This window comes from Allobosea sp. NPDC055353, assembly GCF_053644975.1.
Map to the genome: position 1 here is coordinate 446031 of NZ_JBSHMC010000003.1, position 54887 is coordinate 500917.

Annotated in this window: 54 protein-coding genes (2 of these 54 cut by a window edge); 27 read left to right on the forward strand and 27 right to left on the reverse strand. The window is 67.0% G+C overall.

What is annotated here, in order from left to right:
- The 4 genes in view from mnmG to ACWIEX_RS22720 are tightly spaced (at most 31 nt apart) and all read left to right on the forward strand, a layout consistent with a single transcriptional unit that may run on beyond the window.
- Positions 1-1825, forward strand: the 3' portion of a protein-coding gene (mnmG, locus tag ACWIEX_RS22705) for a tRNA uridine-5-carboxymethylaminomethyl(34) synthesis enzyme MnmG (protein ID WP_454035193.1). 62 nt of this gene lie to the left of the window's left edge; 1825 of the gene's 1887 nt are visible here — the last part of the coding sequence; the start codon falls outside the window, past its left edge; its stop codon occupies positions 1823-1825.
- Positions 1822-2469 (forward strand): 16S rRNA (guanine(527)-N(7))-methyltransferase RsmG, encoded by a 648-nt coding sequence (gene rsmG / locus ACWIEX_RS22710; RefSeq protein WP_454035194.1) that lies wholly within the window; start codon positions 1822-1824, stop codon positions 2467-2469. The genes mnmG and rsmG overlap by 4 nt, the downstream gene beginning before the upstream one ends.
- Positions 2466-3296 (forward strand): ParA family protein, encoded by an 831-nt coding sequence (locus ACWIEX_RS22715; RefSeq protein ID WP_061966672.1) that lies wholly within the window; start codon positions 2466-2468, stop codon positions 3294-3296. The genes rsmG and ACWIEX_RS22715 overlap by 4 nt, the downstream gene beginning before the upstream one ends.
- 31 nt (positions 3297-3327) lie before the next feature.
- Entirely contained in the window at positions 3328-4209 is an 882-nt protein-coding gene (locus tag ACWIEX_RS22720; protein WP_454035195.1) for a ParB/RepB/Spo0J family partition protein, read from the forward strand.
- 161 nt (positions 4210-4370) lie between these two features.
- On the opposite strand, the gene holA is transcribed toward ACWIEX_RS22720, so the two are convergent.
- The 3 genes from holA to leuS are packed head-to-tail and all read right to left on the reverse strand — an operon-like array spanning position 4371 to position 8550.
- A complete protein-coding gene (gene holA, locus ACWIEX_RS22725; RefSeq protein ID WP_454035196.1) occupies positions 4371-5399 on the reverse strand; it encodes a DNA polymerase III subunit delta in 1029 nt (342 codons plus the stop codon).
- A 6-nt stretch (positions 5400-5405) separates the two neighbouring features.
- Positions 5406-5939, reverse strand: coding sequence for an LPS assembly lipoprotein LptE (locus ACWIEX_RS22730; protein WP_454035197.1), 534 nt, complete (start codon positions 5937-5939; stop codon positions 5406-5408).
- Positions 5926-8550: a leucine--tRNA ligase gene (leuS, locus tag ACWIEX_RS22735; RefSeq protein WP_454035198.1), complete on the reverse strand. Its 2625-nt coding sequence runs from the start codon at positions 8548-8550 to the stop codon at positions 5926-5928. Before leuS ends, ACWIEX_RS22730 begins: the two co-directional genes overlap by 14 nt.
- Before the next feature lie 153 nt (positions 8551-8703).
- Between leuS and ACWIEX_RS22740 the strand changes: the two genes are divergently transcribed.
- Positions 8704-9369 (forward strand): YggS family pyridoxal phosphate-dependent enzyme, encoded by a 666-nt coding sequence (locus ACWIEX_RS22740; RefSeq protein WP_454035199.1) that lies wholly within the window; start codon positions 8704-8706, stop codon positions 9367-9369.
- 154 nt (positions 9370-9523) lie between these two features.
- Here the strand turns inward: ACWIEX_RS22740 and ACWIEX_RS22745 are convergent, their stop codons facing one another.
- Positions 9524-9907 (reverse strand): bleomycin resistance protein, encoded by a 384-nt coding sequence (locus tag ACWIEX_RS22745; RefSeq protein WP_454035200.1) that lies wholly within the window; start codon positions 9905-9907, stop codon positions 9524-9526.
- Between the two features lie 104 nt (positions 9908-10011).
- Positions 10012-10578, reverse strand: a complete 567-nt coding sequence (locus ACWIEX_RS22750; protein WP_454035201.1) for a L,D-transpeptidase family protein — start codon at positions 10576-10578, stop codon at positions 10012-10014.
- An 83-nt stretch (positions 10579-10661) separates the two neighbouring features.
- Here ACWIEX_RS22750 and ACWIEX_RS22755 point away from each other — a divergent pair, with 83 nt between their 5' ends.
- Entirely contained in the window at positions 10662-11348 is a 687-nt protein-coding gene (locus ACWIEX_RS22755) for a response regulator transcription factor (RefSeq protein WP_454035202.1), read from the forward strand.
- A 3-nt stretch (positions 11349-11351) separates the two neighbouring features.
- Positions 11352-11816, forward strand: a complete 465-nt coding sequence (locus ACWIEX_RS22760) for a cyclic nucleotide-binding domain-containing protein (RefSeq protein ID WP_454035203.1) — start codon at positions 11352-11354, stop codon at positions 11814-11816.
- 9 nt (positions 11817-11825) lie between these two features.
- Here the strand turns inward: ACWIEX_RS22760 and ACWIEX_RS22765 are convergent, their stop codons facing one another.
- The 4 genes from ACWIEX_RS22765 to ACWIEX_RS22780 form a co-directional block, all read right to left on the reverse strand.
- Positions 11826-12743, reverse strand: coding sequence for an EamA family transporter (locus ACWIEX_RS22765; RefSeq protein WP_454035204.1), 918 nt, complete (start codon positions 12741-12743; stop codon positions 11826-11828).
- A 119-nt stretch (positions 12744-12862) separates the two neighbouring features.
- On the reverse strand, positions 12863-13678 hold the full coding sequence (gene xth, locus ACWIEX_RS22770; RefSeq protein WP_454035205.1) for an exodeoxyribonuclease III: 816 nt from the start codon (positions 13676-13678) through the stop codon (positions 12863-12865).
- Between the two features lie 82 nt (positions 13679-13760).
- Positions 13761-14609, reverse strand: coding sequence for a LolA family protein (locus ACWIEX_RS22775; protein WP_454035206.1), 849 nt, complete (start codon positions 14607-14609; stop codon positions 13761-13763).
- Between the two features lie 189 nt (positions 14610-14798).
- Positions 14799-17369, reverse strand: a complete 2571-nt coding sequence (locus tag ACWIEX_RS22780; protein ID WP_454035207.1) for a DNA translocase FtsK — start codon at positions 17367-17369, stop codon at positions 14799-14801.
- 185 nt (positions 17370-17554) lie between these two features.
- Between ACWIEX_RS22780 and ACWIEX_RS22785 the strand changes: the two genes are divergently transcribed.
- A complete protein-coding gene (locus tag ACWIEX_RS22785) occupies positions 17555-17887 on the forward strand; it encodes an antibiotic biosynthesis monooxygenase family protein (protein WP_454035208.1) in 333 nt (110 codons plus the stop codon).
- A gap of 62 nt (positions 17888-17949) precedes the next feature.
- Here the strand turns inward: ACWIEX_RS22785 and ACWIEX_RS22790 are convergent, their stop codons facing one another.
- The 3 genes from ACWIEX_RS22790 to tesB form a co-directional block, all read right to left on the reverse strand.
- A complete protein-coding gene (locus ACWIEX_RS22790; protein ID WP_454035209.1) occupies positions 17950-19287 on the reverse strand; it encodes an ammonium transporter in 1338 nt (445 codons plus the stop codon).
- A gap of 28 nt (positions 19288-19315) precedes the next feature.
- Positions 19316-19654, reverse strand: coding sequence for a P-II family nitrogen regulator (locus ACWIEX_RS22795; RefSeq protein WP_061966489.1), 339 nt, complete (start codon positions 19652-19654; stop codon positions 19316-19318).
- Between the two features lie 238 nt (positions 19655-19892).
- A complete protein-coding gene (tesB, locus tag ACWIEX_RS22800; protein ID WP_454035210.1) occupies positions 19893-20759 on the reverse strand; it encodes an acyl-CoA thioesterase II in 867 nt (288 codons plus the stop codon).
- 123 nt (positions 20760-20882) lie between these two features.
- On the opposite strand from tesB, the gene ACWIEX_RS22805 reads away from it, so the two are divergent.
- Positions 20883-22133, forward strand: coding sequence for a ubiquinone biosynthesis hydroxylase (locus tag ACWIEX_RS22805; RefSeq protein WP_454035211.1), 1251 nt, complete (start codon positions 20883-20885; stop codon positions 22131-22133).
- A gap of 129 nt (positions 22134-22262) precedes the next feature.
- Here ACWIEX_RS22805 and ACWIEX_RS22810 read toward each other — a convergent pair whose 3' ends face one another.
- Both ACWIEX_RS22810 and ACWIEX_RS22815 read right to left on the reverse strand, forming a co-directional pair.
- Complete coding sequence (locus tag ACWIEX_RS22810; RefSeq protein ID WP_454035212.1) at positions 22263-22460, reverse strand: Trm112 family protein; 198 nt, start codon at positions 22458-22460, stop codon at positions 22263-22265.
- A 175-nt stretch (positions 22461-22635) separates the two neighbouring features.
- A complete protein-coding gene (locus ACWIEX_RS22815) occupies positions 22636-27468 on the reverse strand; it encodes an NAD-glutamate dehydrogenase (RefSeq protein WP_454035213.1) in 4833 nt (1610 codons plus the stop codon).
- Between the two features lie 181 nt (positions 27469-27649).
- Here ACWIEX_RS22815 and ACWIEX_RS22820 point away from each other — a divergent pair, with 181 nt between their 5' ends.
- Together ACWIEX_RS22820 and ACWIEX_RS22825 are read left to right on the forward strand one after the other, a co-directional pair.
- Positions 27650-28198 (forward strand): peroxidase-related enzyme, encoded by a 549-nt coding sequence (locus ACWIEX_RS22820; RefSeq protein ID WP_454035214.1) that lies wholly within the window; start codon positions 27650-27652, stop codon positions 28196-28198.
- A gap of 474 nt (positions 28199-28672) precedes the next feature.
- Positions 28673-29041 (forward strand): DUF2794 domain-containing protein, encoded by a 369-nt coding sequence (locus ACWIEX_RS22825; RefSeq protein WP_061966492.1) that lies wholly within the window; start codon positions 28673-28675, stop codon positions 29039-29041.
- A gap of 149 nt (positions 29042-29190) precedes the next feature.
- On the opposite strand, the gene ACWIEX_RS22830 is transcribed toward ACWIEX_RS22825, so the two are convergent.
- The 4 genes from ACWIEX_RS22830 to ACWIEX_RS22845 form a co-directional block, all read right to left on the reverse strand.
- Complete coding sequence (locus ACWIEX_RS22830; RefSeq protein ID WP_454035215.1) at positions 29191-29727, reverse strand: GNAT family N-acetyltransferase; 537 nt, start codon at positions 29725-29727, stop codon at positions 29191-29193.
- 87 nt (positions 29728-29814) lie between these two features.
- Entirely contained in the window at positions 29815-30597 is a 783-nt protein-coding gene (locus ACWIEX_RS22835) for a Bax inhibitor-1/YccA family protein (protein ID WP_454035216.1), read from the reverse strand.
- 220 nt (positions 30598-30817) lie between these two features.
- Positions 30818-33403, reverse strand: a complete 2586-nt coding sequence (locus ACWIEX_RS22840; RefSeq protein ID WP_454035217.1) for an ABC transporter permease — start codon at positions 33401-33403, stop codon at positions 30818-30820.
- 2 nt (positions 33404-33405) lie between these two features.
- Positions 33406-34107 carry an ABC transporter ATP-binding protein gene (locus tag ACWIEX_RS22845; protein ID WP_454035218.1) on the reverse strand — a complete coding sequence of 234 codons (702 nt, stop codon included), beginning with the start codon at positions 34105-34107 and terminating at the stop codon, positions 33406-33408.
- A 180-nt stretch (positions 34108-34287) separates the two neighbouring features.
- Here ACWIEX_RS22845 and ACWIEX_RS22850 point away from each other — a divergent pair, with 180 nt between their 5' ends.
- The 4 genes from ACWIEX_RS22850 (at position 34288) to ACWIEX_RS22865 (ending at position 37119) form a co-directional block, all read left to right on the forward strand.
- Positions 34288-34896, forward strand: a complete 609-nt coding sequence (locus ACWIEX_RS22850) for an arylesterase (protein WP_454035219.1) — start codon at positions 34288-34290, stop codon at positions 34894-34896.
- A 79-nt stretch (positions 34897-34975) separates the two neighbouring features.
- Positions 34976-36031: an aldo/keto reductase gene (locus ACWIEX_RS22855; protein WP_454035220.1), complete on the forward strand. Its 1056-nt coding sequence runs from the start codon at positions 34976-34978 to the stop codon at positions 36029-36031.
- A gap of 222 nt (positions 36032-36253) precedes the next feature.
- The gene (gene thpR, locus ACWIEX_RS22860) at positions 36254-36826 is read left to right on the forward strand and encodes an RNA 2',3'-cyclic phosphodiesterase (RefSeq protein ID WP_454035221.1); all 573 of its coding nucleotides are present in this window, start codon (positions 36254-36256) and stop codon (positions 36824-36826) included.
- A complete protein-coding gene (locus ACWIEX_RS22865; RefSeq protein ID WP_454035222.1) occupies positions 36823-37119 on the forward strand; it encodes a 4a-hydroxytetrahydrobiopterin dehydratase in 297 nt (98 codons plus the stop codon). Before thpR ends, ACWIEX_RS22865 begins: the two co-directional genes overlap by 4 nt.
- 9 nt (positions 37120-37128) lie before the next feature.
- On the opposite strand, the gene ACWIEX_RS22870 is transcribed toward ACWIEX_RS22865, so the two are convergent.
- The 3 genes from ACWIEX_RS22870 to ACWIEX_RS22880 form a co-directional block, all read right to left on the reverse strand.
- A complete protein-coding gene (locus tag ACWIEX_RS22870; RefSeq protein ID WP_454035223.1) occupies positions 37129-38292 on the reverse strand; it encodes a GNAT family N-acetyltransferase in 1164 nt (387 codons plus the stop codon).
- Positions 38289-38924, reverse strand: coding sequence for a DUF6875 domain-containing protein (locus ACWIEX_RS22875; protein WP_454035224.1), 636 nt, complete (start codon positions 38922-38924; stop codon positions 38289-38291). The genes ACWIEX_RS22870 and ACWIEX_RS22875 overlap by 4 nt, the downstream gene beginning before the upstream one ends.
- Before the next feature lie 99 nt (positions 38925-39023).
- A complete protein-coding gene (locus ACWIEX_RS22880; RefSeq protein ID WP_454035276.1) occupies positions 39024-39686 on the reverse strand; it encodes an RluA family pseudouridine synthase in 663 nt (220 codons plus the stop codon).
- Between the two features lie 157 nt (positions 39687-39843).
- Between ACWIEX_RS22880 and ftsY the strand changes: the two genes are divergently transcribed.
- The 4 genes from ftsY to ACWIEX_RS22900 all read left to right on the forward strand — a co-directional run bounded on the left by ftsY (position 39844) and on the right by ACWIEX_RS22900 (position 43064).
- Positions 39844-41115: a signal recognition particle-docking protein FtsY gene (gene ftsY, locus ACWIEX_RS22885; RefSeq protein ID WP_454035225.1), complete on the forward strand. Its 1272-nt coding sequence runs from the start codon at positions 39844-39846 to the stop codon at positions 41113-41115.
- Positions 41112-41750, forward strand: coding sequence for a septation protein A (locus ACWIEX_RS22890; protein WP_454035226.1), 639 nt, complete (start codon positions 41112-41114; stop codon positions 41748-41750). Before ftsY ends, ACWIEX_RS22890 begins: the two co-directional genes overlap by 4 nt.
- 190 nt (positions 41751-41940) lie before the next feature.
- A complete protein-coding gene (locus ACWIEX_RS22895) occupies positions 41941-42354 on the forward strand; it encodes an MbcA/ParS/Xre antitoxin family protein (RefSeq protein ID WP_454035227.1) in 414 nt (137 codons plus the stop codon).
- Positions 42348-43064, forward strand: a complete 717-nt coding sequence (locus ACWIEX_RS22900) for an RES family NAD+ phosphorylase (protein ID WP_454035277.1) — start codon at positions 42348-42350, stop codon at positions 43062-43064. Before ACWIEX_RS22895 ends, ACWIEX_RS22900 begins: the two co-directional genes overlap by 7 nt.
- A gap of 3 nt (positions 43065-43067) precedes the next feature.
- Here the strand turns inward: ACWIEX_RS22900 and ACWIEX_RS22905 are convergent, their stop codons facing one another.
- A complete protein-coding gene (locus ACWIEX_RS22905) occupies positions 43068-43853 on the reverse strand; it encodes an SDR family NAD(P)-dependent oxidoreductase (protein ID WP_061966507.1) in 786 nt (261 codons plus the stop codon).
- 271 nt (positions 43854-44124) lie between these two features.
- Here ACWIEX_RS22905 and ACWIEX_RS22910 point away from each other — a divergent pair, with 271 nt between their 5' ends.
- Entirely contained in the window at positions 44125-44406 is a 282-nt protein-coding gene (locus tag ACWIEX_RS22910; RefSeq protein WP_454035278.1) for a YkvA family protein, read from the forward strand.
- 161 nt (positions 44407-44567) lie between these two features.
- Here the strand turns inward: ACWIEX_RS22910 and ACWIEX_RS22915 are convergent, their stop codons facing one another.
- The gene (locus tag ACWIEX_RS22915; protein WP_454035228.1) at positions 44568-45542 is read right to left on the reverse strand and encodes an NADPH:quinone oxidoreductase family protein; all 975 of its coding nucleotides are present in this window, start codon (positions 45540-45542) and stop codon (positions 44568-44570) included.
- Positions 45543-45725: 183 nt separating this feature from the next.
- Between ACWIEX_RS22915 and ACWIEX_RS22920 the strand changes: the two genes are divergently transcribed.
- The 4 genes from ACWIEX_RS22920 (at position 45726) to ACWIEX_RS22935 (ending at position 48570) form a co-directional block, all read left to right on the forward strand.
- Positions 45726-46322: an invasion associated locus B family protein gene (locus ACWIEX_RS22920; protein WP_454035229.1), complete on the forward strand. Its 597-nt coding sequence runs from the start codon at positions 45726-45728 to the stop codon at positions 46320-46322.
- Between the two features lie 13 nt (positions 46323-46335).
- The gene (locus ACWIEX_RS22925; protein ID WP_454035230.1) at positions 46336-46758 is read left to right on the forward strand and encodes a GFA family protein; all 423 of its coding nucleotides are present in this window, start codon (positions 46336-46338) and stop codon (positions 46756-46758) included.
- Positions 46759-46860: 102 nt separating this feature from the next.
- A complete protein-coding gene (rlmN, locus tag ACWIEX_RS22930) occupies positions 46861-48087 on the forward strand; it encodes a dual-specificity RNA methyltransferase RlmN (protein ID WP_454035231.1) in 1227 nt (408 codons plus the stop codon).
- Between the two features lie 3 nt (positions 48088-48090).
- A complete protein-coding gene (locus tag ACWIEX_RS22935) occupies positions 48091-48570 on the forward strand; it encodes a hypothetical protein (protein ID WP_454035232.1) in 480 nt (159 codons plus the stop codon).
- A 6-nt stretch (positions 48571-48576) separates the two neighbouring features.
- Here the strand turns inward: ACWIEX_RS22935 and ggt are convergent, their stop codons facing one another.
- Positions 48577-50313 (reverse strand): gamma-glutamyltransferase, encoded by a 1737-nt coding sequence (ggt, locus tag ACWIEX_RS22940; RefSeq protein WP_454035233.1) that lies wholly within the window; start codon positions 50311-50313, stop codon positions 48577-48579.
- Positions 50314-50488: 175 nt separating this feature from the next.
- Between ggt and ACWIEX_RS22945 the strand changes: the two genes are divergently transcribed.
- From ACWIEX_RS22945 to ACWIEX_RS22955, 3 genes are all read left to right on the forward strand, one after another.
- A complete protein-coding gene (locus ACWIEX_RS22945; protein ID WP_454035279.1) occupies positions 50489-51040 on the forward strand; it encodes a LemA family protein in 552 nt (183 codons plus the stop codon).
- 142 nt (positions 51041-51182) lie between these two features.
- Complete coding sequence (locus ACWIEX_RS22950) at positions 51183-51986, forward strand: TPM domain-containing protein (RefSeq protein WP_454035234.1); 804 nt, start codon at positions 51183-51185, stop codon at positions 51984-51986.
- Entirely contained in the window at positions 51986-52591 is a 606-nt protein-coding gene (locus tag ACWIEX_RS22955) for a TPM domain-containing protein (protein ID WP_454035235.1), read from the forward strand. Before ACWIEX_RS22950 ends, ACWIEX_RS22955 begins: the two co-directional genes overlap by 1 nt.
- Before the next feature lie 206 nt (positions 52592-52797).
- On the opposite strand, the gene ACWIEX_RS22960 is transcribed toward ACWIEX_RS22955, so the two are convergent.
- The 3 genes from ACWIEX_RS22960 to ACWIEX_RS22970 form a co-directional block, all read right to left on the reverse strand.
- Positions 52798-53565 (reverse strand): DUF1223 domain-containing protein, encoded by a 768-nt coding sequence (locus ACWIEX_RS22960; protein ID WP_454035236.1) that lies wholly within the window; start codon positions 53563-53565, stop codon positions 52798-52800.
- A gap of 68 nt (positions 53566-53633) precedes the next feature.
- The gene (locus tag ACWIEX_RS22965) at positions 53634-54614 is read right to left on the reverse strand and encodes a lipid A biosynthesis lauroyl acyltransferase (protein ID WP_454035237.1); all 981 of its coding nucleotides are present in this window, start codon (positions 54612-54614) and stop codon (positions 53634-53636) included.
- Between the two features lie 109 nt (positions 54615-54723).
- On the reverse strand, positions 54724-54887 hold the final stretch of the coding sequence (locus ACWIEX_RS22970) for a zinc-binding dehydrogenase (protein WP_454035238.1). It continues 859 nt past the right edge of the window; only the last 164 of its 1023 coding nucleotides appear in the window; its start codon lies off the right edge, out of view; the stop codon is at positions 54724-54726.

Genomic DNA, 54887 nt, shown 5'->3' on the forward strand with positions numbered 1-54887 from the left:
AGCCGCGGCGTCTGCGGCGCGCTATGGTGCGCGCACGGCCCTGGTGACGCACAAGCCGGAAACCATCGGCGTCATGTCCTGCAATCCCGCCATCGGCGGGCTCGGCAAGGGGCATCTCGTCCGCGAGATCGACGCGCTCGATGGCATCATGGCCCGCGCGGCTGATCGCGGCGGTATCCAGTTCCGCATGCTCAATCGCCGGAAGGGCCCGGCAGTACGGGGGCCGCGAGCCCAGGCCGACCGGAAGCTCTATCGCCAGGCCGTCCAGGATCTGCTGGCAGCGCAACCCAATCTCTACATCGTCGCCGGCGAGGTTTTCGACGTCGAGGTCGAAGCTGGCCGCGTTTCCGGGGTCGTTCTGGCGGATGGCCGTCGATTCGCAACCGGAACGGTCGTGCTGACGACCGGCACCTTTCTGCGCGGCCTGATCCATATCGGCGAAAAGCGGATTCCGGCCGGGCGCGCCGATGAGGCGCCTTCGCTCGGCCTTTCCGCGACGCTGGAGCGCCATGGCTTTCCGCTCGGGCGCCTGAAGACCGGGACGCCGCCCCGCCTCGACGGGCGCAGCATCGATTGGGCTGCGCTCGAGATGCAGCCTGGTGATGAGCCGCCCGAGCCGTTTTCGGCGCTGACGACCGCGATCACCAATCCGCAGATTTCATGCGGGATCACCCGCACGACGCTGGCGAGCCACGATCTCATCCGGGCCAATCTGCATCGCGCACCGATGTTCTCCGGCCAGATCGAGGGGCGGGGGCCGCGCTATTGCCCGTCGATCGAGGACAAGGTCGGGCGCTTCGGGGACCGCGACGGCCATCAGATCTTCCTCGAACCCGAGGGGCTCGACGACGATACGGTCTATCCGAACGGCATTTCGACTTCGCTGCCCGAAGACGTCCAGCGCGACCTGCTGAAGACGATTCCCGGCCTCGAACGGGCCGTGATGCTGCGGCCGGGCTATGCGATCGAGTATGATTTCGTCGACCCGCGCGCCTTGAAGAACACGCTGGAGACGCGAGCGATCGCGGGGCTGTTCCTGGCCGGCCAGATCAATGGCACGACAGGCTATGAGGAAGCTGGTGCGCAGGGCTTGCTGGCCGGCCTCAATGCGGCGCGCAGGGCCAGTGGAGCGGAGCCGGCGGTGTTCGATCGGACCCAGTCCTATATCGGCGTGCTCGTCGACGATCTCGTGACGCATGGCGTTACGGAGCCGTATCGAATGTTCACCTCGCGGGCAGAGTTCCGCCTGTCTTTGCGGGTCGACAATGCCGATGAGCGATTGACGCCGATAGGCTTGCAGCTTGGCATCGTCGGGGCGCCCCGGCAGTCGGCTTTTGAAGTGCGCAACCGGGACATCGCGGCACTGCGGGAGACACTGAAAGGCCTCTCGCTGACACCGCAGCAGGCGCAAGCTGTCGGCCTGCAACTCAATCACGATGGGGCGCGGCGCAGCGCCTATCAGATCCTGTCCTATCCGGATGTCACGTTCGAGAAGCTATCCTCGGTCTGGCCGGAGCTGACGGAATACGCCGCTCCGGTCGCGGCTAGGGTGACGGCGGACGCCGTCTATTCCGTCTATCTCGACCGGCAGGCGGCGGAGATCCAGGCCTACCGCCGCGACCAGTCCCTGAAGGTCCCGGCCGATCTCGACCTCGATGCGATCTCGGGTCTGTCGAACGAACTGAAGCTCAAGCTGGCGGCCCAGCGCCCTGCCGACCTGGCCCAGGCAGGCCGGATCGAGGGGATGACGCCGGCCGCCCTGACCCTGCTGGCGGTCCATGCCCGGAAGGGCCGTGCCGCTGCGTTTTCCACAGGCCCGACGTGACTGTTGATAAAGACGACAGGCAGCGCGCTTTGCGCTTGACGCCTGTTTCACGTGAAACAGAGGAGCGCCTGGCGCTTCTGGTGGCCGAGCTGGGACGCTGGCAAGCTGCGAAGAACCTCGTCTCCTCGGCGACGCTCGCCGAGGTCTGGACGCGGCATATCGCGGATTCGCTGCAGATCTTCGGATTGGCCGAGGGGCGCGAGCGCTGGCTCGATCTCGGATCTGGCGGCGGTTTTCCGGGGCTGGTGATCGGGATCTGCCTGGCTGAGCAGGGCAAGGGCCAGATCGACCTGGTCGAGAGCAACGCCCGGAAATGTGCGTTTCTGCGCCATGCCGCCCGCATCACCGGCGCTCCGGTCAAGGTCCATGCGTCCCGTATCGAAGATGTGATCGGCGATTTCACTGGCAAGGTCGACGTGGTGACGGCCCGCGCGCTGGCCCCCCTGCCCCATTTGCTCGGCTGGTGCGATGAGCTGTTGAGAACCGGCACGCTCGGTCTCTTTCCCAAGGGACAACATCTAGATGCGGAATTGACCGACTCAGCCAGATATTGGAAGATTCAGGCGACAACGGTTTCCTCCGTGACTGACGATGCCGCGCGAATCCTGGTGGTGCGCTCGGCGGAGAGACGAGCCGATCCATGACTGAGCTCACATCCGTGACGACACCGCGCCGCCCGCGCGTGATCGCGCTTGCGAATCAGAAGGGCGGTGTCGGCAAGACGACGACGGCGATCAATCTTGGCACGGCCCTGGCCGCCATCGGCGAGAAGGTGCTGATCGTCGATCTCGATCCGCAGGGAAACGCTTCGACCGGGCTTGGCGTCGACCGCCGCAACCGCAAATCCTCGACCTATGATGTGCTCTGCGGCGATGTCGGGCTGGGGCAGGCTTTGCAGCCGACGGCGGTTCCGGGCTTGTCGCTGGCACCCTCGACGCTCGATCTGCTCGGCGTCGAACTCGAGATCGCCTCCTCCAAGGACCGCGCGCATCGACTCAAGAATGCGATCGACGAGCTGGTCTATGACCAGCGCTGCCAGGACCTGACCTATATCCTGATCGATTGCCCGCCCTCGCTCAGCTTGATCACCATCAATGCAATGACGGCTTCGGACGCGGTGCTGGTGCCGCTGCAATGCGAGTTCTTCGCGCTGGAAGGCCTGAGCCAGCTGCTCAAGACGGTTGAACAGGTCAAGGCCGGCCTCAATCCGCGCCTGATCATCCAGGGTGTCGTGCTGACGATGTTCGACCCCCGCAACAACCTGTCGGGTCAGGTGATGGCGGATGTGAAGAGCTTCCTGGGCGACAAGGTCTATGAGACTGTGATTCCCCGCAATGTGCGGATCTCCGAGGCGCCGTCCTATGGCAAGCCGGCGCTGCTCTACGATCTGCGCTGCTCGGGATCGCAGGCCTATCTGCGACTGGCTTCGGAAGTGATCAAGCGCGAGCGCGCCTTGAGGGCCGCGGCCTGAGTTTGCAAGTTAGAGGTTGATGAGGATGGCAATGGCCGAAGAACAGGGGCGTTCCCGCCTTGGCCGCGGTCTGGCGGCGCTGATCGGCGATGTCGGCGACGAGATCGGGGCGATCGAGCGGGCGCGTGGGCAGCGCCGCGTTCCCGTCGAATTTCTGCGGCCGAGCGCCCGCAATCCGCGCCGGAATTTCGTGGAAGTGGATCTCGATGATCTGACGGCCTCGATCCGCGAGCGCGGTATTCTGCAGCCCATCATCGTTCGTTCCATTCCCGGAATGATGGACGCCTACGAGATCATCGCCGGCGAGCGCCGCTGGCGTGCGGCGCAGCGGGCGGAATTGCACGATGTTCCGGTCATCCTGGTCGAAGCCGATGATCGCGAGGCGCTTGAGATCGCCATCGTCGAGAACGTGCAGCGCACGGATCTCAACGCGATCGAGGAAGCGGCCGGCTATGAGCGGCTGATCGCCGAATTCAATTATACGCAGAACGATCTGGCCCGCGTCATCGGCAAGAGCCGCAGCCATGTCGCCAATACCCTGCGCCTGTCGAAACTGCCGGAGCCGGTGCGCAAGCTGGTCAGCGAGGGCGCGGTGTCGGCAGGCCATGCCCGTGCGCTTCTGTCCGTTTCCGATCCGGAATTCATGGCGCAGAAGATCATCGATGACGGCCTGAGCGTTCGCGATATCGAGCGCATCGTGCAGGAAGAGGCGCGCGGCGAGACCAAGAGCGCCGTGGCGAGCAAGCCGAAGGCCGTGAAGGACCCGGATACGCGGGCCCTGGAAAAAGCGTTGGAGGAGGCGCTCGGCCTGTCCGTCTCGATCGGGCATCGGGCGAACGGCGCGGGCGAGGTCAAGATCGGCTACAAGACGCTCGAACAGCTCGACGCGCTCTGCCATCGCCTGAAGTCCTGACCGAGGGCAACTCGGGCTGATTCCCCCGCGCTATACCGTCATTGCGAGGAGCGAAGCGACGACGCAATCCAGGAGGGGACTGGGTGGAAGATCTCATCTAGTCCCCCTGGATTGCTTCGCTACGCTCGCAATGACGGGTGCGGGATGGTCGAGGCCGCCTTTCAATCACTTCGCCCGGCTCGCCCGAGCCGGGCCAGCGTCCAGAGGGCGCGGGTTGCGATGGCCCGACCCATCTCGGCATTCTGTCGTGTCGCCAGCACGGCATTGCCCAGATGGCCGATGGCCTCGCTCAGTTTTGCGCTGGACCAGGCGTTCAGCGCGGCTTCTGTGGTCGCGACACGCGGATAGGGCAGGCGCATCGTCGCGACGACATCTCTGACGCCGCGCCCGCCATCGATGCTCTGGCGCGCCTTCAGAAGCGTGATGGCCTGCCGCAGCACGGCGCCGAGCATCACGCCGGGGTCCAGCCCCTCGCTGCTGAGCTTGGCCTGGGCGAGGTCGAGCACCGGCAGCTTTCCCGCGAAAACCGCATCGACAAGCATGGCCTGCTCGCGCTGGGCGGTGTCGCCGACGATGGCATCGACATGCTCGACCCGAACGGCCGGGTCCGTGCCGACATAGAGCAGCAGCTTCTCGATCTCGCGGCGCGAGGTCTGGCGGTCGCCGCCGAGCAGCCCAGTCAGGTGATCGCGCGTCGTCCGGTCGATCGACTTGCCGGCCCCCCGGACCATGTCGTCGATGATCGAGCCGAGGTCGCGCGCTGCATCGCCGTAACAGGGCACGGCGAGTGCCGTCTTTGCCTTCTCGCAGGCGGTGCGGATGGGATTGTTGCGCTGCAGATCGCCGGCCTCGACGATGACGAGCGCATCCTGTGACGGTGTCGCCAGCAGCGGCTCAAGAGCGGCGAGAAGGGGCTTGGATGTCGGCGACACGCGGATGGCGCGACGGCCGCCGAAAAGGCCGATCGTGTTGGCTTCGTCAGCGAGCTTGAGCGGGTCGGAGGCGATCGCGTCGCCATCCATCCTGACGAGCTGGAAAGCGTCCTGCGGGTCGTCGACGCTGGCCCGGGCGAGGCCTGCCGCACGTTCCGAGACAAGGCCGGCATCGGGGCCGTAGATCAGGATCAGCCGCCAGGCGGGATCGAGTCGTGCGAGGCTGCGCTCGGCCTCGTGCGCCTTGATCGCAACCATGGCGCGTCAGGAGGTGAGGTCGGCGGCGATCTGGCCCCGGACGATGGTGGCGAGGTTCTTCGCCGCGCGAACCTGTGCATCGCGCGCTGCCCGCACGGTGGCGAAGCGCTGCGAGGAACGCTCATAGGGAACGCGGACAGAGTTCGTGCCCGAGGCGAGGACCTCGGCGGTGCCGTTCCGGGTGAGCTTCCAGGTCGCGGTCGCCACGAGGACGGCCGAATCGGCGCGGCCATTGGCGTAGTCGACGGTAACGACCTCGACGGATTCGGTGACCGCCGCTTCGAGCTTCGCAGTCTTCTGCGTATCCGGCTCGCCGCCGCCGTCGAGCTCGAAGACCAGCTCGTTGCGGAAATAATGGCCGATCAGGCCCTTGATCTCGGGGATCTCGATGCCGCGCAGCGCCGTCTTGACGCTGACGCCCATCGTACTGGTGGTGTAGTCGGAATAGAGCGGCTGGAAGCAGCCGCCGGCAAGGGCCGCGATCGACAGCACGGCCGCCAGCAGGACGTGGCGGGGGCGGGCGGCTTCAGACGACGACATTCACGATTCTCCCGGGAACCACGATGATCTTGCGGATCGGCCGCCCCTCAAGGGCCCGCTGAACGGCGTCGCTGGCCCGCACGACCGCTTCGACCGCCACTGTATCCGCATCGGCGGCCACGGTCACTTCCGCCCGCTTCTTGCCGTTGAGCTGGACCGGCAGCGTGATGCTATCGTCCTTCAGCAGCGCGGGATCGACCTCTGGCCAGGATGCCTCGCCGGCGAGGCCCTGCAGGCCCAGCGCCTGCCAGCATTCCTCGGCCAGGTGCGGCATCATCGGCGCGACAAGCTGGGTGATGATCGTGGCAGCCTCAAGGAGCGCGAAGGCGATATCGGCATCGAGCTCGGGCTTCTCGGCCGCACCGTCCAGCGCCTTACCGATGGCGTTGGTCAGCGTGTAGATATGTGCGACGCAGCGGTTGAAGCCGAGGCGCTCGATATCGGCGCCGACCGCGTCGAGCGCGCGATGGCTCGCCTTGCGCAGCGCCAGCGCGCCGTCGCCGATCGCGGCGGGCCGGTCGGCATGGCCGCCGGTGCGCTCGGCGATCTCCGCAACCATGCGCCAGAGACGCTGGACGAAGCGGGCGGCGCCCTGGACGCCCTCGTCCGTCCAGATCACATCGCGATCCGGCGGCGAATCCGAGAGCATGAACCAGCGGGCGGTATCGGCGCCGTAGGAGGCGATGATGTCGTCGGGGTCCACGACGTTCTTCTTGGACTTCGACATCTTCTCGATCGAGCCGATTTCGATCGGAGCGCCCGTGTCGACGTCGAAGCCGCGCCGGTCGCTGCCGGCGACCTCGATGCGGACATTGCCCGGCTCGACCCAATCACCGTTGGCGGCACGATACGTCTCGTGCACGACCATGCCTTGCGTGAACAGGCCGGCGAAAGGCTCGTCGAGCCCGGCATGGCCGGTCTTCTTCATCGCGCGGGTGAAGAAGCGCGAATAGAGCAGGTGCAGGATCGCGTGCTCGACGCCGCCGATATACTGGTCGACCGGCAGGAAGCGATCCACCGCCTTGCGGTCGGTCGGGCTCTCGGTGCGCCACGGATCGGTGAAGCGGGCGAAATACCAGGAGGAATCGACGAAGGTGTCCATCGTGTCCGTCTCGCGACGGGCGTCCTTGCCGCATTGCGGGCAGGCGACATGCTTCCAGGTCGGGTGATGGTCGAGCGGGTTGCCCGGCTTCTCGAAGGAGACATCGTCCGGCAGCTGCACGGGGAGATCCGCATCCGGGACCGGCACCGTTCCGCAGGCGGAACAATGGATGACCGGGATCGGGCAGCCCCAGTAGCGCTGGCGCGAGATGCCCCAGTCGCGCAGGCGGAAATTGACCTTGCGCTGGCCGACCGGGCGGTTGCCGCGGGTTTCGCCTTCGAGACGGCGGGCAACCTCCTCCTTGGCTTCCGCGATGGTCAGTCCGTCGAGGAAGCGGGAATTGATCATGCGGCCGTCGCCATCATAGGCGGTGTCTGTGATGACGAAGCCGGCGGGATCGGTGCCTTCGGGCGCGACGACCGGGATATTGCCGAGGCCGTATTTGTTGACGAAGTCGAGGTCGCGCTGGTCATGCGCCGGGCAGCCGAAGATGGCGCCGGTGCCGTATTCCATCAGGACGAAGTTCGCGACATAGACCGGCAGCGTCCAGTTCGGGTCGAGCGGATGGATAGCGCGCAGGCCGGTGTCGAAGCCAAGCTTCTCGGCCTTGTCGATCGCTTCCTGCGCCGTGCCAGTGCGCTTGCATTCGTCGACGAAGGCCTGCAGCGACGGGCTCTTCGCCGCAATCGACCTGGCGATCGGGTGATCGGGCGCGATGGCGACGAACTTCGCACCGAACAGCGTGTCGGGGCGGGTCGTGTAGACCTCGACCTCGTCCTGCCCGGCGCCATTCGATTCGAGAGCGAAACGAACCAGCAGGCCTTCCGAGCGGCCGATCCAGTTCTTCTGCATCAGCCGGACCTTTTCGGGCCAGCGGGTCAGGCCTTCCAGAGCGTCATGCAGCTCCTGGCCGTATTCGGTGATCTTGAAGAACCACTGGGTCAGTTCACGGATTTCGACCACGGCACCGGAGCGCCAGCCGCGGCCGTCGATGACCTGCTCGTTCGCCAGCACGGTCTCGTCGACCGGGTCCCAGTTCACCTTGGCGGTCTTGCGATCGACCAGCCCGGCCTTGAGGAAGTCCAGGAACATCTTCTGCTGGTGGCGATAGTAGCTGGGGTCGCAGGTCGCGAGCTCACGGCTCCAGTCGAGCGACAGGCCCATCGACTTGAGCTGCTTGCGCATGGTCGCGATGTTCTCGTAGGTCCACTCGCGCGGATGGACCTTCTTCTGCTTGGCGGCGTTCTCGGCCGGCAGGCCGAAGGCGTCCCAGCCCATCGGGTGCAGCACCGAAAAGCCCTTGGCGCGCTTGTAGCGCGCGACGACGTCGCCCATCGCGTAGTTGCGGACATGGCCCATATGGATGCGGCCCGACGGATAGGGAAACATCTCGAGGACGTAGTAGCTCGGCCGCGTGTCGTCGTTCCTCGTCTCGAAAAGCTTGCGCTCTTCCCAGACGGTGCGCCATTTCGGCTCGGACTCTTTCGGATTGTAGCGTTCGACGGCCATGTCAGCAGGCAATTCTTGCGGGTTTGCCGGCTCCCGGAGGCAGGCCGGCGCAGGGGCTGAATGCAAAAACCGGATGTCGGAATCTTGCAACCTGCTCTAGGACACCATTGCGCGCACGCGGTCAACGGCGCCCACGGCATGAGAGGCTGGCAGATGAGCGATACGGTTACGCGTTTGGCTGAGATTCGGGCGGCGATCGGCCGCACCGAGCGCGATTTCGGGCGTGAAGCTGGCTCAGTCGCGCTGGTCGCGGTCTCCAAGACCAAGCCGGCCGAGCAGATCATCGAGGTGATCGAGGCCGGCCAGCGCGTCTTCGGCGAAAATTACGTGCAGGAAGCCAAGGCGAAGTGGCCGGCTCTGAAGGAACGCTTCCCGGACGCCGAGCTGCACATGATCGGCCCGCTGCAATCCAACAAGGCGCGCGAGGCGGTCGAGCTCTTCGACGTCATCCAGTCGCTCGACCGCGAGAGCCTGGCGAAGGAGCTGGCACGCGAGATCGCGCGGGTGGGCAAGACCCCGCGACTCTTCGTCCAGGTCAATACCGGCGAGGAAGCGCAGAAGGGCGGGGTTATGCCCGCCGAGACGGATGCCTTCATCGCCCGCTGCCGCGAGGTTCACGGTCTCGCGATCGAGGGGCTGATGTGCATTCCGCCGGCGGACGAGCCGCCCTCGCCGCATTTCGGCCTGCTCGCCAAGATCGCTGCCCGCAACGGGCTCAAGGGCTTGTCGATGGGCATGAGCGCCGATTACGAGGCCGCGATTCAACTCGGCGCGACCTATGTGCGCGTCGGCAGCGCGATTTTCGGCGCGAGGGGGTAAGGTCAACCAAGGTGTCATCCCGTGCGCGCCGCAGCGTGAAACGCTGCTGCGCAGACACGGGACCGTCCTCCGAAAAAGGTGCCTTCTCGTCACGCGGTCCCGTATCTGCGCAGCGGCACTACGCGCCGCAGCGCGCACGGGATGACAGCGCGTTTCAAGCCGGCTTCAGCGGCTCGCCGACATCGATGCGGTTGCCGTCCGGGTCCTCGAAGACGAAGGCGCGCAGGCCGTAATCCTTGTCGCGCAGGCCCTTGACGATGCGCAGGCCGCGCGCGCGGATCACGGCGTGCACGGCGTCGATATCCTCGACCATCATATGCGCGACGTTGAAGGGCGCAGGCCTGTGGCCTGGCTGGAGCGTCAGGTGCAGTTCGGCCGCATCGCGCTTCAGGATCATGAAGCCAACGGGATTGCCGTTCTCGAAGGTTTTTTGGAAGCCGAGGGCGCCGACATAGAAGTCGCAGGCGCGGGCCATGTCGGCGACAGGCAGCATGGCGGCGATCCGCCCGAAGCGGAACGAGGAAACCGAATCAGTCATCGCAAATCTCTGGCTGGGATGGCGCCGCGTCGCGGGACGGTGCCCGGGAGCGCAGCTGCCTGATCCGAAGATATGATCGAGACGGTGCCCGCGTCTCTCCTAGCTCACTTCACCACGATCCGGCAACGGCGCGCCAGCCGAGGCAGCAGCTTGGCGAAGACATGGCCCTCGACGGCGACGCAGCCGGCCGTTGGGGTGAAGCCGGCACGGGCGAGATGCCAGAAGATCGCGCTGCCGTGTCCGCGCTGCACCGGCCGGTCGTTCCAGCCGAGCTCGACGATCACATCATAGAGATGATCGTCGCGCTGCAGGCGCTCCTCGGCCTCGCCAGGCGGGCGGTCGATCAGGCGGTTGTAACGGCGATCTTTCTGGTCGTCGCACCAGGCGTCGCGCGGCCCGATCCGCTTTAACGGCAGGAGCGTGCGAGGGCGAGGCAAGCGGTCGGCCCGGTAGAAAACGCCGCGCAGCGGCAGATTTGTGCGCGGCGTGCGGCCATCGCCCTCGCGCTTCACGGTACCGATTCCAGAGCGGCCGAGCGCGCAGGGAAAGACCGCGCGACCGGCAATGAGGAAGCCCTTGCGCCGGTCATGGACCGAGGCGAAGACGCGCAGCGAGGTGAGATTGCGCGGTCCGCCATGCGGAGCGGCGCGGTGATCGAAGCGGTTTCTCACGGGAATTCCAGGCGGCCTCACTTGCGATGACGACTCAGCAGGCTCATGTTGCCGCAATCCCTGCGTGCGAGCGAACCCCATTCATGTCCGCCGTCCATCATATTCTGCTGGTCGATGACGACCAGACCCTGCGCGACACATTGTCCGAGCAGCTCTCCCTCTACGAGGAGTTCCGGCTGTCGACCGCCGAGAACGCGACGGCGGCGATCAAGGCCGTGCAGGGCGAGCGCGTCGACCTTGCCGTGATGGATGTCGGCCTGCCCGACATGGACGGGCGCGAAGCCGTCAAGGTGATGCGCAAGAACGGCTTCAAGAGTCCCGTCGTGATGCTGACTGCGCAAGGGTCCGATGCCGATACCGTGCTCGGGCTCGAGGCCGGCGCCAACGACTATGTGGTCAAGCCGTTCAAGTTCGCGGTGCTGCTGGCGCGCATCCGCGCGCATCTGCGTCAGCACGAGGCGAGCGAGGACGCCATTTTTCAAGTTGGCCCCTATACGTTTCACCCGGGATCGAAGCTGCTCGTCAGCGAGAAGGGCTCCAAGACCAAGCTGACCGAGAAGGAAACGGCGATCCTGCGCTTCCTCTACCGCGCCGGCCGCAAGCCGATCGCGCGGGAGGTGCTTCTGCAGGAGGTCTGGGGCTATAACAGCCAGGTGACCACCCATACGCTCGAAACCCATATCTACCGGCTGCGCCAGAAGATCGAGCCGGATCCCGGCAATGCCCGGCTGCTGGTCACCGATGCCGGCGGTTACCGGCTGAATCCCTGACGCATGGCGCTCGACGAGGACATGGCCCTGCTGGCCCGGCAGCCGCTGCTGAGCCTGATGGAACGCGATGCACTGAGATTGCTCGCCTTCGCCGCCGAAAGCCGGATATTGCGCGCCGGGGACGTCCTGTTCCGGGCCGGCGAGCCCTCGGACGGGGCGGTGCTGGTGGTTTCCGGGGTGGTTGCGCTGACTGTGCAGGATGATGGGCAGCCCGCGAGCGAGGTCGTCGGCGCCGGTGCGATGATCGGCGAGCTTGCTCTGTTCACCTCCGTGCCGCGCCAGGTCACGGCGATCGCGCGCGAGCCGACGCAGGTGATGCGGCTGCCGCGCAGCGTGATGCGGCGCGTGCTCGGGGAGTCGCCTGATTCGGCCGAGGCGATCGCGGCTGCGATCGGGGCTCGGTTGCAGGGCTTCGTTGGTGAGCTCTCGGCCGTCCAAGACGCGCTGAACGCGATCGACCGGAAGTAAGGCGGCCGCTCAGGACGAGGGTGGATGCCGGGCGGCGCGGATCGCGGCGAAGCGCGGCCAGAGGATGTTGATGCACAGCCCGGACATGACGAGCGCGGCTGCAATGAACTTCCAGCCGGGCAGGGGCTCGCCGAGCCAGATCGCCGCGGCGCCCATGCCGAAGACTGGCACAAGCAAAGCCGTCGGCGCGACGGTGGCGGCGGCATAGCGCGAGAGCAGCCAGCCCCAGACGGCATAGCCGAACATCACATTGCCGACCGCCTGCCAGATCGCGGCGGCCCAGGCGACGGCGGGAGCATGGGTGAGGCCATCGCGGATCGCCGGCCAGCCCTCGATCATCAGGGACAGGGTGACCAGCGGCGGGATCGCGAACAGGCTGGTCCAGACGACATAGGCGAGCATGTCGACCTTGGGCGTGCTGCGCGCGACGATGTTGCCGGCTGCCCAGCAAACGGCCGCGCCGAGCACCAGGATGATGCCGAGCGGCGTGGTCGAGCCGTCGGTGTGCCAGAGGATGACGCCGATTCCGACACCGGCGAGGAGGAGGCCGGCGATCTGGAAGGGCTGCACGCGCTCATGCGTGATCGCCGCCGCCAGCAGGATCGTGAAGAAGGGCTGCGACTGTACCACCAGCGAGGCCAGCCCCGGCGCGATAGAACCCTTGATCGCGAAGAACAGCAGGCCGAACTGGCCGGCGCCGATCAGCACGCCATAGGCGGCGAGCTTGCCCCAGGGCGCATCCGGGCGCTTGAGGAAGAACACCGCCGGCAGGAGCGCGAAGGTGAAGCGCAGGGCCGCGAAGAGCAGCGGCGGGAAATGCGCGACGCCGATATGGATGACGACGAAATTCGTGCCCCAGACGACCATCACGGCCAGCGTGAGCAGCGCGTCGCGGAACGAGAGCGATGTGGGGAGAGCTGGCTGCACGGGACTGGCTTCGCCTGACGTTTCGCGAAGGCCAGTAACATGCGGAACGGCCCGGTCGTTAGGGCGGGCCGGCATGGCTGAGGGGCCCGCGCGACATGGAAAGCCGCGGCGGGAGCCCCTCAGAGTTCCAGCGACACCGTGACCGGGACATGGTCGGAGGGGCGCTCCCAGCCGCGAGCCTCGCGCAGGAAGGTGAGGTCGCGCAGCGTCGGCTTCAGGGCGTCCGAGAGCCAGATATGGTCGAGCCGGCGGCCCTTGTTCGAGGCTGCCCAGTCCTGCGCGCGGTAGCTCCACCAGGAATAGAGCTTTTCGGGCTCGGGCCGCAGCGTGCGCGCCGCGTCGGTCCAGCCCAGTTCGCTACGCAGCTTCTCCAGCGTCGTCGTCTCGATGGGGGTGTGGCTGACGACGTCGAGGAGCTGCTTGTGGCTCCAGACGTCATGCTCGTAGGGCGCGATGTTGAGATCGCCGAGCAGGATCGCCGGCCGGTCGGTCGGCTTCCTGGTCATGCCCCAGGTGCCGATCTCGTCGAGAAAGGCGAGCTTGTGGGCGAATTTGTCGTTCTTCTCGGGATCGGGGATGTCGCCGCCCGCCGGGATGTAGAAGTTATGGATGGCGATGCCGGCTGCGGCACCGGCCGCCTTGTCGAGCGTCACCGTCATATGCCTGGCGTCGTTGCGGCCGCACATCGACATGGCGTCCTTCTCGCTGAAGGGCAGCTTCGAGACGATGGCGACGCCGTTATAGCCCTTCTGGCCGATGAAGGCCTGGTGGACATAGCCGAACTGGTGGAAGGCCTTGGCCGGGAACTGCTCGTCCGGCGTCTTGGTCTCCTGCAGGCAGAGCACGTCAGGGGCGTAGGTGGCGAGGTACTCGCCGACCATGCCGATGCGCAGGCGGACGGAATTGATGTTCCAGCTGGTGACGGTGAGTTGCACGCGAGGATTCCGGCAGTGAGGAGGCCGGAAACTGGGTCGCCCGGGCCCAAAAGGCAAGCCGTTTTCGGCTTGCCGGGCGCCGTCAGAGCTTGCGCTGGTAGTCGATCACGAAATTCTGCGGATCGGGCCGGCGGCGGGTGTCGAGATTGTAGAGCGAGATCGACGTCTCGTAGCCCTGCGGGTCGACCACGACCCATTGCCTGAGCTCGTTGGCGACGAGGTCGAACTTCAGCGTGATCTTGGAGGTGCCGCCCAGCGTCGAGCGGTCCTCCAGCCGGACCGTGAGCAGGTCGCCGTCGACGCTGGCACCCTTGAGCGTGCCTTCGCGCGCCAGGTCCATCTTCTCGCGCACGAGGAACTTCAGTGGCGTCTGGCCGATCGAGTAGATGTCCTGCGTCGCGAGGCGCTTGTCGCGGATGGCGACCGAAGTGCCGTCCGCGATCACCTCCGTGGTCGTCGGCGGCTCGTATTCGAAGCGCATCTTGCCGGGCCGCTGGATATAGATGCGCCCCTCCAAGCGCCGCCCGTTGGAAGCGTGCTGGATGAAGTTGCCCTGCAAGGTGGTGAAGCTGTTGAGATAGGCGTTGAGCCGCTCGACGGCCTCTTCCTGCGTCGCGGGAGGAGCCTGCTTGCTCTTGGCGGGCGTGGCTGCCGGCTTGGCCGCCTCGGCTGCAGGGGCCGCGGCCGCGGGCGCGTTCGATGCCGCAGCCTGAACCGCAGGGGCTTCCGTCGCGGCGCTACGCCCCTGGCCGAGCCCCGGAGGACGGGGCGGCGGCAGCACGAGGCGCGGTGCCGCCGGCTTCGCCGCAGCGGGCTTCGGCGGCTGAAGCTGAAGCGGCTGGGCCGCCAGCGGGGCGGCCGCCAGCGCGCAGCCGACGATCGTCGTCAGCAGGACCGAAGCCCGAACGGTCGGGGTCAATCTGTCGAGCAAGGCTGCTCCATTCCTTGTGCCACGGCCATTCCTGCCGAAAGCCTGAGCGATCGCTGGTGCGGGAGTCGAGGCCGTTGCGGACCTCATCTGCCTATTCCAACGTCTGGTCTACTGCGGAGGTTGCAGCATCGTCATGGCAATTTGAGGACTGGCACCGGTGCCCGCAAGGGCTGGCGGCCCTCGCGAGCCTCATTCGTCGTGCTGGTTCTGGCCCTCGACGAGAATCTCGCGTTTCCCTGCGTGGTTTGCGGGTCCGACGATGCCCTCGTTCTCCATGCGCTCCATGATGGATGCGGCGCGGTTGTAGCCGATCTGGAGGCGGCGCTGGATATAGGAGGTCGAGGCCTTCTTGTCCCTGAGCACGACCGCGACCGCCTGCTCGTAAGGGTCGTCGCTCTCGACCGAACCCATGCCGGTCTTGTCGAAGACGGCACCATCCTCGTCCTCGCCGCCCTCGTCCTCCTCGGAGGTGACGGCGTCGAGATATTGCGGCCGGCCTTGGGTCTTGAGATGCGCGACGACCTTCTCGACCTCGCTGTCCGAGACGAAGGGACCGTGGACGCGGGTGATGCGCCCGCCGCCGGCCATATAGAGCATGTCGCCCTGGCCGAGCAGCTGCTCGGCACCCATCTCGCCGAGGATCGTGCGGCTATCGATCTTGCTCGTGACCTGGAAGGAGATCCGGGTCGGGAAATTCGCCTTGATCGTGCCGGTGATGACGTCGACCGAGGGGCGCTGGGTCGCGAGCACGACATGGATGCCCGCCGCGCGGGCCATCTGGGCGAGGCGCTGGATCGTGCCCTCGATCTCCTTGCCGGCGACCATCATCAGGTCGGCCATCTCGTCGACGATGACGACGATATAGGGCAGAGGCTCGAGGTCCATGACCTCCTCCTCGTAGATCGCCTCGCCGGAATGCTTGTCGAAGCCGGTCTGGACGGTCCGCGTGATGACCTCGCCGGCCGCCTTGGCCTCGCCGACCCTCGCATTGAAGCCGTCGATGTTGCGCACCGAGAGCTTCGACATCTTCTTGTAGCGCTCCTCCATCTCGCGCACCGCCCATTTGAGGGCGACGACCGCCTTCTTGGGATCGGTGACGACGGGGGTGAGCAGATGCGGGATGCCGTCATAGACGGAGAGTTCGAGCATCTTGGGATCGACCATGATCAGGCGGCACTCCTCCGGCTTCAGCCGGTAGAGGATCGACAGGATCATGGTGTTGATGGCGACCGACTTGCCCGAGCCGGTGGTGCCGGCGACGAGCAGGTGAGGCATGCGGGCGAGATCGGCGATGACAGGCTCGCCGCCGATGGTCTTGCCGAGGCAGAGCGCGAGCTTGTGCTTGGTCGCCTCGAAATCCTGGCTGGCGAGCAACTCGCGCAGGAAGACGGTCTCGCGGCGGGTGTTGGGCAACTCGATGCCGATCGCGTTCTTGCCCTGCACCACCGCGACGCGCGCCGACACCGCGCTCATCGAACGCGCGATGTCGTCGGCCAAAGAGATCACCCGGGAGGATTTCGTGCCCGGCGCAGGTTCAAGCTCGTACAAGGTCACGACCGGACCGGGGCGCACCTGCGAAATCTCGCCGCGCACGCCGAAATCCTCCAGCACGCCTTCGAGCAGCGTGGCGTTCTGCTCAAGCGCATCGGTCGAGACCGCGTTCGCCGCGACCTTCTTCGGCTCGGCCAGATAAGTCAGCGGCGGCAATTCGAACGAGTCGCGGTCGAGCAGGGAGGGCTGCGCCTCGCGCTGCATGCGCTTGCCGGGCTTCGGCGCGGCGCGCGGCATGGCGACGCGCGGGGCGTTGAGATCGCGCAGATCCTGCGGCTCGTCGTCGAGATCGAAAGGCGCGTCGTAATCGTCGGTCGTCCGGCCCGCCGTGGCAGCACGAGCGCCCGGCAGCGGCTCGGGCTCGAAATCGGGCAGGCCGCGGCGCCCGGCCGGCGCCTCGCCGAATTGCGGCTCGCGGCGGACGCGGCCGTTGTCACGGGTCGGAACAAGGCCGGTATCGACGGCCGGCTCGGGGGGCTGCGGCAGGCGGCGCAGGATCGCGGCCCGCAGCGCCATCGCGCCATGAGCGAGCCAGCCGATCAGGATGACGGCGATGCCGGGTTCGTCGTCGCGGCGCTCGTCGCTGTCGGACCAGTTGTCCTCGGCCTCGTCGCTGTCGAGAACCGGGTCCTCGTCGGTGACGAAGCCGAAGCCGGCGGCGGCGGTGACGGCCAGGATGGCGATGCCGGCATAGAGGAAGCCGACGAGACTGCCGACCGCTCCCCCGGCGATGCCCGCGATATTGCGCGTGCCGAAGAGCAGACCGTCGCCGATCACGCCGCCCATGCCGGTGGGCAGCGGCCAGCGCGGGGTCGCGGGCAGGGCGCTGGCGACGGCGGCCGTCGCAGCGACGCCGACGACCCAGAGGCCGAGCTTCAATGCGCCACGGTCGAAGATGTGGAAGCGGACGAGTCTGAGTGCCCAGATCACGGGCGGGAAGAGCAGGGCGATGACGCCGAGGCCGATGAGCTGCATCAGGAGATCGGCGACCATGGCGCCGGGGCGGCCGAGCCAGTTGCGAATGGCGCCGCTGGTGGCGTTGTTGAGACTGGGGTCGTCGACCGACCAGCTCGCCAGCGCCGTGGAGATGGCAATCATCAGGGCGAGCACGCCCATGCCAGTCAGCTCCGAGGCGCGGCGCGACAGGAACTCGCGCACCGGGTCGGGCAGGCGGTCCATGAGCGATTGGGAGCGGCGGATCGTGCGCATGCGGTTTCGGGTCTGTCCGGACTGTCGGCCGCACCATTCGGCCATCCGCGGAAGGTTAGGAAGCCGAGGTTAAGACCCGCTTAACCTTGAACGACGCTCGCACGCTCCTGTCGCCGATTGTCGGGAGCGGAGGGAACGGATCGCGGTGCGCCACCTTTGAGTCCGAGTTGGACAGGAGGTGTTCCATGACCGCATCGAAGACCGTTCAAGCCCGGATCGCCCGGATCTGGCGCGGCCGCACGACGCGCGCGAAGGCCGATGATTATGCCGTCTATCTGCGGAGCGAGGGCGTGACGCCTTTGCTGGAAAAGGCCCTGGGTGCGCAGATGTTCCGGGAGGATCGCGAGACCGAGAGCGAATTCGTCACGATTTCCTATTGGGAAAGCGTCGAGGCGATGTCCCGCTTCGCCGGCCCTGACCCACGCCGCATTCATCACCTGCCGCGCGATGCCGAATTCCTGATCGAATTGCCCGACGGGGTACAGGTCCTCGAGATCGTCGTGAACGAGCCGGGTTGACGCCAAGAAAAACCCCGGCGGTTGCCCGCCGGGGTCGAGGTACCGCCGAAGCGGTGGGAGGATCACATGTTGTAGGCGCGCTCGCCATGCTCGGCGATGTCGAGGCCCTCGCGCTCCTGGTCGGAGGTGACGCGCAGGCCGACCACTGCGTCGATGATCTTGAACAGGACGAGGGAGCCGACGCCGCACCAGACGACGGCGACCACGACGGCGACGAACTGCTTCCAGACCTGGGCGCCCATCGCGTAATCGGCGACGCCGACGCCACCCAGTGCCGGGGCGACGAAGATGCCGGTACCGATCGAGCCGATGATGCCGCCGACGCCGTGGACGCCGAAGACATCGAGCGAATCATCGTAGCCGAGCGCGTTCTTCACCGTGGTGCAGAAGAAGAAGCAGACCACGCCGGCGACCGCGCCAAGCACAATCGCGCCCATCGGACCGACCAGGCCGGCGGCCGGGGTGACCGCGACGAGGCCGGCGACGATACCCGAGAGCATGCCGAGCAGCGAGGGCTTGCCCTTGACGATCCATTCGATGAAGAGCCAGCCCAGCGCCGCTGCGGCGGTCGCCGTGAAGGTGTTGATCATGGCGAGCGCCGCGCCGGCGGTGGCCTCGAGATTCGAGCCGGCATTGAAGCCGAACCAGCCGACCCAGAGCACGGCGGTGCCGATGAAGGTCATCGTCAGCGAGTGCGGCGACATCAGTTCCTTGCCGTAGCCGATGCGCTTGCCGATCACGAGCGCACCGACGAGCGCGGCGATGCCGGCATTGATGTGGACGACCGTGCCGCCGGCGAAGTCGAGCGCGCCGAGGGTGAAGAGATACCCTTCCGAGAACCAGACCATGTGCGCCATCGGGAAATAGACGAAGGTCGCCCACAGCACGACGAAAAGCAGTAGCGCCGAGAACTTCATGCGCTCGACGAAGCCGCCGACGATCAGCGCGGGCGTGATCATGGCGAAGGTCATCTGGAAGCAGATGAAGACATATTCGGGGATCACGACGCCCTTGGTGAAGGTGTCCGAGGTCGTCTCATTGGTGACGCCGGCGAGGAAGGCCTTGGAGAAGGAGCCGATGAAGCTGGTCAGCGAGCCGCCGCCGGTGAAGGCGAGGCTGTAGCCGTAGACGACCCAGACGATGCACATCACGGCGGCGGTGGCCGTGACCTGGCTCATCACCGAGAGCATGTTCTTCGAGCGGGCGAGGCCGCCATAGAAGAGCGCGAGGCCGGGCAGCGTCATGAACAGCACGAGCAGCGTCGAGACCAGCATCCAGGCGGTGTCGCCCTTGTTGGGAACGGCGGCGGCAGCCGGCGCCTGTGCCAGCGCGGCGCCGGCCGAGAGTGCGGCGAGAGCGAGGCCGGCCGATCCGGCCCGCAGCGAGGTCCTGAGAATCATCGTCGAAAACTCCTTGAGGGGGCGGGGCTCAGAGCGCGTCGGCATCGGTCTCTCCGGTGCGGATGCGCACGGCCTTCTCGATCGAGGAGACGAAGATCTTGCCGTCACCGATCTGACCGGTGCGGGCGGCGGTGGTGATCGTCTCGATCACCCGGTCGACGAGATCGTCGGAGACGGCGACCTCGATCTTGATCTTCGGCAGGAAACTCACCGCGTATTCGGCGCCGCGGTAGATTTCGGTGTGACCCTTCTGGCGGCCGTAGCCCTTCACCTCGGTCACGGTCAGGCCGTGAACGCCGACGGCGGTGAGCCCGTCGCGCACCTCCTCCAGCTTGAACGGCTTGATGATCGCCATCACGATTTTCATGTGCTGGGCTTCCCGTTTGCGCCGCCCGGTCGTCAGCCCCGGCGATCTCGTTGCACCTCTCGCGCCTGCGGGACCGCAGTTGCGTCGCAACATGCAATTCAAGGGACGTGCCAACGCGCTCCAGGAGCGGCAAAGCCGCATCCGGAGGCGAAATCATGCAGGAGAAGCGGGAAGAACCGTCGCGTCTGCCTAATAATAAGGCAATCGTCTGGTTTCTACGCAGCTGCCTGAAATCAGGTCAGCCGAGATCAGGCCGGGGCCGGACGAGACCTTCCTGCGCCACCGAAGCGACCAGGCGGCCTTGCCGGTCGAAGATGAGACCGCGCGAGAAGCCGCGGGCGCCGGAGGTCGAGGGACTGTCCTGCGAATAGAGCAGCCAGTCGTCGGCCCGGAACGGGCGATGGAACCACAAGGCGTGGTCGAGACTTGCTGCCTGGATCTTCTGGTCGAAGACCGTCGCGCCATGGGCGATCAGGCTGGAATCGAGCAGGAGCAGGTCAGAGGCGTAGGCGAGCACGCTCTGGTGGAAGGCCGGCTCGTCGGGCAGTGGCTCGATCGCCCGGATCCAGACGTTGAACTTCGGTTCCAGGCTGGCGCCGCCGCGATAGCGTTCGAGCTCGACCGGGCGGATCTCGATCGGCCGCTTGCGCTGGTAGAAGGTCTGGAGTGGATTGGGCTGTGGCGAATTGAACAGTTTCGCCATTTCCTCGCGATCCGGCAGCTCTTCCGGCATCGGAACCTTCGGCATTGGCATCTGGTGCTCGTAGCCGGGCTCGTCGACATGGAAGGATGCCGACATCGCGAAGATCGCCTCGCCCTTCTGGATGGCCAGCACCCGGCGCGTGGTGAAGGAGCGGCCGTCGCGCAGGCGGTCGACCTCGTAGACGATCGGCACTTCGGGGTCGCCCGCCAGCAGGAAATAGGCATGCAGCGAATGTGGCTGCCGATCCTCGACGGTCTTGCAGGCGGCATAGAGCGATTGTGCGATCACCTGCCCGCCGAAGACGCGCGGCCAGGTCGATTTCGGGCTGCGACCGCGGAACAGGTTGCGCTCGAGCGGTTCGAGGTCGAGAATCGCCGTCAGGGAGGCGCTGATCTGGGACATGGTCGGCGGCATCACGGTCAGGTTGACGGAGCGGCCGGCGCCCCGCACAGGGACAGCCGGCTTCGCCTGGCATCAGCACCGAGGCATCCCGTGGCGTCAAGTCGACGCGGAGAGAAGGACGGCATGGCTATCGAACAGGGCAACAGCGCCATGCGCATCGTCATCGCGGGCGGCGGCATCGCCGGGCTGGCGCTGGCTCTGGCGCTGAAGCAGGGGTTGGGCGAGGGTTTCGCGGTCATCCTGGCCGATCCGGCGCTGGCGGCCGCACCGCGCGCCGATAACCGCGCCTATGCGGTCGCGGCCGGCGGGCGGGCGATGCTGGAGACGCTCGGCATCTGGGAGACGATCGCCCATACCGCCCAGCCGATGCTGGAGATGATCGTCTCGGACAGCCGGACCGAGGACGCCGTCCGGCCGGTCTTCCTGACCTTCGACGGCGAGGTCGAGCCCGGCCAGCCCTTTGCCCATATGGTCGAGAATGCAGCGCTGGTCGCGGCGCTGAAGGCCTCCTGCGGGGGTGCCGGCGTCGAACTGCTCAGCACCGGGGTGCGGCGCTTCTCCGCTGATGATACGGCGGTGGAGCTGGTTTTCGGTGACGGAACCCGCTGCGAGGCCGCGCTCCTGGTCGCGGCCGACGGGGCCCGCTCGAAGCTGCGCGAACAGGCGGGCATCGGCTGGGTCGGCTGGGATTACGGCCAGTCCGGCATCGTCGCGACGATCGGGCACGAGCGGCCTCATCAGGGACGGGCCGTCGAGCATTTCCTGCCGTCCGGGCCTTTCGCGATCCTGCCGCTGACTGAGGGTGGCGCGCTCGGGCATCGCTCCTCGATCGTCTGGACGGAGCGGAAGGAGAACGTCGAAGCGCTGCTCTCGCTCGATGCGACGGACATGCTGGCCGAGATCGAGCGGCGTTTCGGGCTCGATCTCGGTGAGCTCGCTCTGGAAAGCGCTGTGAGCGCGCATCCGCTCGGCTTCGGCGTCGCCCGCCGCTTCGTCGGCGAGCGACTGGCGCTGCTGGGCGATGCCGCGCATCTGATCCACCCGATTGCCGGGCAAGGGCTCAATCTTGGCCTCAAGGACGTCGCCGCTTTGGCCGAGGCGATCGTCGACGCGGCGCGGCTAGGTCTCGACCCCGGCTCGGCCGACGTGCTGGAGGATTACGAGAAGGCCCGCCGCTTCGACACCGTGGCGATGGGCGCGGTGACCGACGGGCTGAATCGCCTGTTCTCGAACGACGCGACGCCGCTCAGGCTGGCGCGCGATCTGGGGCTTGGCATCGTCGATCGTTTGCCGGGGCTGAAGCGCTTCTTCATCCGCGAGGCTGCCGGCGTCGCCGGCGCGACGCCGCGGCTGTTGCGGGGCGAGGCGCTGTAGTTCATGCCGTCATGCTCGCCCCTGTGGCAAGCATCCATGTCTTGAACGCTTCTCCCGTTTGCCGAGGAAAAGACGTGGATGGTCGGGACAAGCCCGACCATGACGATGGCGGCGAGAACGACGTCTACCTCAATCCTCCAGCGGCCGGGCCTCTTCCGGCAGCATGATCGGGATGCCGTCGCGGATCGGATAGGCGAGCTTCGCCGCCCGGCTGATCAGCTCCTGCTTCGCGGCATCGTATTCCAGCGTCGCCTTGGTCAGTGGGCAAACCAGGATTTCGAGAAGCTTGGGGTCGATGCGGGTGGTCGTGTCGGCTTTGCCGGTCATCGGTCTTTCCATTCTCAAGAGCGGGCGGTTCGCTTATCGAAACGCCGCCGTCATTCCGGACAAGCCGCGATAGCGGTGCCGATCCGGAAGCCATCGTAAGGCTTAAGCGCTCTACGATGGCTTTCGGGGCAAGCCCGGAATGACGGTGTGTTTCACCGCCAGAACACCGCGCTTTCTAGTGCTTGCGGGGCAGATCGGCCAGCATGCCGGCCGCCACCATCAGTTTCGGCAGGGTGAGGCCGGAGCTGGTGATCGCGTTGACCGTGGTGCGGGTGCGCTCCGCATCCTCGCCACGCTCCGCCAGCCAGTTCTCCAGCGTGCCCTGCCCCTTTGCGGAAGCCGAGACCTCCTGCGTCAGGTTGGACTGGGCGTCGTCGAGGGTCTCGATCGCGCGTTCGCGGGCGAGGCGCTCGTAATCGTCCGTCGCCGGCACGGCCGCGGCCGCCGCCTTCAAGCTCGACAGGCCGAACAGCGCGTCGATGCCGAAATGGATGCGGGCGACCTCGCCGATCTTGCGCTTGCTGCGCTCGGCGATATCGACGATGTCGGTCGCCTCGGCCAGCGCCGGCAGGCTCGCGATGCGCGTGGCGAGCGTCTCCGGCACGCCTTCCGAAGTGAGCACGGCGATGCGCGCCAGCCGCGCCTGGGACGCGGCTTCGGGCAGCAGGGAGCCGAGATGCTCGGACAGTTCCTTCACGCCCTTGGCATAGCGCGCGATGGTCTGCTCGATCGTGCCGGGCTTGGCGACGCCGCGCCGCAGGAACCAGCCCATCCGGTTGGTGACGAGCTCCTGAGCGGCGCCATAGAGGCCGAGCTGGGTCTTGCCGGGGATCTTCGCGTCGAGCGCATCGATCTCGCCGTTGAGGGCGATGAGATCGAAGGAATCGCGCGCGATCGCGTAGGCGGCGGCGATGGCCGGTGCGTCCGAGCGGGTGAGCGCCGCCAGCACCGGCACGAGGGCCGGGCCGCCACGGTTGACGATGGCGTTGGCGAGCTGCGTCGCCACGATCTCGCGGCGCAGCTTGTGGCTGGCGATCGCATCCGGATAGGCCTCGCGCAGGGCCTTGGGGAAATAGCGGACGAGTTCGGTCGCGAGATAGGGATCGTCGGGCACCGAGGATTCGAGCAGCGCGTCGTGCACTGAAAGCTTGGCGTAGGCGAGCAGCACGGCGAGTTCCGGCCGGGTCAGGCCTTCGCTGCGCTTCTCGCGCTCGGCGAGCTGGGCATCGCTCGGCAGGTACTCGACCGAGCGGTCGAGCCGGCCATCCTTTTCCAGCGTCTGCATCAGGAAGCGCAGGCCGGGCGTTGCGGCCGCCCCTTGTGCCTCCGTCAGCGAAAGCGCCAGCGTCTGCAGGTAGTTGTTGCGCAGGACGAGGTCGCCGACCTCGTCTGTCATCGCCGCCAGCAACTCGTTGCGCTTGTCTTCCTTCAGGCGGCCGTCCTTCACCAGGCCGGCCAGCGCGATCTTGATGTTGACCTCGACGTCGGAGGTGTTGACGCCGGCGGAGTTGTCGATCGCATCGGTGTTGATCCTGATCCCCTTGCGGGCGGCCTCGATGCGGCCGCGCTGGGTGACGCCGAGATTGGCACCCTCGCCGACGACCCGTGTCCGGAGGTCGTTGCCGGTGATGCGGATCGGATCATTGGCGCGGTCGCCGACCTGGGCGTCGGTCTCGTCGGAGGCGCGGATATAGGTGCCGATGCCGCCGAACCAGAGCAGATCGACGCGGCTTTTAAGGATCGCCGTCATCAGCTCCGGCGGCGAGACCTCCTTCTTGTCGAGGTCGAGCAGCGCGCGAACCTCGGCCGAGAGCGGGATGCTCTTGGCCTGGCGCGAGAAGACGCCGCCGCCCTTCGAGATCAGGCTCTTGTCGTAATCGGCCCAGGACGAGCGCGGCAGGTTGAACAGCCGCTGGCGCTCGGCGAGCGAGGTGGCCGGGTCCGGGCTGGGATCGAGGAAGATGTCGCGGTGGTCGAACGCGGCGACCAGCTTGATCGCCGGCGAGAGCAGCATGCCGTTGCCGAAGACGTCGCCCGACATGTCGCCGACGCCGGCGACGGTGAAGGGCGTGGTCTGGATGTCGACATCGACCTCGCGGAAATGGCGCTTGACCGCTTCCCAGCCGCCGCGCGCCGTGATGCCCATGCCCTTGTGGTCATAGCCCTGCGAACCGCCGGAGGCGAAGGCGTCGCCGAGCCAGTGATGCTTCTCCAGCGAGATCGCGTTGGCGGTGTCGGAGAAGGTCGCGGTGCCCTTGTCGGCGGCGACGACGAGATAGGGGTCGTCGCCGTCATGCCGCACCGTGTCCGGCGGCGGCACGATGGTCTCGCCATCGAGATTGTCGGTGAGCTCGAGCAGGTTGCGGATGAAGATGCGGTAGCTCTCGGTGCCCTCGGCGAGCCAGGCGGCGCGGTCGGAGGCCGGCGGCAATTGCTTCGGGAAGAAGCCGCCCTTGGCGCCGACCGGCACGATCACGGCGTTCTTGACCTGCTGTGCCTTGACCAGGCCGAGCACCTCGGTGCGGAAGTCCTGCGGCCGGTCCGACCAGCGCAGGCCGCCGCGGGCGACCTTGCCGAAGCGCATATGCACGCCCTCGACCCGCGGCGAATAGACGAAGATTTCATAGAGCGGGCGCGGCAGCGGCAGGCCGTCGACCTTGGCGCAGTCGAACTTGAAGGTGATGGTCTGGCGCGGCTGGCCGTCCGGGCCGATCTGGAAGAAGTTGGTGCGCAGGGCGGCATCGACCAGATTGACGAGGCGGCGCAGGATGCGGTCGTCGTCGAGGCTGGTGACGGCGTCGAGCGCTTCCTCGATCTCGGCATGCTTCTGGGCCATGCGCTGCTCGCGCTCGGTCGCCGCGATGCGCGGATCGAACTTGGCGGCGAAATAGGCGACGAGCCCCGAAGCGATGTCGGGATGGCGGGTCAGGGCGTCTGCGATATAGCCCTGGGCGTAGGGCGCGCCGGCCTGGCGCAGATAGCGCCCGAAGGCGCGCAGCAGGGCTGCCTCGCGCCAGGCGAGGCCGGCGGCGAGGACGAGCTGGTCGAAGCGGTCGGATTCCGCGAGGCCGCGGAACTGCGCCATCAGCGCCGCCTCGATGGTCGGATCGAGATGCTCGATATCGATCTCGCCGTCGTCGGCGCGCTCCAGCGTCATGTCGTGCAGCCAGATGCGGACATTGTCGCCATTGCCCTGCGGCATGACGTTGTAGGTCCGCTCGTTGACGACGCGGAAGCCCATGTTCTCGAGCACCGGCACGCGGGCCGAGAGCGAGATCGGCGCGCCGCGCGAGAACACCTTGAGATTGGCGCGCTTGGCGTCGTCGCCCTCGCGCCGGTAGAGATTGACGGCGCGTGCCCGCTCCGGCGTGAGCTGCTGGAGCATCTCGATGTCGACGAGCGCGTCCGCTGCCGAGAAGCGCTCGCGATAGGCGGCGCCGAAGGCCTCGGCATAGCGCTCGGCCAGCGCCCGGGCGGCGGGGCCGGCCTTCTCCTGGTCGAGCACGTCCTTCAGCCCGTCGCCCCAGGTCCGGACGATGGCGCTGATACCGGCTTCCAGCGTCGAGCGCTCGATGCGCGGGGTTTTGCCCTCGTCGCGGCCGATGATGTAGTGGGTCCGCGACAGCGGCCCGTCGGGATAGGCCGGATAGGCGGCCGAGAGGCGCCCGCCATAGACCCGCGCCAGGAAATCGCCGACGCGCAGGCGGACGGTGGTGTCGTAGCGGTCCTTCGGGATGAAGACGAGGATCGAGACGAAGCGATCAAACTCGTCGACGCGGGCGAGCGCGCGGATGCGCGGCCGCTCGGTGAGCTGGAGGATGTCGAGGGCGAACTGTTCAAGCGTCGCCACGTCGATCTGGAAGAGCTCGTCGCGGGGATAGGCATCGAGCACGTTCATCAGCGCCCGGCCGGAATAGCTCGCCGGGTCGAAGCCGATATTCTTGGCGACGCGCGCGACTTTCAGCCTGAGATAGGGGATGGCGCGGGCCGAGCCGGTATAGGCGTTCGAGGTCAGGAGGCCGACGATGCGCAATTCGCCGTCGAGCCTTCCATCCGGCGTGAACAGCTTGACGCCGACATAGTCGAGATGGACGCGGCGATGAACTAGGCTCTTGACGTTCGCCTTGGTGATGATGAGCGCCTGCGGCTTGGCCAGGAAAGAGCGCAGCTCGGGTGTGACCGTGACCAGTTCGCGGCCCTTGCGCAGGACCTTGACCGTCGGGTCGCGGAGGATGCCGAGGCCCGAGCCCTCGATCGGGTCGGCCGCGACGTCACCGCCGGGGAAGCGGTAGGCGCGGATGCCGAGCAGGGTGAAATTGTCGCCGGCGATCCATTCGAGGAACTGCAGCGCCTCGGCGATCTCGTCCTCCGGCAGCGGCGGCGGATTGGCGCGGTAGGCCTGGATCACCTCGGTGATGCGGCCACGCATCGCGGCCCAGTCGTCGACGGCGAGCGCGACATCGCCATAGACGCGTTCGAGCCCGACGCGCAGCTTCTCGCGCGCCTCCGGCGTATCGATGCGGGGGACGTGGATATGGAGCAGGCTCTCGCGGCGCGTGCCCTCGGGGGCGCGGCCGGCGGCCTCGCCGGCGAGCGAGGCGAACTTGCCCTTGGCGTCGCGCGCGACCGCCAGAATCGGATGGGCGACGAGGCGCGGCTCGTGGCCCTGCTCCTGCAATTCGGCCAGCGTCGAATCGAGCAGGAACGGCTTGTTGTCGTTGACCACTTCGAGAACGGTGAGCTGGTTCCTGCGCTCGCCCTCGCCGTATTCCTCGTCGCGGAAGCGCAGGTTGATCGTCTCGGACTTGCGCGGCTGGGCAAGGTGTTCGAAGGCTGCGGCCGCGGTGCGGGCCAGCATTTCGGCCGGCAGGGCCTCGAGATCCTCGGCGACGGAACGGCCAAAGAGCAGGCGGGGGAACTCGGCGGGCATCGAACTCTTCAGTCCGGTGGCTGCGGCCTCGATCGCTGCGATTGCACTCGCAGTCGCGTTCGTTACCCGTTTGCCCATATCCCAACCCCAGTTGTTTTGCCGCAGCGATGACATAGGCTGCGGAGCCTTTCAACTTGCCGTGCCTGAAAAAGCGGCAAACTGACGCTCCCCCGACTCGACAGGACACACCATGGCAACAAAGCATGACAAACCCAAGGTGGGAGAGGAGCCCGCGCGCCAGGATTCGCCCCCGAGCGTGATGGCTCTGGATCTGAAGCCCGGGACGCTCTCGGCCGAGAACCAGGCCTATTTCGCGAAATGCCAGGAGAAGCTCGGCTTCGTGCCGAACGTGCTGACCTCCTACGCGCATGACGATGCCAAGCTCACGGCCTTCGCCGCCTTCTACAACGACCTGATGCTGGCGCCGTCCGGCCTGTCGAAGCTGGAGCGGGAAATGATCGCCGTCGCCGTCTCCAGCGTGAACCGCTGCTATTACTGCCTGACCGCCCATGGCGCGGCCGTGCGCCAGCTCTCGGGCGATCCGGTGCTGGGCGAATTGCTGGTGATGAACTATCGGGCAGCGGATCTCTCGGTGCGGCACCGCGCCATGCTCGATTTTTCGGTCAAGCTGACGGAAACCCCGCATCTCGTCGGGGAAGAGGATCGCGAAGGCCTGCGCAAGGCGGGTTTCAGCGCGCGCGACATCTGGGATATCGGCGCCGTCGCCTCCTTCTACAACATGTCGAACCGGATGGCCTCGGCGGTCGATATGCGGCCCAACGCCGAATATCATGGGCAGGTGCGGTAGAATGTATCCATGTTTGTCATTCCGGGGCGCGCCGCAGGCGTGAACCCGGAACCCACGACTGGTGAGAGTTTTATGCCGCGTTGTAAGCCGCTCGCCCGGTCGTGGGTTCCGGGCTCTTCGCTCCGCGAAGCCCCGGAATGACAGCGGTGTTGCCGGAAGCCCCAAAAGAAAAACGGCCGGCGCAATGCCAGCCGCTAGTTGGCCCCGACTCGGTGGCCCGGCTCCGCCCGAACTCCGGGGGGCTGGGGGGCTGACAAACCGGTGATCAGCGAAACCGGGCCGTCGAGGCAACGAGGAGAGTTGAACGGCGCAACTTGGCGCTCGCTTGACGCGTTCGCGGCGAAAATGGGGCAATCGCCGTAAGGGCCCGACTCACGCGCGAATGTGATTGCTGCGCCGGCATCCCTTGCCAGCGCAGGACTGCGGGCGCATCATCCCGGAATGATTTGGTGAGGCCCCGGACAGGGAGGCGCCATGAGCGAAAGCGAAACGCCGCAATCGCAAGCCGCCGGTGCGGTCGTCAATTTCCCGGTGCCGGCGCGACCGGCGCCCGTGACCTTCGACCGGCGCGAACTCAGCGAATTGCTCAACCTCTATGGCCGCATGGTCGCGGCCGGCGAATGGCGCGACTACGCCATCGATTTCCTGAAGGACAAGGCGCAGTTCTCGGTGTTCCGGCGCTCGTCGGAGATGCCGCTCTACCGGATCGTCAAGGACCCGGCGCTGGCGCGACGGCAAGGCGCCTATTCGGTCGTTGCGGCGACTGGGCTGATCCTGAAACGCGGCTCGGAACTCTCGCGCGTGCTCAAGGTGCTCGACAACAAGCTCAGTGTGGTGAGCTAAGGCGCCCAGGGTAAGTTCTTGTTCGAGCCCTCATCCTGAGGAGCGCCGCAGGCGCGTCTCGAAGGATGTTTCAGCAGGCTCCCGAACCATCTGGAGCATCCTTCGAGACGCCGCTCACGCGGCTCCTCAGGATGAGGACCGCTGACTGATCAAAGGCTCGGCGGGTTGCGGTCGCCTTCGCCAAGCTCCTTCTGCATCAGCATCTGGTCGAGCCAGCGGCCGTGCTTGAAGCCGACCTTTTCGGCAATGCCGATCAGGCGGAAGCCGGCGCGTTCGTGCAGGCGGCGCGAGCCGATGGAGGCGCCGGTGCCGTCTCCGATCACCGCGATCATCTGGCGGAAACCGCGCTCGGTGCAGGCCGTCATCAGGGCGTCGAGCAGCAGACCGCCGATGCCCAGTCCCTGCGCGGCGGGCGCGATATAGATCGAGTTCTCGACGGTGCTGCGATAGGCCGGGCGCGGCCGATAGGCGCCGGCATAGGCATAGCCCAGGACGGCACCCTCCCGCTCGGCGACGAGATAGGGGTAGCCGCCGGCCAGAAGCGCCTCGTAGCGCCGTTCCATCTCCGCCTCGCCCGGCGGCTCCAGCTCCCAGGAGGCGGTGCCGTGCAGGACCGCATGGGCGTAGATCGCCGCGATGGCAGGGATGTCGGCGGGAAGGCCCGGGCGGATCGAAGGCGTCGTCATGCCCAAAGCATGAGCAATCTGCGTGCCAAAAGAAAAGCCCCGGCCGTGGGGCCGGGGCTCGTTTCTCCGATCGGGAGATGGTCGTTCTCACTCGCGGTTGCCGATCAGCGAGAGCAGGAACTGGAACATGTTGATGAAGTTCAGGTAGAGCGACAGCGCGCCGTTCACCGAGAGCTTCGCAGCCTCCTCCGGGCCGAGCTCGGAGTAGAGATACATCTCCTTCAGGCGCTGGGTATCCCAGGCGGTCAGGCCGGCGAAGATGCCGACGCCGACGAGCGAGATGACGAAGCCCAGGGCGCCCGAGGCCAGGAAGATGTTCACGATCGAGGCCAGGATCAGGCCGATCAGGCCCATGACCAGGAACGAGCCCATGCCGGAGAGCGACTTCGAGGTGGTGTAGCCGTAGAGGCTCAGGCCACCGAAGGCCGCCGCGGTGATGAAGAAGACCTGCACCACCGACGCGCCGGTGTAGCGGATCAGGATCGTCGAGAGCGAGACGCCCATCACCGCCGCGAAGGCGAAGAACATCGTCCGAGCGGACGAGGCCGACATCTTGTCGGCGCGGAACGAGAAGAAGAAGATGAAGGCCAGCGGCGCCAGCGCGACCACCCACATCAACGGCGTGCCATAGAGCAGCTGGCCGAAGGAGGTGAGATAGGTGTTGCCGATCTTGGCGACGGCACTGGCCTGATCGGTCACGGCCATCTTGTTGATGCCCAGCGCGAACAGCGCCGAGATCGCAAGGCCGATCACCATGTTGTTGTAGACGCCGAGCATGAACGAGCGCAGGCCCTGATCCATCTCGACGGCGCTGGTCTGCTGTGCGCGGCCGGCACCCCAGACTGGAGCATTGCGGTCGAAGTTGCTCATTAAGCGAGTTTCCCCTGACGGTGTTTCGGACGACGGAAGACGCGCGAGCGCCAGCCGTCCTCGCGCACGAAAAGTCGCGATGACGGGAATATGAGGGGCTTTCGCTTTCCTTACAAGACCCCGCCATGGTTAAGGCCAGCGCCGGGATAGAAGTTCGGCGCCGCACACAGGCAGAATTACAGGATCTTAATGTCTATCGAGAGTCGTTCTCAGATAGTCATCATAAATTCCTGAGATGAGAAGCCGGCGCTTTCGTCAGTATTTTTATCGTACCGACGAGCCCGAACAGGACGGTAACCCCGACGGCGGCAGTCGCAGCCAGTATAGCTCCTCTGGGATCACTGACGAACTCGATGCGCATCACTTGCGTGACGATGCCCCAGCCCGCCGCTGTACCCGCGAGAACGCCGAAGACGGCCGCGACGAAGCCGATGGCGGCGTATTCAAGGGCGTACGACGAAAGTATGAAGCGACGGGTCGCGCCGAGCGTTTTCAGGATCATCGCGTCATAGAGCCGCGCCCGCTGCCCGGCCGCGAGTGCGCCACCCAGAACCAGCAGGCTGGCGGCAATGGCGAGGCCCGAGGCGCCGCGGATCGCCATGGCGAGCTGGGCGACGATGGTGTTGACCGCTTCGAGCGCGTCCTTCACCCGCACCGCGGTGACGGCCGGGAAGTCGAGCGCGAGGCGTCGCATCAGGGCTGCGTCGGTCGCGCCCTTACCGTCCGGGCTCGTCGCGACGGTGGCGAGATTGGTATGCGGCGCCCCGGCGAAGGTGTTGGGCGAGAACACCATCACGAAATTGATGCCGAAGGAGCGCCAGTCGACCGTGCGGAAATTGGCGACGCGGGCGGTGATGTTGCGGCCGAGCACGTTGACGGTGAGCCTGTCGCCGATCTTCAGGCCGATGCCGGCAGCGTTCTGGGCGTCGAAGGAGACCAATGGCTCGCCGCGATAATCCGCCGGCCACCACTCTCCCGCGGCGATGCGCGAGCCTTCCGGCAACGTCGCGGCATAGGTGATGCCGCGATCGCCGTCGAGCACCCAGGCGGATTGCTCGCTGGCCTTGATGTCCTCGGCGCGGGTCTCGTTAACCGAGACGATGCGGCCGCGCATCATCGGGACGCGCTCGGTCTTCGCGTCCGGCCGCTCCGCCGCGAGGAAGGCGTCGAAGCGCTCGGAATCGCGACTGGGAACGTCGAGGAAGAAGAAGCTCGGCGCCTTCTCGGGCAGGGCGCCGGTGAGCTGCCGGGTCAGGCTGACATCGATGAAGGACAGCGCCGAGAGCAGGGCGACGCCCAGACCGAGCGAGAGCACGAGCGCCGGTGTCAGCGCGCCCGGCCGGTGGCTGTTGGCGAGCGCCATGCGCAGGGCCGGGCGGCGCGGACGCGGGATACGGCGGGCCAGCGCCATCAGGCCGAACGAGACGGCGCGCAGCAGCAGGAAGACGCCGAACATCACGCCGATATAGATCAGCGCGATCCGGCGATCATAGGCGAAGCCGATGGCGACGCCGGCGAGGCCAGCCAGCGCGAGCGCGCAGAGGGCGAGATAGATCGCGCGCGGGCGGCGCTGATCCGGCTCGACCTTGTCGCGGAACAGGGCGGAGACGGAAATGTCATGGGCGCGGCCGAGCGGGATGATCGCGAAGACGAACGCCGTCAGCAGGCCGTAGAGCGCGGCAACGGCGAGCTCGCCCGGGGCCAAGGTCGGCTCGAATGGGACCGGCAGGATGCTCTGGACGACGGCGCCCAGGCCGAAGGGCGCGGCGGCGCCGAGCAGGAGGCCGATGGCGGTGCCGATCGCGGCGACGAGCATCACCTCGGTCAGGTGGATCGCGACGACGCGGCCTCCGGTGGCGCCGACCGCCTTCATCGTGGCGAAGTCGAGCTTCTTGGCCTCGACGAAGCGGCGCACGGCGTTGGCGACGCCGACGCCGCCGACCAAGAGGGCGGTGAGGCCGACCAGCGTCAGGAACTGGGTGAAACGTTCGAGATTGCGCTGGAAGCTCGGCGCCGCATTGGCGCGGGAGCGGATTTCCCAGCCGGCGTCGCGCTGCTGCGTGCCGGCATCGGCGATGAGCCTGTCGAGATCGGCGTCGCTCGTCGCGCTCGGCGGGAGCTGGAGGCGATAGGTCCAGCGGATCAGGCTGCCGGGCTGGATCAGGCCGGTCGCCTTCAGCGCCTCCTGCGACATGAGAAGGCGCGGGCCGAAGCCGACGCCGGCCGCGATCTTGTCGGGCTCGGAAACGAGATTGGCGCGCAGCTGGATCTTCGCACCGCCGACCGTGACGATATCGCCGGGCTTGAGGTCGAGGCGGCCGAACAGGACGGGGTCGGCGACCGCGCCGTAGACGCCGTCGCGCTGGGCGAGCAGGCCGGGCAACGGCGCCTGGGGGTCGGTCTCGACTGCGCCGATGCTCGGATAGGCCGCGTCGACCGCCTTGATCTCGACCAGAGCCGCGCCCTTCTCGCCGGCATTGGCCATGCCGCGCATGGTGGCGATGCTGGAGACGGTGCCGCGCGCTGTCAGGAAGGCGAGCTCCGGCGCTGTTGCCTCGCGATGGATCAGGCTGAAGGCGGCGTCGCCGCCAAGGATGCGCCGGCCTTCGCGGGCGAGGCCCTCGGTCAGGCCGCGCGACGCCGAGGCGACGGCGGCGATGGTCATGACGCCGAGCGCCAGGCAGGCGATGAAGATGCCGAAGCCGCGCAGGCCCGCACGCAGGTCGCGGATGGCGAGGCGCAGGACGAGGCCGATACCGGGGAACTGCGCGGGAGGGGACGAGGTCGGCTTGACGGGGGCGTGCATCGTCAGGCGACCACCGTCTCGGGCTCGGCCTCGATCACGCCGGAGCGCAGGCGGACCGTGCGCTCGCAGAGCGCGGCAAGCGTGAGATCATGGGTGACGAGCACCAGCGTCGCGCCGCGCTCGCGCTTCAGCGCGAAGATCAGGTCGACGATGGCGCGGCCGGTGGATTCGTCGAGATTGCCGGTGGGCTCGTCGGCGACGAGGATCGCGGGATCGGGCGCCACGGCGCGCGCGATGGCGACGCGCTGCTGCTCGCCGCCGGAAAGCTGGGCCGGGTAATGGTCCATGCGATGGCCGAGGCCGACATTGCGCAGTTCGGCTTCGGCGCGGGCGAAGGCGTCCGTGTGGCCGGCAAGCTCCAGCGGCAGGGCGACGTTCTCGCGCGCCGTCATGGTCGGGACGAGGTGGAAGGACTGGAAGACGATGCCGATATGCCGGCCGCGGAAGATCGCGAGCCCGTCCTCGTCGAGGGCGCCGAGGTCCTGGCCGGCGACCTTGACCAGCCCTGAATCGGGGCGCTCCAGCCCGGCCATGGTCATCAGCAGGGTCGACTTGCCGGAGCCGGAGGGGCCGACGAGGCCGGTCGCCTCGCCATCGGCCAGCGACACCGAGACGCCCTTGAGGATATGGACGCGGGCGGCGCCACGCCCCAAACTCAGGTGGACATCCTGCAACTCGATTGCCGAAGCGGCCTTCTCGCTCATCACGCCATGATCCTGATTTCACGACCCATCGCCATCCCCGTTCGCACGGAATCGCGCCCCGAACGGGGCAGGTTCTCGGCGCGACGCGGTCTGCGGCCATATGGGCTCGGGTTTGCGCTTGTCCAATCGGCTGCGACGTTTTTCGTCGCCTTCCTGCTGCTTTTGATCGGGTTCGCTGACATGGCCGGTGCCCAGACGCCTCCATCCAACGCGAGCGCGGCGCGATCCCTGAAGCTCGTCGCCTTCGGCGATTCGCTGTCGGCGGGGTACAACCTGCCGGCCAGTACCGCCTTCCCCGCCGTGCTGGAGCAGGCGCTGCGCCAGAAGGGCGTCGCTGTCGAAATCGTGAATGCCGGCGTCTCCGGCGACACGACGCAAGGGGGGCTCGAACGGCTCGACTGGTCGGTGCCGGATGGTACCGACGGCGTCATCCTCGAACTCGGCGCCAATGATGCCTTGCGCGGCGTCGACCCTGCGCTCACCCGGAAAAACCTCGATGCGATGATCGCGCGCCTGACCGAACGGAAGATCCCGGTGCTGCTCGCCGGCATGTATGCGCCGCGCAATCTCGGCGAAGATTATGCGAAACGCTTCGATACGATCTATCCCGAGCTTGCGAAGAAGCATGGGCTGGTGCTTTACCCGTTCTTCCTGGAAGGCATCGCGGGCGACCGCGCTCTGAACCAGGCGGATGGGCTGCATCCCACGGCCGAGGGCGTCGCCGTCATCGTCCGGACCATCCTGCCGACGGTCGAGCGCTTCATCGCCAGCCTGCCGCCCAGATCCTGATCCGCCCGCGGGTTCTCCGCGCGGCGTATCCCCGTTTCCGCATTGCCGCCTGCCGGCCCTCTCCCGGAGTTGCTTCGCCATGGAATACCGCCGCCTTGGACGCACCGATCTCAAGGTCTCGGTGATCTGCCTGGGAACCATGACCTGGGGAGAGCAGAACAGCGAGGCCGAAGGCCATGCCCAGATGGACTATGCCGTCGAGCAGGGCATCAATTTCTTCGACACCGCCGAGCTGTACTCGATCCCGCCGAAGCCGGAGACGCAAGGCTCGACCGAGCGGATCGTCGGGAGCTGGTTCAAGGCGCGCGGCAAGCGCGACAAGATCATCCTGGCGTCGAAGATCTGCGGGCGCGGCGGCAATACCTGGTTCCGCGACGACAAGAGCCCGACGCGGGTGACGCGCAAGCAGATCTTCGAGGCCGTCGACAAGAGCCTGCAGCGATTGCAGACCGATTATATCGACCTCTACCAGATCCATTTCCCGGAGCGGCCGATGCCCTGGGGCTCGAATCCGACGCGATTCTCCAAGGCAGCCTTCGAGCAGCCGGCCGACGAAACGCCGATCGCCGAGCAGCTCGATGCCTTCGCGGAGGTGATCAAGGCCGGCAAGATCCGTCATCTCGGCCTCTCCAACGAGAGCGCCTGGGGCACGATGCGCTTCGTTGGCGATTCGGAAATCCGCGGCACGCCGCGGGTGCAGTCGATCCAGAACGCCTACAGCCTGCTCAACCGCACCTTCGAGACGGCGCTGGCCGAAGTGGCATTGCGCGAGGATGTCGGCCTGCTCGCCTATTCGCCGCTGGCGCAGGGCTTTCTCACCGGCAAATATCTCGACGGTGCCCGCCCGGCGGGAACCCGCACGACGCTGTTCGACCGCGGCCAGCGCTACCAGACGGCCGGAGCGGAGGAGGCGATCAAGCGCTATATCGCGCTCGCCCGCGAAGCCGGACTCGACCCGGCGCAGATGGCGCTCGCCTTCGTCAACAGCCGTTCCTTCGTGACCGCCAACATCATCGGCGCGACCTCGATGGAGCAGCTCAGGACCGACATCGCCTCGATCGAGATCAAGCTCTCGCCCGAGGTGGAAGCCGGAATCGACGCGATCCATCAGCTCGTCGGCAATCCCTGCCCGTAGGTTTCATTTCCAGTCCAGACACGGTCATCCCGGGCGTCCGAAGGGAGACCCGGGATCCATTCCGGAACGGTTCCGGCATGGATCCCGGATCGACGCCGCTATCGCGGCTTGTCCGGGATGACGGCGCGGGAGTGGGGATGAGGGCGCAAAAACAATTCCCTAGAGCCGGCTTCCTGCTCTACCGTCTCGCCAGAGTCACAATCGCTTGGCAGGGATTCGCTCATGCCGAGGCTGTTCATCGCTCTGGAAATCCCCGCCGAAGTCGCGACCGGGCTGACATTGCATCGCGGCGGATTGTCCGGCGCGCGCTGGATCGAGCCGGCCGATTATCACATCACCTTGCGCTTCCTGGGCGATGTCGACCGGCGCATGGCGAACGATGTCGACTACATGCTCTCCGATATCACGGCCTATCCGTTCGAGGTCACGCTCGATGCGCTCGGCAGCTTCGGCGGCGACAAGCCGCGCGCGCTGTTCGCGCGGGTGCAGCCGAGCAAGGCGCTGAGCGATCTCCAGTCCGATCTCGAGCGGCAGATGCGCCGTCTCGGCCTGCCGGCGGAGGCGCGCAAGTTCGTGCCTCATGTCACGCTGGCACGGCTGCGCGATACCTCGCCCGGCGAGGTCGCGCATCATCTCGGCCAGCACCCGATCGTTCGGCCCTTCGTCTTCACCGCGCGCCGGGTGGCGCTTATGTCCTCGCGGGATTCGATCGGCGGCGGGCCCTATGTGCTGGAGGCGGCCTATCCGCTCGGCCCGTCCTATCCGAATCGCCTGCCGCGGGAGATGCGCCGATGACGAGGCCGAAGCGGCTGAGCGTCGAGGCGCAGGCCGAGGCGCTGGCGACCTTGACCGGCTGGAAGCTGGTGCAGGGGCGCGAGGCCATCGCCAAGCGCTTTGTCTTCCGCGATTTCAGCGAGGCTTTCGGCTGGATGACGCGGGTCGCGCTGCTGGCCGAGGCGATGAACCATCATCCGGAATGGTCGAATGTCTACCGGACCGTGGACATCACCCTCGCAACCCATGATGCCGGCGGCCTGACCGAGCTCGACGTCAAGCTGGCACGCGCCATCGACGCGATCTCGGATTAGGTCGCTACGCTAGCTGCCTTGCCGCGGCGCGGGCATGACTTGGCGCGAGAGCCCTGCCGGCAGGCGCTTCACCACACTCTTCAGCATCGGTCGCCAATGCTGAATGCCGAGATGGCAGGCCAGCCGCCCCTTCAACGACAGCGGCCGGAGGCGATCGCTGATCGCGACGCAGCCATCGGCATGTTCGCGCTTGTAGGGCTCGGCCGGAGCCAGCAGGTCGAAGACCGTGCTGCCACGGGCGCGGGCGCCGGCGAAGCTGTGGTGGATCAGGATCTTGCCGATGCCGTCGTGCTCATGGTCCGGGTCGGTCGCGAGGACATGGGCGAAGCTGTGGCCCTTGCAGTCGAAGGAGAGGTCGATGCCGATCGGCGCGCCTCTGCTGAGGATAGACATGATCCGCAGCGTGGCCTCGCCGGAGACGTCCCCGGCCAGGTCGGTGAAGAACGCGCCGAAGCGGGGATCGTTGATGACCGGCGCGACGATGCCGCGCCGTGCCAGGGTCGCCCGCTTCATCGCGATCGCCGCGGCTGCGAGCCGGGCCGCCTCGGCGCCCGGTGGCGGCATGGCGTAGGCGAGCGGACCGCGCTCCTCCAGGCGACGCAGGCGCCGGCGGTGGTTCGAGCGTTCCCGTGCGGGGTAGGCGAGACTTGGGCCGGATTCGCCGACGCGGCGGGCGAGGTCCGCGAAGGGCGCCTCCTGCCGGTCGCCATGGGCCGCGCTATCGAGCAGGCCACTCCGAGCAAGGCGCGAATCGGCGCGCAGCTTGCGAGCTTCGAAGAGATCGGCGCGCAGGGTTTGAACGAAAGTCCAGCCGGTTTCCAGCAGCGCTGCCTCGGGTTCGCCGACGAGCACGTCGCCGAACTGGGCGACCGGCACGCCCATGAAGCGCAAGGTGTCGAGACCGTAGCGCCTCTGGCGGATGAGCGGCCAGACCATCACCAGTTCACCGGCCCGGCGGGCGGTGACAATGCTGAGCCGGGTGTCGGGGCTGAGGTAATGCGTTGCCCAATGGCGCAGGAAGACATGGCTCTGGAAGAGCTGCGAGGGCGCGGCCGAGCGTTCGAACAGGGCCTCCCAATCCCGGCGCAGCGCCAGGAAACCCGCGATATCCTCGACGAGATCGAGCGTCACGGCATCGTCCCGCCGGGTGGGCAAAGGCAGCACCGCGTTCATGGGCCCGTGCGCAGATGCGCGATGAGGCGTTTCGCGCCCGCCAAGCGGAAGCGGGCGAGATAGGGCAGCATCAGGAGCGGATGGCGCGCCGCGAAGGGCGCGTCCTGCTCGACCATGTGGCGGACGGCGACGATCGGGAAGGGCGCGCGCAAGGGGCGGAACTGCGGGTTCCACAGGCCCGGCGCCTCCGAGTCCGGGTGCATCAGGCCGATCATGCGCAAGCGCCGCAGGGATGCGAATTTCAGCCGCTTCTGGACCCGTTGCAGCATCGCCGTGCCGGCCGGATCGGCGCAGCCGGGGAAGCCGAGGATCACGGTGCGGAAATGCTGGAGGGTCGCTTGCGCGGGAATCGCGTCGAGATCGGCGAAGCTGCGGTTCACGGCCGCGAAGGCCGTGCCCTCATCGGCTGCCGTTGCTGTGGAGATGCCGAGGCGGACTGTGTCGAGCTTCGCAGCCTGGCGGGTGAAGGGGCAGACCGCGCCTGTCCGGCCGAGATCGGCATGGCCGCTCATCAGGTAAGTCTCGACCCAGCCGACGAGCACGGCCAGCGGCGGTGCGGCGCCGTCCGCGCTGCGGGTGCGGGCCTCGGGCAAGGTCAGGAGCTGCGGTTCGACGAGGGCGCTATCGGTCATGGCCGCATGACGGGACTAAGGGGAGCCATGGCATAGCAGGAGCCGATTAGCGAAGGATTGATCGCTGCGGCCATGTCGCTGGCGCGGCGTTGACGCGTTCTAAACCTTGTTCCAGCCGCAAGCCGTGAGCGCCGCCAGCATATGGGAGGGCGAGGGAGCTTCGACCCGGATCGGATCGCGCTTCTTGTAGAGCGGGATCGTGATCGCCCGGGCATGGAGCTGGAGGCCAGGCCCGCCCTCGCGCGGGGCATCGCCATAGATCTCGTCGCCGAGCATCGGCCAGCCCGAGGCCTGGCAATGGACGCGCAACTGGTGGGTGCGACCCGTTAGAGGCTCCAGCGCCAGCCAGGCGAGCGGGCCGTGCTCGCTCTCGCCACGGCCGAGCACGCGATAGCGGGTCTGGGAGGGCAGGCCGGCGGGATCGACCTTCATCCACCAGCCGCGCTCGGGCGAGCGCTTGGCGAGCGGAAGGTCGATCAATCCCTCGTCCTGCGCAGGGTTGCCCTGCACGATCGCCCAATAGGTCTTGCCGATCCGCCCGTCGCGAAACATCTGGTTGATCTCGGCCATGGCGCGGGGATGGCGGCCCAGCACGAGGCAACCGGAGGTGTCCTTGTCGAGCCGGTGGGCGGCTTCCGGCTTGCGCGGCAGGCCGAAGCGCAGTGCATCGAGGTAATCGGTCAGCACCGGGATAATGCGGCGCTTGGCCTGCGGGCCGCGATGCGAGGGCAGGCCGGCAGGCTTGTCGATGACGAGCATCATGGCGTCGCGATAGAGCAGCGGCACCGGCAGCTCCTCGTCGATCTGCCCGGGGGATTGCGAATTTTCTGGTCGGTCCGGCGCTGCCATGGCATTGCGCTACCCAACCCGGCCCGGCGGCGCAACCGAAGACAGCCTCCGAACCGAAGACAGGACGACGATGAGCGAGACCGAACCGAAGAAACGCGGCTTCTTTTCGAGGCTGTTCGGACGCGACGAGGAACCGGCCACACCGGCGCCCGCGCCCGAGACGGTGACCGAGCAGGCCGTCGAGCCTGTCGGGGAGCCGAAGCCGGACGTCGAAGGGGTTGCTCCTGTGACGGCTGTCGAGGCGGAAGCGCCTGCCATCGAGGCGCCGGCTGCCGAGCCCGTCCCGCCGCCTGTTCCAGTTGAGGATGTTGCACCTCCGGCTACATCGGAGCCGGAGCCTATCGCTGCCGTCGCGGCTCCGCAGCCCGAACCGGTCGTTGCCCCCGAGCCCGCTCCCGCCCCTGCGCCGCAGCCGAAGCGGAGCTGGTGGCGGCGATTGACCGAGGGGCTGTCGCGGACCTCCTCGGCACTGACGACGGGGATCACCGAGCTCTTCACCAAGCGAAAGCTCGATGCCGGCACGCTGGAGGATCTGGAAGACATCCTGATCCAGGCCGATCTCGGTCTCGCCACCTCGGCGAAGATCGCCAAGGCGGTCGGCGACGGGCGCTACGACAAGCAGATCGAGCCGTCCGAGGTGAAGGCGATCCTGGCGCGCGAGGTCGAGACGATCCTCCTGCCCGTCGCCCAGCCGCTGATGATCGACGCCACGAAAAAGCCGTTCGTGCTGCTGATGGTCGGGGTCAATGGCTCCGGCAAGACCACGACGATCGGCAAGCTCGCGGCGAAATTCCGCGCCGAGGGCAAATCCGTGATGCTCGCAGCCGGCGATACTTTCCGTGCTGCGGCGATCGAACAATTGCGGGTCTGGGGCGAGCGCACCGGGGCCGAGGTCGTGTTCGGCCAGCAGGGCGCCGATGCCTCCGGCCTCGCTTTTGAGGCGCTGCAGAAGGCCAAGGCGAACAATACCGACGTGCTGCTGATCGACACGGCCGGCCGGTTGCAGAACAAGCAAGGGCTGATGGACGAGCTTGCCAAGGTCGTGCGCGTCATCCGTAAACAGGACCCGAACGCCCCGCATGCGGCTCTGCTCGTGCTCGACGCCACCGTCGGGCAGAACGCGATTTCGCAGGTCGAGGCCTTCCGCGAGACGGCGGGCGTGACCGGGCTGGTCATGACCAAGCTCGACGGCACGGCGCGCGGCGGCATCCTGGTGGCGCTGGCGGCGCAGTTCGGCCTGCCCGTGCATTTCATCGGCGTCGGCGAGAGCGTCGACGATCTGGAGCCGTTCTCGGCGCGCGACTTCGCCCGCGCCGTGGCGGGATTGGGAGAAGCGGCGTGAGCGAAACGACTCAGCAGGTTCCAGTCGAGGCGGCGGGCAAGGGCAAGGCGGTCAACCCTTTGCTCAAGCTGGCGCTGGAATTCGGACCGCTGGCGATCTTCTTCTTCGCCAATTCCTACGGTGACCGGCTGTTCCACGTGGCCGAGGACCGGCGCATCTTCGTCGCGACCGGCATCTTCATCGCCGCTTCGCTTGTGGCGCTGGCGCTGTCGCGGGTGCTGATGGGCTATCTGCCGCGCATGGCGATCGTGAACGCGATCGTCGTCACCGTCTTCGGCGGGCTGACGCTGGCGCTGGACGACGCCTTCTTCATCAAGGTCAAGCCGACCATCGTGAACGCGCTGTTCGGCTCGGTGCTGCTCGGCGGGCTGTTCTTCGGGCGCTCGCTGCTCTCGCTGGTGCTGGAGACAGTGCTGCAGCTCGACGAGGAGGGCTGGCGCAAGCTGACCTTCCGCTGGGGCCTGTTCTTTTTCGTGCTGGCGGCCCTCAACGAGGTGGTCTGGCGTACCCAGACCCAGGATTTCTGGGTGGCCTTCAAGGTCTGGGGCGTGATGCCGCTGACCATGATCTTCGCCTTGGCGCAGACCCCGCTGATCCTGAAGCACGAGCTCAAGCCGGCGAAGACGGACGAGTAAGGTCCAGCAACCTCCAGGCTGTCATCCCGGGCGAAGCGAAGCGCAGACCCGGGATCCATTCCGGGACTGTTCAGGCATGGATCCGGATCGGCGCCGCTGCGCGGCTTGTCCGGCATGACGAGGGTGGTTTTGCTAGCTCTTGCCATTTGGCAATATTATCTCCATTTTATGCCAAATGGAGAATGATGCCATGACGGCCCTGCTGCGCATCGAGACGGCCCAGCGCGATTTCGTCCCCGATCCCATTACGGATGACGAGGCGGCGGCGATGTTCCGCGCCGCCGTCAACCTGTTCCGGCTCTGGCGGATCACCGACGAGGAAGCGGCGGTCCTGATCGACCTGCCGGTCCGGAGCTATCGGCGCTGGAAAGCCGGCGAGATCGGCCGCATCTCGCGCGACGGCAAGGCCCGGCTCTCCAACCTGATGGGCATTCACAAGGCGCTCCGGCTGATCTTCGCCGAGCCGCAGCGCGGCTATGACTGGATCAAGCGGGCGAATGCCGATCTCGGTGGTAAAACGGCTGTCGATGTGATGCTCGGCGGTGAGTTGACCGACCTGATGCGGGTGCGCCGTCTGCTCGATGCCGAACGGGGCGCCTGGTGATCGATCCGGCGAGCCTGCCGGTCGCGGAGATCGAATGGCGCGGCGCGGTCCGGATCATCCGCAGTATCTTCCCGCCGATCGACCTGTTCGAGGATATCGCCGACCCCGCCGATTGGCCGCTGCTGATTGCGGCCGAGCAGAAGACCAATCCGCGCCTGATGGAGACGATCGGCAATCTCGATCTGGTGCCGTCCGACCGGCGCGTCTCGGGGCCGGGCGCGAGCTGGCTGATGGCGCCCTTCACCCATGTCAGCCCGGACCGACCGAGCCGCTTCAGCGATGGCAGCTTCGGCGTGCTCTATGTCGGGAACCGTTTCGAGGTGGCGCTGCTAGAGACGATCCACCACCACGCCCGCTTCATGCTGGCCACAGCCCAACCGCCGGGCTGGACCTCGCAATTTCGCGAGATCGTGCTGGAGGTCGACGCGGAGCTTCACGATATCAGGCCGCTCGGGGCCGAGGCTGCGTCGGTTCTCGACCCTGCTGACTATGCCGCGAGCCAGACGCTCGGCATCGGCTTGCGGGGGCTTGGCTCGGCGGGCATCGTCTATCCGAGCGTGCGCTGCCCCGGCGGCGAATGCGTCGGGCTGTTCTATCCGGATGGCGCTGGCCACCCGGTGCAGGGGCGGCATCTCGACTATCACTGGAACGGCGAACGCGTGGACCTCTACCGGGATCGCAGCGCCGGCGAGGTTTTCCGGATCGTCTGAAGCCTATTTCGGCGCGAGGCGGATCGCGCCGTCAAGGCGGATCGCGGTGCCGTTCAGCATGTCGTTCTCGATGATGCTGCGGGCGAGCGCGGCGTATTCCGCCGGGCGGCCGAGGCGCGAGGGATGCGGCACGGAAACCGCGAGCGAGGCCTTGGCGTCGTCGGGCAGGCCCGCGAACATCGGGGTCTCGAACAGGCCGGGCATGATCGTGACGATGCGGATGCCGACGCCGGCGAGATCGCGCGCGACCGGCAGGGTCAGGCCGACGACGCCGGCCTTGGAGGCGCCGTAGGCGGCCTGGCCGATCTGCCCGTCCTCGGCCGCGACCGAGGCCGTGCAGATGATGACGCCGCGGCCGCCATCCGCCGTGACCGGATCGAGCCCGGCCAGCGCGACCGCCGATTTGGCGATGATCCGGAATGTGCCGGTCAGATTGATCGCGACCGCCTTCTCGAAGGTGGCGAGGTCATGCGCGATGAGCTCACCGGTGTCGCGCTTCTTCGAGACGACGCGGCGGCCGGGCGCGATGCCGGCGCAGTTGACGATGATGCGGGCGACGCCATGGGCGGCGCGGGCCTTGGCGAGGGCTTCGTCGACTGAAGCCTCGCTGGTGACGTCACAATGGGCGAAGACGCCGCCGATCTCTTTGGCGATCGCTTCGCCGCGCTCGGCGTTGAGGTCGAGCAGCGCGACCTTGACGCCCTCGCTCGCCAGCATGCGCGCCGTCGCCTCGCCGAGGCCGGAGGCGCCGCCGGTGACGACGGCAGCAAGGGAGGAGTCGAGTTTCATGGGGCGTTTCCCGTCAATCCTGTTCTGAAGACGGTTTAGAGGGCGTTTCGTGCCGTTCCAAGCGGGTTTTGCGGCTCCCCTCTTGTGCAGGATTGCAGCGGGGCCATCTTTCGACATGGCGTGCCGATTCCAGGTGCGCGATGATCGGCGTCAGCGAACGCCAAGGAGAGAGACAGGGATGAGCGAGGGGTTCAGCGCAAGCTTCAGCCGCGAGGAAATGGAGGCGATCCGCAAGAGCCTGCGTGACGAGGCCAAGTTCGGGTCCGATCTCATGACCCGGCTCAAGCGCGTCGCGAAGCGTATTCCGTTTGCCGGGGATCTGCTGGCCGCATGGTTCTGCGCGCGAGACCCGGCGACGCCGCGGCGCGTGCGGATGACGCTGCTCGCCGCGCTTGGCTATTTCGTGCTGCCGATAGACGCGCTGCCGGACATCATGCCGCTGCTCGGCTTCACCGACGATGCGGCGGTGATCGCGGCTGCCATCGCGGCCGTCGCCGGCTCGATCACGCCCGAGCATCGCGAGCGGGCGAAGCAGGCGCTGGCGGAGCTTTAGTTCGCTTTCACGGGAAACACACGGTCATCCCGGACAAGCCGCGTCAGCGGCGCTGATCCGGGATCCATGCCTGAACGGTTCCGGAATGGATCCCGGGTCTCCCTACGGTCGCCCGGGATGGCGGCGTTGAGGGTTATCAAGGTATTCTTGAAACTCGGCCGTCACAGCGTCAGCACGATCTTGCCCTTCGCCTTGCGGTCGGCGATCAGCGCATAGGCCTCGGTCCAGCGCTCGAGCGGGATCCTGGCATGGACATGGGCGCGGACATGGCCGTTCGCCGCCCAGTCCAGCAGGCGTTCCATGTTGCGGCGATGGGCGCCCGGCTCGCGTGCGACGAACTGGCCCCAGAACACGCCGCGCAGGTCGCAGCCTTTCAGCAGAAGCAGGTTGAGCGGGATCTTCGGGATCTCGCCACCGGCGAAGCCGACGACGAGATAGCGCCCTTCCCAGGCCATCGAACGCAGGGCCGGCTCGGCGAGCTCGCCACCGACGGTGTCGTAGAGCACGTCGACGCCGCGGCCTTCGGTGATCCTCTTCAGTTCGGCACGGATATCGCCCTGCGCATAGTCGATCTCCTCCTGCGCGCCGTGCTCGCGGGCGAGCGCAAGCTTGTCGGGCGACGAGGCGCAGGCGATGACATGCGCGCCGAGCAGAGCGCCGATCTCGACGGCCGCGAGCCCCGCCCCGCCGGAGGCGCCGAGGACGGCGAGCGTCTCGCCGGGCTTGAGCCCCGCGCGCTGGATCAGGCCGTGCATCGCGGTGCCATAGGTGACAAAGAGGCCGGCCGCCTGCGCATCGTCGAGCCGCTCGGGAATGCGGATGATCTGATCAGCGGAGACCGCGACCTTTTCGCGTGCAGCGCCGTAGCCGAGCCAGGCGGCGACACGTTCGCCGATCTGCCAGCCGGTGACACCTTCGCCGATAGCGCTGATGATGCCGGCGCATTCGGCCGCTGGCGAGAAGGGGAAGGCCGGCCTGGTCTGGTAGCGACCCTGGATGATCAACGTGTCGAAGAAGTTCAGGGCGGCGGCCTTCACGGCGACGACGACCTCGCCGGGGCCCGGTTCCGGGTCGGGCAGATCGCGGATCGTCAGCTCCTCGGCGGGGCCGTGATGCTCGCAAAGCAGGGCTTTCATTGTTGATCCGCCATTCGCCGTGACCGGTCCCGATTCTGGCATGATCGCAAGCGGCACGGAACCGGCCTGCCGCCATTCGTATTTTCGCCAGGATCGTGACACTCTATGCCGCCGTCCGCGCGATCCGCCCGATCAACAGGTGGTAAACGCGGTATTAAGATTTTTAGTGACTGATGGCGGTCCATGATCAGCTCGTTCCTCCGCATCCGCGACGCCGCTCCTTCCCGCTCCGCCCTCGCGCTCTGCCTGATGGCCGGCGTCTTCGGCGCTGCCGCCCTTCCGGCGCAGGCCGCGCCTGCCAAACCGAAGCCTGCCGCTGCCGCGGCCAGCTCGGGTCAGGGCCAGGCCATGCTGCTCGAGACCGCGGGCAAATGGCAGGCGTTCTCGTCCCAGCAGGGCCGCTCCAAGGTCTGCTACGCCCTGTCCAAGGCCGAAGCCCGCATGCCTGCCAATCTCAAGGATGTCGAAGGCCTGCTTTTCGTTTCGAGCCGGCCGGGCGAGGGCGTGCGCAACGAGATCAGCTTCGTCATGAACTTCGATCTCAAGGAAGGCGTCGAGCATCAGGCGATCATCGGCAGCGAGCGCTTCGCGCTGGTCGCCAAGGGCCAGAACATGTGGCTGAAGAACCCGGCCGAGGAGCCGCGGATGCTCGATGCGCTGCGCCGTGGCTCCGGGCTGGAGATTAAGGGCACCTCCAAGCGCGGCAACCCGACCAGCGACAAGTACTCGCTCGCCGGCATCAGCCAGATCGTCAAGCGGGCCGAGGACGCCTGCAAGTAAGGCGCTTCGGGCCATGGCCTCGGGCGCACCCGCATCGGAACGCCGGCTGAGAGGCCGCTGCTATTGCGGGCAGGCTCGTTTCGAGGTTGCAGACGCCTTCCTTTACGCCGCCAATTGCCATTGCGCGCAATGCCGACGCACGACCGGATCGGCCTTCAAGCCCTTCGCCGGCATCGAGCGTGCCAAGCTCGCGGTCACCGCCGGTGCCGACGCCCTGCTGATCGTCGGCGAGCTCGACAATCACAATGCGCATTGCGACCGCTGCGGCTCCTTGCTGTTCTCTGTGGTCCGCGACGGGGCTTATGTCCATGTCGCGATGGGGACGCTCGACGATGCGCCGGGCATTCGGCCGAACCATCACATCTTCGTCGGCTCGAAGGCGCCCTGGTACGAGATCACCGACGATCTGCCGCAATTCGAGGGGCATGCGTCCTAGTCGGAGATCGTCTTCGAATCGCGCAATTTCCGATTTGCCGCGATTTGTGCTAGGGAGCCGCGAAATCCCGCGCCTTCCCCGATGGGCGACGACAGAGCTCCGATGACCGCATCCGTTCCCGCTACCGCCGCTCCGGCGGCCGAACCCGTTTTGCGATGCCCCTCGCTGGTGGGGCGCACCCGCGCTGGCCTGACCGAGGCGCTGGCCGAGATCGGCGTGCCCGAGAAGGAGCGGCGCATGCGCGTCGGCCAGCTCTGGAACTGGATCTACCATTACGGCGTGCGCGACTTCGACGCGATGACGACGATCGGCAAGGGGCTGCGCGGGCAGCTCGCCGAGCATTTCTCGCTCGACCTGCCGAGCGTCACGGCCGAGCAGGTCTCGACCGACGGCACCCGCAAATGGCTGATGCGCATGCCCTCGACCGGTCCGCATGATCGCGGCGCCGAGATCGAATGCGTCTATATCCCCGAGGTCGACCGCGGTACGCTCTGCGTCTCCAGCCAGGTCGGCTGCACGCTGACCTGCACCTTCTGCCATACCGGCACGCAACGCCTGGTGCGCAACCTCACGACCGAGGAGATCGTCGCCCAGGTGATGGTGGCGCGCGACCGGCTCGGCGATTTCCCGAACCGTGGGGCGCCGGACGGCGCCTTCGTGCCGAATGATGGCGGGCGCTTCGTCTCGAACATCGTCTTCATGGGCATGGGCGAGCCGCTCTACAATTTCGACGGCGTGCGCGATGCGATCGGCGTGATCACCGACGATCAGGGCCTGTCGATCGGGCGCCGGCGCATCACCGTCTCGACCTCGGGCGTGGTGCCGCAGATCGGCCCGCTCGGCGAGGAGATGGGCACGATGCTGGCGATCTCGCTGCATGCGGTGCGCGACGACCTGCGCAACGAGCTGGTTCCGCTCAACAAGAAATACCCGATCAAGGACCTGCTCGAGGCCTGCCGGAACTACCCGGGGCTCTCGAATGCAAAACGGATTACGTTTGAGTATGTCATGCTCAAGGGCGTGAACGATTCCGATGCCGAGGCACGCGAGCTCGTCCGCCTGCTCAAGGGCATTCCGGCCAAGATCAACCTGATCCCGTTCAATCCCTGGCCGGGCACGAAATACGAGTGCTCGGACTGGGACCGGATCGAGCGCTTCTCCGAGATCGTCTTCCGCGCCGGCTATGCCTCGCCGGTGCGCACCCCGCGCGGGCGCGACATCCTCGCCGCCTGCGGCCAGCTCAAGAGCGAGACCGAGAAGCTCTCCGCCCGCGCCCGATTGATGCTGGACGAGGCGCAAGCCGACGCGCCCGCCGTGGCGGCGGAGTAAGCGTTGCTGCGCTGGCTATTGCTGATTCCGTTCGCCGGCCTCGTTGCGATGGGGGCGGGCGTGTGCTTCCTGGGAATGGCGAGCTTCGCTTCGCCTGCCGTGGCCATGCTGATCGGCGGCGGCATCGAGCGATTGATCGATATCCTGTTCGGGCTTGCCGAGAGCGGGATCGACCCGGCGCCGGCTGCACAGGCGGCCTTTGCCCTGATCGGCAAGCTGGGGTTGGCGATCATTGTCGCGCCGGTGGTGCTGGTCGCGGTCGGTTCGGAACTCTTCCGCCTGCGCAGCGGCCTGCTGCAGAGCGGCTTTACCGGGCTTCTTGCCGCGCTGTTGCCGCTCGCCATGCTCCGGCTGTCGCGCGCGCCGAGCACGGCCGAACTCCAGATCATCTCCGGGCTCTTCCTGGTCGGCGCGGCGACGGGCTTCGTCTACTGGCTGATCGCCGGACGCGGCGCTGGTGGCGAGCGCCCGGCTCAAGCCTAGCTCTGCTCAGTCCCCGATCGCGACGCCCTCGCGGCGGCCGTCGGCGCCGCCCAGAAAGCCTTCCGGCGTCTTGACGATGGCCTGCGTGCCCGAAGTCATCTCCAGCAGGCGGACCTCGTGGCCCTTTGCCTCCAGCGCGGCCTTCCAGGCTTCCGCTTCGGTGCCTTTCTCCAGTTCGGTCGGGCCGTTGCGACTGCCGAAATTGCCGAAATCGACGGCCTGCTGCGGGTCCATCTTCCAGTCGAGCAGGGCGACCAGCGTCTTGCCGACATAGCCGATGATCTGGCTGCCGCCGGGCGAGCCGACCACGGCATAGAGCCGGCCGAAAGCATCGAAGACGAGAGTCGGCGCCATCGAGGAACGCGGGCGCTTGCCGGGCTCGACGCGGTTGGCAACGGGCTTGCCGTCTTCCTCCGGTGCGAAGTTGAAATCGGTCAGTTCGTTGTTGAGCAGGAAGCCGCCCTTGGTCATCAGGCGCGAGCCGAAGCCGTCCTCGATCGTGGTGGTCATGGCGACGGCGTTGCCGTCCGCGTCGACGACGGAGATATGGCTGGTGCCGTTCTCGATGCCGTCGGAGGGGGCGAGCAGTTGCGCCCGCTTGTTCGGGGGATCGCCGGGCTTGGCGCGGCCCATCGAGCGCTCGGGGCTGATCAGCCCGGCGCGCGAGCGGATATAGTCGCGGTCGATCAGCCCACGCACAGGCACGCTGATGAAGGCGGGATCGGCGAGATAGAGCGCGCGATCGGCGAAGGCGAGCCGGCCGGCCTCGCTGAACCAGTGCGCGGCCTCGGCGCCCGGCCCCATCCGGCGCAGGTCCTGGCCTTCGAGGATGCCGAGCATCTGCTGGAGCGCGACGGCGCCCGAGCTCGGCGGACCCATGCCGCAGAGCCGCCAGATCCGGTAGGCGCCGCAGACGGCCTCGCGCTCCTCGACCTTGTAGCCGGCGAGGTCGGCCAGCGTCATGTCGCCGGGATTGGTCGGATGGCCGGTAACCGTCGCGACGATGTCCTCGGCGATCGGCCCCTTGTAGAAGGCCTCCGAACCTTGCGCCGCCACGGCACGCAGCGTTGTCGCGAAGGCCGGGTTCTTCAGGACGGTGCCGACCGCCTTGGGCTTTCCGTCCGGCTCGTAGAAATAGGCGGCGGCCAAGGCGTTTTTCGGCAGATCCTTTTCTCCGGCGAGCAGGCCATTGAGACGCGGCGAGATCGTAAACCCTTCATCCGCCAGTTTCAGCGCGGGGGCGACGACATCGGGCCAGGGCAGCTTGCCCCAGCGGCGATGCGCCTCTTCCAGAAGCTTCAGCGTTCCGGGCACGCCGATCGAGCGGCCGCCGACCACGGCCTCGCGGAACGGCATCGGCTTGCCGTCCTTCATGAAGCGGTCGGGCCTGGCAGCGGCAGGCGCGGTCTCGCGTCCGTCCAGCGTCGTCACCTTGCGGCCGGCCTCGTCCCAATGGACGAAGAAGGCACCGCCCCCGATGCCGGAACTCTGTGGTTCGACCAGATTGAGCACGAGCTGGATGGCAATGGCGGCATCGGTGGCGCTGCCGCCGGCGCGCAGGATGTCGCGCCCGGCCGTCGCGGCCAAGGGATTGGCGGCGGCGGCCATGAAGCGCTGGGCCGTGCCAAGTGCCTTGGTGGCGCGCCCGGTCGCGGCTTCGGGGGCGGGCGCCTGGGGCTGGGCGACGGCGATCTGGGCGGCCAGAAAGGCGGGGGGCAGCGAGATGAAAAGAGACAGGCGCATGGCGAAGCTCCGGTGAGGAATCGCAGGATAGGCCATTCGCCGCGACCTGACAGCTTGGAGGGGCGGGCGCTGGCGGGTAAGGTCCGAATCGATTGTTCTGACGTTGCCAAAAGGGGTTTTCGGCATGTCTTTCTCGACCCATCTTCGCCGCCCGCTCGCCTGGCTCGTCCTCGGCATGTTCGGCCTCGTGCTTGCCGGTTGTGGCTACAACAACGTGCCGACACTGGAGGAAAAGGCGAAAGCCGCCTGGTCGGAGGTGCAGAACCAGTATCAGCGCCGCGCCGACCTGATCCCGAATCTCGTCGAGACGGTAAAGGGTTACGCCGCGCAGGAGCGCGAGGTGCTGACCGCCGTGATCGAGGCCCGCGCCAAGGCGAGCCAGGTCAAGGTCGACGCCTCGACCATCAACGACCCCGTGAAGTTCAAGGAATACCAGGACGCGCAGAACCAGCTCACCGGCGCGCTCGGACGGCTGCTCGTTACGGTCGAGCGCTATCCGGAGCTGAAGTCCAACCAGAACTTCCTCGCCTTGCAGTCGCAGCTCGAAGGCACGGAGAACCGCGTCGCGGTGGCGCGGCGCGACTACATCCAGGCAGTGCAGGCCTTCAACACCGAGATCCGCACCTTTCCCGGCGTGATCTGGGCGAAGCTGTTCTGGGGCGCCAAGCCGATGGAGACCTTCACCGCGACCGCGGGTGCCGAACGGCCGCCGGCGGTGAAGTTCTGAGGTCGATCGGCTGAAAGCGGTGGTATCCGCTCGCACGTCATGCTCGGGCTTGACCCGAGCATCTCCTGCCCGAGATTCTCGGGTCTGCGCGGAGTTTATCCTTGGGCCGATCAAAGATCGGACCCGAGGGCTTCGCCCGAGAATGACGCTCTGGCATGCGGTTGCCGCCCTGCTGCTTCTGCTCTGGAGCAGCTTCGCCCTCGCCGCCGAGCCGACCTATCCCGCTCTGACGGGGCGGGTCGTCGACGGTGCGAACCTGCTCGCGCCCGATGTTCGGCAGCGGCTCGAAGACAAGCTCAAGGCGCATGAGGACAAGACCTCCGACCAGGTCGTCGTCGCGACCGTTCCCTCGCTGCAGGACATCACCATCGAGGATTTCGCCAACGGGCTGTTCCGGCACTGGCAGCTCGGCGAAAAGGCGAAGAACAACGGCGCGCTGCTGATCGTCGCGCCGAAGGAGCGCAAGGTCCGCATCGAGGTCGGCTATGGGCTCGAAGGCGCGCTGACCGATGCGCTCTCCAAGGTCATCATCACCACGGCGATTGCGCCCAAGTTCAAGACCGGCGATTTCGCCGGGGGGATCGAAGCCGGGGTCGATGCCATCCTGACCATTCTCGCGGGCGATGCCGAGGAATGGCAGCGCCGGGCCGAGGTGCGCTCGGACGAGAGCACGCTGGGCGAGGATATCGCGGTGGTCATCGCGATGATCCTCATCTTCCTGTTCATCGTCGCCTTCCTGCGTGGCCTGAGCCGGCAGGGTGGTGCGCGCCGGCATCGTCTGCGCAACGGGCAATGGGTGACGCTGCCGCAGAGCACGGGCTGGAGCACCGGTTCGGGTTCCAGCTCGGGGTGGAGCGGCGGCGGAGGCGGCTGGAGCTCGGGCGGCGGTGGGTTTTCAGGTGGCGGCGGCTCGTCAGGCGGCGGCGGGGCTTCGGGAGACTGGTGATGGACGCAGCCGACAGGGACGCAATCGCGGAGGCCGTGCGCCGGGCCGAAAGCCTGACCGCGGGCGAGATCGTCGTGGTGATCGACCGGGCGGCGGCGAGCTATCGCAATATCCCGGTGATGCTGGCGTTGGCGCTGGCGCTGGTCGTGCCGTGGCCGCTCCTGTCGCTGACGGTGATGAGCGCGCAGCGGATCTTCCTGATCCAGTTGCTCTGTGCCGTTGGCTTGCTGGCGAGCCTGCTCTGGTATGGCCGCGGCGGACGCTTCGTGCCCGGTTTCGTCAAGCGCGGGCGCGCGCATGACGTGGCGCTGCGCGAGTTCACGGCGCGGGGGCTGACCCGGACCAAGGGACGCACGGGCGTCCTGCTCTATATCGCCTTGCAGGAACGCTATGCGGAAATCCTCGCCGATACCGGCATCGACGGGCTGGTCGAGAAGGATACTTGGCGCGGCATCATCGAACCCCTGCTCGCGGCGGCGCGGGAGGATCGACTGACCGAAGGACTGATCGCGGCCGTCGGCTCGGTCGGGGCGGTATTGGGACAGCATGTGCCGCCGGTGCCCGGCGATACCGACGAGCTCTCGAACAAGGTCATCCTGCTGTAGCAGCACAGGCACCGCGGTTGTCATTCCGGGGCGCGCCACAGGCGCGAACCCGGAACCCACGACTGGGTGAGACGTTCTGTACCCGGTTGTTATCCGCTCGTCCGGTCGTGGATTCCGGGTTCTTCGCTGCGCGAAGCCCCGGAATGACAAGGGGGTGACCGGATCAATCCAGTCGTGTCTATGCTGATCGGCGGGGCGAAAGCAGCTCAGCGCTTGGCCAGCCCCCTTGCGGCGCCGAGGATCGCGCCGGGCATCATATGGCCGTATTTGCTGGGGCGCTCGGCCTGGACGATGACGACATAGCCGTCAGCCTCGGGTGCCTGGGTCGCCGAGAGCGGCGCCGTGACGGTCGTCTCCTTGCCGGTCCAGTCGCCGACGCGCACCATGCCGCGCACGACATTGGCGTAGGACAGCGTGCGGCCCTGGTTCTCGCCGCGCGCAATCGGCACCGCCGCCTGATGCGTGGTGGGCAATACCCAGATGCCGGCCGTGGCCTCGCTCTCGCCTCCGGTCGGAGCGACCTGGATCTGGAGCGCGCCGTTCTCTTCCTTCAGGGCAATCCGGGCAGCGAACCCGGTCGTTGCGAACTGGCTCACCGCCTTCTCGATCTCGGCCCGCTCCGAGCCGATCGCATGGGCGGCGCCGTTGATGACGACCTGCGGGGTGTAGACCTGCCCGTCGCCACGGGCCTTGGCGTAGAACTTCTGGCGCTTGGCGAAGGAATCCTTGCCGAGCGTGTCCTTCCAGCCGAGATAGTCCCAATAGGTCACCGGCAGGGTGAGCGCGATCAGCTCGGGGTCCTTGGCCAGCTCGACGACGAGCGCATCGGCCGGTGGGCAGGAGGAGCAGCCCTGGCTGGTGAAGAGCTCGATCACCGCCTTGGGAGGCTTCGCGGGCGTCTGCGCCTGGGCCGCCGCCATGCCGAGGGCAAAGGCTGCAACGGTCGCTGCGAGATGGCGCGGGCGAGGGGACATGATCAGGACTCTGCGGACGACTTCTTTTCCGGAGGTTACCAAAGCCCGCAATCCCGTCACGAGGGAAATCACGTTGCCTTGAAAACCGGCACGGTCGCGTGAGCGTGATCGAAGGCCTCGCGCGCGGCAGCCGAGATCATATTGGGCCGCCAGCGGCGATGCATCCAGAGCCATTGCTCGGGATATTCGCGCACCCAGCCCTCGACGACGGCCGTCATCATCGCCATCGCGCCCTGCACGTCGATCTCGCCATTGGCGTCGCGCGGCAGGTCGAGCGGCGGCGTCAGTTCCAGCCGGAAGCGATGGTTCGGCAGGCGGATGACGCGCACGCCATGGACCGGGCATTCGAAGCGCTTGGCGAACTTGCCCATGATCGGATTGGTCAGGGCCGGGCGGCCGAAGAACGGCACGACGACGCCGCGGGTGAAATGCTGGTCGATCAGCATGCCGAGATGGCCGCCATTCTCCAGAACGCCCTGCATCGCGAAGGCCGCGCCCTGTTTCGCGGCGGCAAGCCCGCCCATCGCGCCGGAGCGAATCTCGTGGACCACGGCGGCGATCGCGGGGTCGTTGGGGGCGCGGAAGACCGCGGTGGTTTCGAGGTCGTAGGCCTGCGCGCAGATCGCGGGCAGTTCCCAATTGGCGAGATGGGTCGAGAAGATCAGGCCCGGCTTCTCGTCGTCCTTGAGCGCGATGAAATGCTCGATGCCCTTGACCTCGACGCGCGAGGGCTTGTCGGGGTTGTGGTAGTCGTAATCGAAGAGCGTCTTGAGATGGGCGTATTCGCCGGCGACGCGACCGAGATTCTCCCAGGCCCCGCGCGCGATGCGCCTGACCTCGGACTCGTCCTTCTCGGGGAAGGCTGCGCGGATATTGGCGAGTGCGACGCGGTTGACCGGGATCAGCGGACTCGCCGTGCGCAGGAGCCAGCCGCCGAGATCGCTGGCGCGCTCGGGCCCGAGCAGGCGCAGGAAGCCGAACAGGGCGCGGATCACGCCGATCATCACCGCGGCGCCGGCGCGCGCGGCGATAGCCTTCAATCGTCTCAAGGTCGGTCCTGCCTGAAACGCCCGTGCCGAGAGCAAGACCGGGCCTTAAGCGGGCGATCTGGGGCAGGAAGTCGCCCGCGTCAAGTCCTTGGCGGGAAACAGGTCCCGGTCAGAAGGCGATGACGACCTTGCCGAAGACCTTGCGGCCCTCGATCCGGGCGAGGCCCTTCTCGAATTCGGCGAGCGGGAAGACCGAGTCGATCACCGGCTTCATGCCGCCGGCCATCTTCTCCAGCGATTGCGCGATATTCTCGATGCGGCAGCCGAAGGAGC

Bases quoted from the DNA above. Each gene is read 5' to 3' on its own strand.
- ACWIEX_RS22715 (WP_061966672.1), top strand. From the start codon at position 2,466: ATGACTGAGCTCACATCCGTGACGACACCGCGCCGCCCGCGCGTGATC.
- ACWIEX_RS22720 (WP_454035195.1), top strand. From the start codon at position 3,328: ATGGCCGAAGAACAGGGGCGTTCCCGCCTTGGCCGCGGTCTGGCGGCG.
- holA (WP_454035196.1), bottom strand. From the start codon at position 5,399: ATGGTTGCGATCAAGGCGCACGAGGCCGAGCGCAGCCTCGCACGACTC.
- ACWIEX_RS22730 (WP_454035197.1), bottom strand. From the start codon at position 5,939: ATGTCGTCGTCTGAAGCCGCCCGCCCCCGCCACGTCCTGCTGGCGGCC.
- leuS (WP_454035198.1), bottom strand. From the start codon at position 8,550: ATGGCCGTCGAACGCTACAATCCGAAAGAGTCCGAGCCGAAATGGCGC.
- ACWIEX_RS22740 (WP_454035199.1), top strand. From the start codon at position 8,704: ATGAGCGATACGGTTACGCGTTTGGCTGAGATTCGGGCGGCGATCGGC.
- ACWIEX_RS22745 (WP_454035200.1), bottom strand. From the start codon at position 9,907: ATGACTGATTCGGTTTCCTCGTTCCGCTTCGGGCGGATCGCCGCCATG.
- ACWIEX_RS22755 (WP_454035202.1), top strand. From the start codon at position 10,662: ATGTCCGCCGTCCATCATATTCTGCTGGTCGATGACGACCAGACCCTG.
- ACWIEX_RS22760 (WP_454035203.1), top strand. From the start codon at position 11,352: ATGGCGCTCGACGAGGACATGGCCCTGCTGGCCCGGCAGCCGCTGCTG.
- ACWIEX_RS22780 (WP_454035207.1), bottom strand. From the start codon at position 17,369: ATGCGCACGATCCGCCGCTCCCAATCGCTCATGGACCGCCTGCCCGAC.
- ACWIEX_RS22785 (WP_454035208.1), top strand. From the start codon at position 17,555: ATGACCGCATCGAAGACCGTTCAAGCCCGGATCGCCCGGATCTGGCGC.
- ACWIEX_RS22790 (WP_454035209.1), bottom strand. From the start codon at position 19,287: ATGATTCTCAGGACCTCGCTGCGGGCCGGATCGGCCGGCCTCGCTCTC.
- ACWIEX_RS22795 (WP_061966489.1), bottom strand. From the start codon at position 19,654: ATGAAAATCGTGATGGCGATCATCAAGCCGTTCAAGCTGGAGGAGGTG.
- tesB (WP_454035210.1), bottom strand. From the start codon at position 20,759: ATGTCCCAGATCAGCGCCTCCCTGACGGCGATTCTCGACCTCGAACCG.
- ACWIEX_RS22805 (WP_454035211.1), top strand. From the start codon at position 20,883: ATGGCTATCGAACAGGGCAACAGCGCCATGCGCATCGTCATCGCGGGC.
- ACWIEX_RS22810 (WP_454035212.1), bottom strand. From the start codon at position 22,460: ATGACCGGCAAAGCCGACACGACCACCCGCATCGACCCCAAGCTTCTC.
- ACWIEX_RS22815 (WP_454035213.1), bottom strand. From the start codon at position 27,468: ATGGGCAAACGGGTAACGAACGCGACTGCGAGTGCAATCGCAGCGATC.
- ACWIEX_RS22820 (WP_454035214.1), top strand. From the start codon at position 27,650: ATGGCTCTGGATCTGAAGCCCGGGACGCTCTCGGCCGAGAACCAGGCC.
- ACWIEX_RS22825 (WP_061966492.1), top strand. From the start codon at position 28,673: ATGAGCGAAAGCGAAACGCCGCAATCGCAAGCCGCCGGTGCGGTCGTC.
- ACWIEX_RS22830 (WP_454035215.1), bottom strand. From the start codon at position 29,727: ATGACGACGCCTTCGATCCGCCCGGGCCTTCCCGCCGACATCCCTGCC.
- ACWIEX_RS22835 (WP_454035216.1), bottom strand. From the start codon at position 30,597: ATGAGCAACTTCGACCGCAATGCTCCAGTCTGGGGTGCCGGCCGCGCA.
- ACWIEX_RS22840 (WP_454035217.1), bottom strand. From the start codon at position 33,403: ATGCACGCCCCCGTCAAGCCGACCTCGTCCCCTCCCGCGCAGTTCCCC.
- ACWIEX_RS22845 (WP_454035218.1), bottom strand. From the start codon at position 34,107: ATGAGCGAGAAGGCCGCTTCGGCAATCGAGTTGCAGGATGTCCACCTG.
- ACWIEX_RS22850 (WP_454035219.1), top strand. From the start codon at position 34,288: ATGGCCGGTGCCCAGACGCCTCCATCCAACGCGAGCGCGGCGCGATCC.
- ACWIEX_RS22855 (WP_454035220.1), top strand. From the start codon at position 34,976: ATGGAATACCGCCGCCTTGGACGCACCGATCTCAAGGTCTCGGTGATC.
- thpR (WP_454035221.1), top strand. From the start codon at position 36,254: ATGCCGAGGCTGTTCATCGCTCTGGAAATCCCCGCCGAAGTCGCGACC.
- ACWIEX_RS22865 (WP_454035222.1), top strand. From the start codon at position 36,823: ATGACGAGGCCGAAGCGGCTGAGCGTCGAGGCGCAGGCCGAGGCGCTG.
- ACWIEX_RS22870 (WP_454035223.1), bottom strand. From the start codon at position 38,292: ATGAACGCGGTGCTGCCTTTGCCCACCCGGCGGGACGATGCCGTGACG.
- ACWIEX_RS22875 (WP_454035224.1), bottom strand. From the start codon at position 38,924: ATGACCGATAGCGCCCTCGTCGAACCGCAGCTCCTGACCTTGCCCGAG.
- ACWIEX_RS22880 (WP_454035276.1), bottom strand. From the start codon at position 39,686: ATGATGCTCGTCATCGACAAGCCTGCCGGCCTGCCCTCGCATCGCGGC.
- ftsY (WP_454035225.1), top strand. From the start codon at position 39,844: ATGAGCGAGACCGAACCGAAGAAACGCGGCTTCTTTTCGAGGCTGTTC.
- ACWIEX_RS22895 (WP_454035227.1), top strand. From the start codon at position 41,941: ATGACGGCCCTGCTGCGCATCGAGACGGCCCAGCGCGATTTCGTCCCC.
- ACWIEX_RS22905 (WP_061966507.1), bottom strand. From the start codon at position 43,853: ATGAAACTCGACTCCTCCCTTGCTGCCGTCGTCACCGGCGGCGCCTCC.
- ACWIEX_RS22910 (WP_454035278.1), top strand. From the start codon at position 44,125: ATGACCCGGCTCAAGCGCGTCGCGAAGCGTATTCCGTTTGCCGGGGAT.
- ACWIEX_RS22915 (WP_454035228.1), bottom strand. From the start codon at position 45,542: ATGAAAGCCCTGCTTTGCGAGCATCACGGCCCCGCCGAGGAGCTGACG.
- ACWIEX_RS22920 (WP_454035229.1), top strand. From the start codon at position 45,726: ATGATCAGCTCGTTCCTCCGCATCCGCGACGCCGCTCCTTCCCGCTCC.
- ACWIEX_RS22925 (WP_454035230.1), top strand. From the start codon at position 46,336: ATGGCCTCGGGCGCACCCGCATCGGAACGCCGGCTGAGAGGCCGCTGC.
- rlmN (WP_454035231.1), top strand. From the start codon at position 46,861: ATGACCGCATCCGTTCCCGCTACCGCCGCTCCGGCGGCCGAACCCGTT.
- ggt (WP_454035233.1), bottom strand. From the start codon at position 50,313: ATGCGCCTGTCTCTTTTCATCTCGCTGCCCCCCGCCTTTCTGGCCGCC.
- ACWIEX_RS22945 (WP_454035279.1), top strand. From the start codon at position 50,489: ATGTTCGGCCTCGTGCTTGCCGGTTGTGGCTACAACAACGTGCCGACA.
- ACWIEX_RS22950 (WP_454035234.1), top strand. From the start codon at position 51,183: ATGACGCTCTGGCATGCGGTTGCCGCCCTGCTGCTTCTGCTCTGGAGC.
- ACWIEX_RS22955 (WP_454035235.1), top strand. From the start codon at position 51,986: ATGGACGCAGCCGACAGGGACGCAATCGCGGAGGCCGTGCGCCGGGCC.
- ACWIEX_RS22960 (WP_454035236.1), bottom strand. From the start codon at position 53,565: ATGTCCCCTCGCCCGCGCCATCTCGCAGCGACCGTTGCAGCCTTTGCC.